General features: G+C 47.6%; 51 protein-coding genes and 3 pseudogenes (1 of these 54 running past the window's edge). 28 read left to right on the top strand and 26 right to left on the bottom strand.

What is annotated here, in order from left to right; translation table 11 throughout:
* Positions 1-1,398: the 3' portion of an ABC transporter substrate-binding protein gene (locus ACH0WD_RS07555; RefSeq protein ID WP_001216561.1), read on the top strand. It extends 216 nt beyond the left edge of the window; the window shows 1,398 of its 1,614 coding nt (coding positions 217-1,614); the start codon falls outside the window, past its left edge; its stop codon occupies positions 1,396-1,398.
* 96 nt (positions 1,399-1,494) lie between these two features.
* Here the strand turns inward: ACH0WD_RS07555 and ACH0WD_RS07550 are convergent, their stop codons facing one another.
* Entirely contained in the window at positions 1,495-2,424 is a 930-nt protein-coding gene (locus ACH0WD_RS07550) for an aromatic alcohol reductase (protein ID WP_000814346.1), read from the bottom strand.
* A 118-nt stretch (positions 2,425-2,542) separates the two neighbouring features.
* Here ACH0WD_RS07550 and ACH0WD_RS07545 point away from each other — a divergent pair, with 118 nt between their 5' ends.
* Together ACH0WD_RS07545 and ACH0WD_RS07540 are read left to right on the top strand one after the other, a co-directional pair.
* A complete protein-coding gene (locus ACH0WD_RS07545) occupies positions 2,543-3,448 on the top strand; it encodes a LysR family transcriptional regulator (protein ID WP_000359204.1) in 906 nt (301 codons plus the stop codon).
* 275 nt (positions 3,449-3,723) lie between these two features.
* Positions 3,724-4,593: an aldo/keto reductase gene (locus ACH0WD_RS07540; protein WP_000456771.1), complete on the top strand. Its 870-nt coding sequence runs from the start codon at positions 3,724-3,726 to the stop codon at positions 4,591-4,593.
* Between the two features lie 90 nt (positions 4,594-4,683).
* Here ACH0WD_RS07540 and bdcA read toward each other — a convergent pair whose 3' ends face one another.
* Positions 4,684-5,397, bottom strand: coding sequence for an SDR family oxidoreductase (gene bdcA / locus ACH0WD_RS07535; protein ID WP_000171957.1), 714 nt, complete (start codon positions 5,395-5,397; stop codon positions 4,684-4,686).
* A 77-nt stretch (positions 5,398-5,474) separates the two neighbouring features.
* Between bdcA and ACH0WD_RS07530 the strand changes: the two genes are divergently transcribed.
* Together ACH0WD_RS07530 and ACH0WD_RS07525 are read left to right on the top strand one after the other, a co-directional pair.
* Entirely contained in the window at positions 5,475-6,065 is a 591-nt protein-coding gene (locus ACH0WD_RS07530) for a TetR/AcrR family transcriptional regulator (protein WP_000208470.1), read from the top strand.
* 128 nt (positions 6,066-6,193) lie between these two features.
* A complete protein-coding gene (locus tag ACH0WD_RS07525; RefSeq protein WP_001168017.1) occupies positions 6,194-6,430 on the top strand; it encodes a YgdI/YgdR family lipoprotein in 237 nt (78 codons plus the stop codon).
* A gap of 213 nt (positions 6,431-6,643) precedes the next feature.
* Here ACH0WD_RS07525 and ACH0WD_RS07520 read toward each other — a convergent pair whose 3' ends face one another.
* Positions 6,644-7,753, bottom strand: coding sequence for a hypothetical protein (locus ACH0WD_RS07520; protein ID WP_000275496.1), 1,110 nt, complete (start codon positions 7,751-7,753; stop codon positions 6,644-6,646).
* A gap of 390 nt (positions 7,754-8,143) precedes the next feature.
* The gene (locus tag ACH0WD_RS07515; RefSeq protein ID WP_077905754.1) at positions 8,144-9,001 is read right to left on the bottom strand and encodes a GyrI-like domain-containing protein; all 858 of its coding nucleotides are present in this window, start codon (positions 8,999-9,001) and stop codon (positions 8,144-8,146) included.
* Between the two features lie 293 nt (positions 9,002-9,294).
* On the opposite strand from ACH0WD_RS07515, the gene zirU reads away from it, so the two are divergent.
* The 4 genes from zirU (at position 9,295) to ACH0WD_RS07495 (ending at position 13,704) form a co-directional block, all read left to right on the top strand.
* The gene (gene zirU, locus ACH0WD_RS07510; RefSeq protein WP_000273688.1) at positions 9,295-10,140 is read left to right on the top strand and encodes a two-partner-like secretion system exoprotein ZirU; all 846 of its coding nucleotides are present in this window, start codon (positions 9,295-9,297) and stop codon (positions 10,138-10,140) included.
* Positions 10,141-10,214: 74 nt separating this feature from the next.
* Positions 10,215-12,197, top strand: coding sequence for a two-partner secretion translocator ZirT (gene zirT / locus ACH0WD_RS07505; protein ID WP_000232026.1), 1,983 nt, complete (start codon positions 10,215-10,217; stop codon positions 12,195-12,197).
* Positions 12,198-12,217: 20 nt separating this feature from the next.
* Positions 12,218-13,048, top strand: a complete 831-nt coding sequence (gene zirS / locus ACH0WD_RS07500) for a two-partner-like secretion system exoprotein ZirS (protein ID WP_023785376.1) — start codon at positions 12,218-12,220, stop codon at positions 13,046-13,048.
* A 98-nt stretch (positions 13,049-13,146) separates the two neighbouring features.
* Positions 13,147-13,704, top strand: a complete 558-nt coding sequence (locus tag ACH0WD_RS07495) for a redoxin family protein (RefSeq protein WP_001062621.1) — start codon at positions 13,147-13,149, stop codon at positions 13,702-13,704.
* A gap of 104 nt (positions 13,705-13,808) precedes the next feature.
* Here ACH0WD_RS07495 and ACH0WD_RS07490 read toward each other — a convergent pair whose 3' ends face one another.
* Both ACH0WD_RS07490 and ACH0WD_RS07485 read right to left on the bottom strand, forming a co-directional pair.
* A complete protein-coding gene (locus tag ACH0WD_RS07490) occupies positions 13,809-14,147 on the bottom strand; it encodes an antibiotic biosynthesis monooxygenase (RefSeq protein ID WP_000051811.1) in 339 nt (112 codons plus the stop codon).
* A gap of 27 nt (positions 14,148-14,174) precedes the next feature.
* Complete coding sequence (locus ACH0WD_RS07485) at positions 14,175-14,861, bottom strand: B3/4 domain-containing protein (RefSeq protein ID WP_000097251.1); 687 nt, start codon at positions 14,859-14,861, stop codon at positions 14,175-14,177.
* A gap of 43 nt (positions 14,862-14,904) precedes the next feature.
* Between ACH0WD_RS07485 and ACH0WD_RS07480 the strand changes: the two genes are divergently transcribed.
* The gene (locus ACH0WD_RS07480; protein WP_000163362.1) at positions 14,905-15,507 is read left to right on the top strand and encodes a helix-turn-helix domain-containing protein; all 603 of its coding nucleotides are present in this window, start codon (positions 14,905-14,907) and stop codon (positions 15,505-15,507) included.
* Positions 15,508-15,588: 81 nt separating this feature from the next.
* Here the strand turns inward: ACH0WD_RS07480 and ACH0WD_RS07475 are convergent, their stop codons facing one another.
* On the bottom strand, positions 15,589-16,620 hold the full coding sequence (locus ACH0WD_RS07475; protein ID WP_000493664.1) for a mechanosensitive ion channel family protein: 1,032 nt from the start codon (positions 16,618-16,620) through the stop codon (positions 15,589-15,591).
* Between the two features lie 238 nt (positions 16,621-16,858).
* Between ACH0WD_RS07475 and ACH0WD_RS07470 the strand changes: the two genes are divergently transcribed.
* A complete protein-coding gene (locus tag ACH0WD_RS07470) occupies positions 16,859-17,113 on the top strand; it encodes a DUF2534 family protein (protein ID WP_000605645.1) in 255 nt (84 codons plus the stop codon).
* Between the two features lie 54 nt (positions 17,114-17,167).
* Here ACH0WD_RS07470 and uspE read toward each other — a convergent pair whose 3' ends face one another.
* From uspE to ogt, 3 genes are all read right to left on the bottom strand, one after another.
* On the bottom strand, positions 17,168-18,115 hold the full coding sequence (gene uspE, locus ACH0WD_RS07465; RefSeq protein ID WP_001262138.1) for a universal stress protein UspE: 948 nt from the start codon (positions 18,113-18,115) through the stop codon (positions 17,168-17,170).
* Positions 18,116-18,265: 150 nt separating this feature from the next.
* Positions 18,266-19,018, bottom strand: a complete 753-nt coding sequence (gene fnr, locus ACH0WD_RS07460) for a fumarate/nitrate reduction transcriptional regulator Fnr (RefSeq protein ID WP_000611914.1) — start codon at positions 19,016-19,018, stop codon at positions 18,266-18,268.
* 195 nt (positions 19,019-19,213) lie between these two features.
* Positions 19,214-19,729 carry a methylated-DNA--[protein]-cysteine S-methyltransferase gene (ogt, locus tag ACH0WD_RS07455; protein ID WP_000945036.1) on the bottom strand — a complete coding sequence of 172 codons (516 nt, stop codon included), beginning with the start codon at positions 19,727-19,729 and terminating at the stop codon, positions 19,214-19,216.
* 257 nt (positions 19,730-19,986) lie between these two features.
* Between ogt and smrA the strand changes: the two genes are divergently transcribed.
* The 4 genes from smrA (at position 19,987) to dbpA (ending at position 25,105) form a co-directional block, all read left to right on the top strand.
* On the top strand, positions 19,987-20,550 hold the full coding sequence (smrA, locus tag ACH0WD_RS07450) for a DNA endonuclease SmrA (protein WP_001046799.1): 564 nt from the start codon (positions 19,987-19,989) through the stop codon (positions 20,548-20,550).
* Between the two features lie 411 nt (positions 20,551-20,961).
* Complete coding sequence (locus tag ACH0WD_RS07445; RefSeq protein ID WP_000945619.1) at positions 20,962-22,116, top strand: methyl-accepting chemotaxis protein; 1,155 nt, start codon at positions 20,962-20,964, stop codon at positions 22,114-22,116.
* Positions 22,117-22,261: 145 nt separating this feature from the next.
* The gene (zntB, locus tag ACH0WD_RS07440) at positions 22,262-23,245 is read left to right on the top strand and encodes a zinc transporter ZntB (protein WP_000387373.1); all 984 of its coding nucleotides are present in this window, start codon (positions 22,262-22,264) and stop codon (positions 23,243-23,245) included.
* Between the two features lie 486 nt (positions 23,246-23,731).
* Complete coding sequence (gene dbpA / locus ACH0WD_RS07435) at positions 23,732-25,105, top strand: ATP-dependent RNA helicase DbpA (RefSeq protein ID WP_000123692.1); 1,374 nt, start codon at positions 23,732-23,734, stop codon at positions 25,103-25,105.
* Between the two features lie 43 nt (positions 25,106-25,148).
* Here the strand turns inward: dbpA and ttcA are convergent, their stop codons facing one another.
* Together ttcA and ACH0WD_RS07425 are read right to left on the bottom strand one after the other, a co-directional pair.
* Positions 25,149-26,084 carry a tRNA 2-thiocytidine(32) synthetase TtcA gene (gene ttcA / locus ACH0WD_RS07430; RefSeq protein WP_001156208.1) on the bottom strand — a complete coding sequence of 312 codons (936 nt, stop codon included), beginning with the start codon at positions 26,082-26,084 and terminating at the stop codon, positions 25,149-25,151.
* A 94-nt stretch (positions 26,085-26,178) separates the two neighbouring features.
* Positions 26,179-26,331, bottom strand: a pseudogene (locus tag ACH0WD_RS07425) (tyrosine-type recombinase/integrase); the annotation flags it as partial.
* Between the two features lie 429 nt (positions 26,332-26,760).
* On the opposite strand from ACH0WD_RS07425, the gene ACH0WD_RS07420 reads away from it, so the two are divergent.
* A complete protein-coding gene (locus ACH0WD_RS07420; protein WP_001223404.1) occupies positions 26,761-30,183 on the top strand; it encodes a DUF4765 family protein in 3,423 nt (1,140 codons plus the stop codon).
* 274 nt (positions 30,184-30,457) lie between these two features.
* Positions 30,458-30,796, top strand: coding sequence for an SMR family transporter (locus tag ACH0WD_RS07415; RefSeq protein WP_000159237.1), 339 nt, complete (start codon positions 30,458-30,460; stop codon positions 30,794-30,796).
* Between the two features lie 52 nt (positions 30,797-30,848).
* Here the strand turns inward: ACH0WD_RS07415 and uspF are convergent, their stop codons facing one another.
* The 3 genes from uspF to ACH0WD_RS07400 form a co-directional block, all read right to left on the bottom strand.
* A complete protein-coding gene (uspF, locus tag ACH0WD_RS07410; protein ID WP_001082296.1) occupies positions 30,849-31,283 on the bottom strand; it encodes a universal stress protein UspF in 435 nt (144 codons plus the stop codon).
* 481 nt (positions 31,284-31,764) lie between these two features.
* Positions 31,765-35,289, bottom strand: a complete 3,525-nt coding sequence (gene nifJ / locus ACH0WD_RS07405; protein ID WP_001193235.1) for a pyruvate:ferredoxin (flavodoxin) oxidoreductase — start codon at positions 35,287-35,289, stop codon at positions 31,765-31,767.
* 60 nt (positions 35,290-35,349) lie between these two features.
* Positions 35,350-35,661 carry a hypothetical protein gene (locus ACH0WD_RS07400; protein WP_031602436.1) on the bottom strand — a complete coding sequence of 104 codons (312 nt, stop codon included), beginning with the start codon at positions 35,659-35,661 and terminating at the stop codon, positions 35,350-35,352.
* Between ACH0WD_RS07400 and ACH0WD_RS07395 the strand changes: the two genes are divergently transcribed.
* On the top strand, positions 35,565-35,831 hold the full coding sequence (locus ACH0WD_RS07395; protein WP_001200680.1) for a DUF333 domain-containing protein: 267 nt from the start codon (positions 35,565-35,567) through the stop codon (positions 35,829-35,831). The two genes, ACH0WD_RS07400 and ACH0WD_RS07395, sit on opposite strands and share 97 nt — an antisense overlap.
* Before the next feature lie 43 nt (positions 35,832-35,874).
* Here the strand turns inward: ACH0WD_RS07395 and hslJ are convergent, their stop codons facing one another.
* Both hslJ and ldhA read right to left on the bottom strand, forming a co-directional pair.
* Positions 35,875-36,285: a heat shock protein HslJ gene (gene hslJ, locus ACH0WD_RS07390; protein WP_000725237.1), complete on the bottom strand. Its 411-nt coding sequence runs from the start codon at positions 36,283-36,285 to the stop codon at positions 35,875-35,877.
* 110 nt (positions 36,286-36,395) lie between these two features.
* Positions 36,396-37,385 (bottom strand): D-lactate dehydrogenase, encoded by a 990-nt coding sequence (ldhA, locus tag ACH0WD_RS07385; RefSeq protein WP_000762206.1) that lies wholly within the window; start codon positions 37,383-37,385, stop codon positions 36,396-36,398.
* A gap of 239 nt (positions 37,386-37,624) precedes the next feature.
* Between ldhA and ACH0WD_RS07380 the strand changes: the two genes are divergently transcribed.
* From ACH0WD_RS07380 to ACH0WD_RS07365, 4 genes are all read left to right on the top strand, one after another.
* Positions 37,625-40,261, top strand: coding sequence for a YdbH family protein (locus ACH0WD_RS07380; protein ID WP_000677028.1), 2,637 nt, complete (start codon positions 37,625-37,627; stop codon positions 40,259-40,261).
* A complete protein-coding gene (locus ACH0WD_RS07375; RefSeq protein WP_000784063.1) occupies positions 40,261-40,452 on the top strand; it encodes a YnbE family lipoprotein in 192 nt (63 codons plus the stop codon). Before ACH0WD_RS07380 ends, ACH0WD_RS07375 begins: the two co-directional genes overlap by 1 nt.
* Positions 40,453-40,459: 7 nt before the next feature.
* Positions 40,460-40,783: a YdbL family protein gene (locus ACH0WD_RS07370; protein WP_000760414.1), complete on the top strand. Its 324-nt coding sequence runs from the start codon at positions 40,460-40,462 to the stop codon at positions 40,781-40,783.
* Positions 40,784-40,925: 142 nt separating this feature from the next.
* Positions 40,926-41,375: a GFA family protein gene (locus ACH0WD_RS07365; protein WP_001518898.1), complete on the top strand. Its 450-nt coding sequence runs from the start codon at positions 40,926-40,928 to the stop codon at positions 41,373-41,375.
* Here ACH0WD_RS07365 and azoR read toward each other — a convergent pair.
* A complete protein-coding gene (gene azoR / locus ACH0WD_RS07360; protein ID WP_000048922.1) occupies positions 41,372-41,977 on the bottom strand; it encodes an FMN-dependent NADH-azoreductase in 606 nt (201 codons plus the stop codon). The two genes, ACH0WD_RS07365 and azoR, sit on opposite strands and share 4 nt — an antisense overlap.
* A gap of 200 nt (positions 41,978-42,177) precedes the next feature.
* Between azoR and hrpA the strand changes: the two genes are divergently transcribed.
* The 3 genes from hrpA to cybB all read left to right on the top strand — a co-directional run bounded on the left by hrpA (position 42,178) and on the right by cybB (position 47,591).
* Complete coding sequence (hrpA, locus tag ACH0WD_RS07355) at positions 42,178-46,080, top strand: ATP-dependent RNA helicase HrpA (RefSeq protein ID WP_023165695.1); 3,903 nt, start codon at positions 42,178-42,180, stop codon at positions 46,078-46,080.
* Positions 46,081-46,143: 63 nt separating this feature from the next.
* Positions 46,144-46,944 (top strand): YdcF family protein, encoded by an 801-nt coding sequence (locus ACH0WD_RS07350; RefSeq protein WP_001098511.1) that lies wholly within the window; start codon positions 46,144-46,146, stop codon positions 46,942-46,944.
* A gap of 116 nt (positions 46,945-47,060) precedes the next feature.
* Positions 47,061-47,591 carry a cytochrome b561 gene (gene cybB / locus ACH0WD_RS07345; RefSeq protein WP_000527277.1) on the top strand — a complete coding sequence of 177 codons (531 nt, stop codon included), beginning with the start codon at positions 47,061-47,063 and terminating at the stop codon, positions 47,589-47,591.
* Positions 47,592-47,861: 270 nt separating this feature from the next.
* On the opposite strand, the gene ACH0WD_RS07340 is transcribed toward cybB, so the two are convergent.
* The 6 genes from ACH0WD_RS07340 to ACH0WD_RS07315 all read right to left on the bottom strand — a co-directional run bounded on the left by ACH0WD_RS07340 (position 47,862) and on the right by ACH0WD_RS07315 (position 53,523).
* A complete protein-coding gene (locus tag ACH0WD_RS07340; protein ID WP_000683309.1) occupies positions 47,862-48,524 on the bottom strand; it encodes a class I SAM-dependent methyltransferase in 663 nt (220 codons plus the stop codon).
* A 463-nt stretch (positions 48,525-48,987) separates the two neighbouring features.
* Complete coding sequence (locus ACH0WD_RS07335; RefSeq protein WP_001747563.1) at positions 48,988-50,538, bottom strand: glycosyltransferase family 39 protein; 1,551 nt, start codon at positions 50,536-50,538, stop codon at positions 48,988-48,990.
* A gap of 136 nt (positions 50,539-50,674) precedes the next feature.
* A complete protein-coding gene (locus tag ACH0WD_RS07330) occupies positions 50,675-51,355 on the bottom strand; it encodes an amino acid ABC transporter permease (protein ID WP_000560159.1) in 681 nt (226 codons plus the stop codon).
* Positions 51,352-52,083, bottom strand: coding sequence for an amino acid ABC transporter ATP-binding protein (locus ACH0WD_RS07325; protein WP_172480765.1), 732 nt, complete (start codon positions 52,081-52,083; stop codon positions 51,352-51,354). Before ACH0WD_RS07325 ends, ACH0WD_RS07330 begins: the two co-directional genes overlap by 4 nt.
* A gap of 24 nt (positions 52,084-52,107) precedes the next feature.
* The gene (locus ACH0WD_RS07320; protein ID WP_000094440.1) at positions 52,108-52,755 is read right to left on the bottom strand and encodes an amino acid ABC transporter permease; all 648 of its coding nucleotides are present in this window, start codon (positions 52,753-52,755) and stop codon (positions 52,108-52,110) included.
* A gap of 6 nt (positions 52,756-52,761) precedes the next feature.
* Positions 52,762-53,523 carry a transporter substrate-binding domain-containing protein gene (locus tag ACH0WD_RS07315; protein WP_000949373.1) on the bottom strand — a complete coding sequence of 254 codons (762 nt, stop codon included), beginning with the start codon at positions 53,521-53,523 and terminating at the stop codon, positions 52,762-52,764.
* A 909-nt stretch (positions 53,524-54,432) separates the two neighbouring features.
* On the opposite strand from ACH0WD_RS07315, the gene ACH0WD_RS07310 reads away from it, so the two are divergent.
* Positions 54,433-54,777 (top strand): DUF1294 domain-containing protein, encoded by a 345-nt coding sequence (locus ACH0WD_RS07310; RefSeq protein WP_000281191.1) that lies wholly within the window; start codon positions 54,433-54,435, stop codon positions 54,775-54,777.
* Between the two features lie 120 nt (positions 54,778-54,897).
* Here the strand turns inward: ACH0WD_RS07310 and sseJ are convergent.
* Positions 54,898-56,125: pseudogene (sseJ, locus tag ACH0WD_RS07305) on the bottom strand (SPI-2 type III secretion system effector SseJ).
* A gap of 419 nt (positions 56,126-56,544) precedes the next feature.
* Between sseJ and ACH0WD_RS07300 the strand changes: the two are divergent.
* Entirely contained in the window at positions 56,545-57,261 is a 717-nt protein-coding gene (locus ACH0WD_RS07300) for a hypothetical protein (RefSeq protein WP_001527697.1), read from the top strand.
* A 122-nt stretch (positions 57,262-57,383) separates the two neighbouring features.
* Here ACH0WD_RS07300 and steB read toward each other — a convergent pair.
* Positions 57,384-57,545: pseudogene (gene steB, locus ACH0WD_RS07295) on the bottom strand (type III secretion system effector SteB); the annotation flags it as partial.
* A 54-nt stretch (positions 57,546-57,599) separates the two neighbouring features.
* Between steB and ACH0WD_RS07290 the strand changes: the two are divergent.
* A partial coding sequence (locus ACH0WD_RS07290; RefSeq protein WP_001568368.1) for an IS1 family transposase occupies positions 57,600-57,671 on the top strand: 72 nt, incomplete at its 3' end.

Here is a 57,671-nt window from a genome sequence, read left to right as displayed (position 1 = left end):
AACGAAAAGGGTGAAATTATCCCTGGCGTCGCCAGCCAGTGGAAGAGCAATGATAATCGTATCTGGACGTTTACGTTGCGGGATAATGCGCAATGGGCCGATGGAACGCCGGTGACCGCCCAGGATTTTGTCTATAGCTGGCAACGTCTCGTTGATCCCAAAACGCTTTCCCCCTTCGCCTGGTTTGCCGCTCTGGCTGGCATCACTAATGCGCAAGCCATTATCGACGGTAAAGTTACGCCGGATCAGCTTGGCGTCAGTGCCGTGGACGCGCACACTTTGCGTATTCAGCTTGACAAGCCGTTGCCCTGGTTTGCCAGTCTGACCGCCAGTTTTGCCTTTTATCCGGTCCAAAAAGCGAATGTCGAAAGCGGCAAAGACTGGATGAAGCCGGGAAAACTGATCGGCAATGGCGCGTATGTGCTTAAAGAGCGCGTGGTAAATGAAAAACTGGTGGTCGTGCCTAATACGCATTACTGGGATAACGCGAAAACGGTACTGCAAAAAGTGACATTTTTACCCATTAACCAGGAGTCGGCTGCGACGAAACGTTATCTTGCCGGTGATATTGATATCACCGAATCTTTCCCTAAAAATATGTACCAGAAATTATTGAAGGATATTCCAGGGCAAGTTTATACGCCGCCGCAATTAGGGACTTATTATTATGCGTTTAATACGCAGAAAGGGCCGACGGCGGATTCCCGCGTTCGTCTGGCGCTAAGTATGACCATTGATCGCCGTTTGATGGCGGAAAAAGTCTTAGGTACCGGTGAAAAACCGGCCTGGCATTTTACACCGGATGTCACGGCAGGATTTAAGCCCGATCCTTCACCGTTTGAACAAATGAGCCAGGAAGAACTTAACGCCCAGGCGAAAACATTGCTGCGTGCAGCAGGCTACGGATCGCAGAAGCCGCTTAAATTAACTCTGCTTTACAATACCTCAGAAAACCATCAGAAAATCGCGATTGCGGTGGCGTCAATGTGGAAGAAAAATCTGGGGGTGGATGTGAAATTGCAAAACCAGGAGTGGAAAACGTATATCGACAGCCGGAATACCGGTAATTTTGATGTTATTCGCGCCTCCTGGGTGGGTGATTACAACGAACCGTCGACTTTCTTATCCTTATTAACGTCCACGCATACGGGGAATATTTCACGCTTTACTAATCCGACTTATGACAAAATCCTGACGCAAGCGACGATGGAAAATACCGCCGAAGCGCGTAACGCGGATTACAATGCAGCGGAGAAAATTTTAACGGAACAAGCGCCTATAGCGCCTATTTATCAGTATACCAATGGCCGGTTAATTAAACCGTGGGTAAAGGGATATCCCATTACTAACCCGGAAGATGTGGCCTATAGCCGTACGATGTATATTGTGAAGCACTGATGCGTACTGGTTTCTTGTTAACTCAAGGTAACCACGCCCGCCGCCTGATGCTGGCAGAAGGCATGGGGATTAAGCGAGCGCCTGATGCCGCCGTTCTCATTGCTGTGTTTTCAGCCAGGCGGCAATATCCTGTGTCGGCAGATGATGTTGTGCATTCCAGGTGTCACTCATCGGCCACCACATACCGTCACCACGCGCGAAGGCGACGCGATAGCGCAGCATTGGGTCATGCGGATGTAAACGGAGTTGCTCCTGTAAGTCAGGTAGCGTCAATACACCTCGGGTAAAGTTTTGCTGCGTCACGCGTTCGACCGTTTCCGCCAGTTTTGCATAAGAGGTCGTTTCCCCCGCAACAAAGACGACTTCGTTAGTGATACGCGGCTGATGCAGATAAATTTCAGTGGTCAGGCGACCAATATCCGCAGGCGACGTGACGGTGACCTGCCTTTCCCATCCGCCGAGGGCATTGATGGTTTTTTTGGCTAAGTTGACCACACCAAAGGCCGGTTCGAAGAGAAAAGAGGTAAATATACCTGTTGAAACAATCACCCACTCCGTGACGTTTTGCTCGCGCAAAAGCGTCCTGACGTCATATTGTTCGTCCCACACCGGCTGGCCGCTGCCTTTGCCGACCACATCGTAATTTACGCCAAACTGCCAGGGGAAATAGCGCTTAACGCCCGCCTCCAGTACCGCGCGGGTGATTTTTATCTGGGTACCCGCACCGGCGACAAACCCCATACAATTGATGATCGTATCAAAACCGTGGAATTGATCTTTTAACGCTGCAACCGAACTGTCTGCGATGTCGACCGGGATAAACCGCGCACCGGCATCCGCCAGTTGTTGATGAATGCTGGAACGTCGTTTGCTCTGTTTATCCCTGGATCGCCCTGACACAATAACGCAAACGGAACCATTACGCTGTGTGACCGCCGGAACCAACGACGCCAGCACTGACGCCCCCAGTTGTCCCGCGCCCAGCACCAATACTTTTTCACCCACCTGATTATTGGATTGTTTCATTTGCACCTCTCTGTGTTGATTCACCTGTAGATAGAGATTACGTCAGGGATCTGCGTTCGATAAGACGCCGAAGACGGGTTAGACTGTTCTGATAAATGGGATAATTGGCGGGGGGAAAATGGACAAGCTGGAAGCGATGCAGGTCTATGTTTGCGTAGTGGATACCCATAGTTTTATCAGAGCCGCCGAAGTGCTGGGCGTGCCGCGCTCAACGGTATCGCGGGTGGTTAAAGAACTGGAATCCTGGCTTAAGATTCAGCTTTTGCAACGTACAACCCGCAAACTTAGCGTGACCGCAGAGGGGCGGCGTTACTACGAAGAGTGCAAAAGAGTGCTGGCAGATATCGCGGCCATGGAGTCGTCATTTCCCGGCCGGGCGGCACAACCCAAAGGGCGTTTTAAAGTGGGGATGCCGCAATCTCTCGCCCGACATTGCATTATTCCCACGCTCCCGGCCTTTTTGCGCCAGTATCCGGAGCTGGAGCTGATACTTTGTTCCAGCGATAGCGTGGAGGATATTATCCTGCAAGGGTATGACTGCGTGATTCGGGCCGGCAGGATCGATGATTCCACCACGCTGGTTGCCCGTCCGCTCGCCAGTTTTAACTGGGTGATAGCAGCATCGCCCACTTACATTGAGCGTTACGGTAGCCCTGAAAATTTAGATGATCTGCAAAAACACCATGCGGTCGGCTACCTGAACCACCGCACCGGGCGTACCACCGACTGGTTTTTTACGCGTGAGGGGGAGGATTACGCGATGCGGGTGCAGGAGACGCTGGTTGTCGATGATACGGACGCTTATATTCAGGCCGGAATACAGGGGCTGGGGTTAATTCGCGTCGCCAGCTATCTGGTTGCGCCGTATCTGCACAGCGGGGCGCTGGTGACCTGCATGGACAACCATTCTTACGATTTGCCGCTTGCGCTGGTCTATCCGCAAAACAGGTTTCTGCCGCCTGCGGTACGCGCTTTTTATGACTGGTGCAAAACGGCGCTGAGCCAGCCGGAGCCTCTTTGCTAAAAAATATTATTCCGGATATCGCATTGCCTGTTCAGAAAACTTTTTCACAGACGGTCAAAATGACGGTACTGGTTTTGACACATAAGAAAAGTCATTATCAAACAGGGTGCTACACGGAGAGGATATAGCAAGCACTGAACGTTTGGATGCAATAAAAAATCTGTACAACTGTTATTAATGAATTTTTTGTATAAATATAATCGGATTTAACAATACTCATTGTACCTGTATTTTGCTCTTATCATGGCGTCTTTACGACGAAAGGGTGCTTTAGCGTGGAATATTCAATATTAAGTAACAACCTTAAAATGCCTATGGTGGGTTTTGGCGTTTTTAAGGTAACCGACAAAGAAGAATGTCAGCAGTCAGTGTTAAGCGCTATTCGCAGCGGTTATCGTCTTATCGATACCGCTGCGGTATACGGCAATGAAGATGCCGTTGGTGACGCTGTTCGTGAAGCCATCGCGACAGGCCTGTGTACCCGTGAGGAGTTATTTATTACTTCTAAACTGTGGGTGCAAGATATGGCTAACTACGATCTGGCCAAAGCAGGTATTGAAGCGTCGCTGAAAAAATCCGGGTTAGATTATTTTGATCTCTATTTATTGCATCAGGCAATGGGCGATTATTTTAGTGCGTGGCGCGCGCTGGAAGACGCTTATGAAGCCGGTAAACTAAAAGCCATTGGCGTGTCCAACTTCTATGCGCATGTGTTAGCCAACTTCTGTGAAACCGTCAGAATTACGCCAATGGTAAACCAGGTCGAATTGCATCCATACTTTGCACAACCCGCCGCGCTGGAAACCATGAAGCATTATAACGTTCAGCCTGAAGCGTGGGCGCCGTTAGGCGGCGGGAGACATAAACCGTATGAAAATGAAATGCTTCAAAGGATTGCCGATGCCCATCAAAAAACCATCGCGCAGGTTGTCCTGCGTTGGAACGTGCAGCGTGGCGTCACGGTTATTCCTAAATCCACTCGACAGGAACGTATTGAAGAGAACTTTGCCATCTGGGATTTCTCACTAACGGATAACGAAATGGCTCAAATCAACGCCCTTGATTTAGGCTACGTTGGCGAAGCGGTGAAGCATTTTAACCCTGAATTTGTTCGCGGTTGTCTTGGCGTTAAAATCCACGATTGATCCCGGCGCTTGCGGATGTTTTCTCGCATGAACAGCTTCTAACATGGTTGCCGGAGCGTAGACGGCAACCGTGTGATATTCGCCTGGCCGTCAGGCGCCGAAGGCACCATCGATGGTGTGCATCGCGCCGGTGACGAAAGAGGCTTCCGGACCGGCAAGCCATGCCACCATTCCAGCCACTTCTTCAGGTCTTCCGTGTCGTTTGATCGCCATGAAACTGTGCATCAGCTCTTTCATGGGGCCATCTTCCGGATTGATGTCGGTATCAATGGGACCTGGCTGCACCACATTTATCGTAATCCCGCGGGGGCCAAAATCACGGGCCAGGCCGCGCGCCAGCCCTTGCAGGGCTGATTTACTGGCGGCGTACGCGGCCATTCCCGGTACGGGCATCCGATCGCCATTCACGGAACCGATAATAATAATGCGTCCACCTTCCGGCATATTGCGGGCTGCTTCGACTGACGCATGGTAAGGCGCATGGATATTAATACGGAACAAACGATCTATCGCATCGCTATCTTGTTCCAGCGCATCGCCGAAGAGAGCCACGCCCGCATTGACGACCAGAATATCCAGCGGTCCGTACTCACGCACGAGGCTGATGACGGCATCCCGATCGGCGCTATCCGTCTGGATGGCGATGCTTCCGGTTTCCGCTGCCAGTTTTTCGGCGGCTTCACGCGATCCGGCGTAGCTGAAAACGACCGATGCGCCGTCAGCGCTAAAGCGTCGTACAATAGCCGCGCCGATACCACGACTTCCCCCTAAAACCAGTACAGATTTGTTGCGAAATAGCGTCATCAGGATGTCCTTTATGATATTGTAGTAGCCACTACAATATGCGTAATGAAATCATGCCGTCAAGGAGTTATGTAGTGATGACTACAAAACATAGCCGAACGCCGGGTCGCCCTCGCCAGTTCGATCCGGAGCAAGCCATTGAAACCGCTCAACACTTATTTCATTCGCGCGGCTACGACGCGGTGAGCGTAGCGGATCTGACAAAAGCGTTCGGGATCAATCCTCCCAGTTTCTATGCGGCGTTTGGCAGCAAGCTGGGGCTGTATACTCGCGTATTAAAGCGTTACAGGATGACCGACGCGATTCCGCTCGGGGCGCTTCTGCGTCACGATCACCCGACCGCGAAGTGCCTTATCGATGTGCTGATGGAAGCGGCAAGACGTTACGCTGCCGATCCTGATGCCACTGGGTGTCTGGTTCTGGAGGGCGCACATTGTAACGATAAACCGGCACGAGAGGCCGCCTGCGAGTTTTACATCGCTGCTGAAAACCTGATTCGCACTTATGTCGCCATGCGGTATCCGCAAGAGGCTGACCGGACGACGGACTTTATGGGGACGCTAATGGCGGGGCTTTCCGCCAAGGCGCGAGCGGGGTATGGCCTGGAGCGTCTTCAGGAGAGCGTGCTTCTGGCTGGGGATGTGCTGGAGCGATTACTGCCGGATTAACGCAGCGCATCAAAAAACCTGAGCCAGTCAGATACGGACAAACAGGGAGCAATAGCCCTAATCATCCATCTTGCCGTTGCGGTATTCGGTAAAGTACATCAAAAATAGAGGTGCCAGGGAAACGAGAAATGCAAAAATGTAGTCTTATTACGGTACTTAGCTTATCAGTGTTGATGCTAGCCGGATGTACAACGACCTATACCATGACGACCCGGACGGGAGAGATTATTGAAACGCAGGGTAAGCCGGAGGTTGACACCGCAACCGGAATGACGAAATACGCTGATGTTTATGGTTATCATCGCGTTATTAAAACCAGTGAAATAGTGCAGACGACAGAAGGCGCATCGAAGCTGGACTGGTAATGCGCTAAAGCAGTTGGGAGGCCGTGTCCAGTATGGGTACCGGACTGTTTCTGGGCCTGAATTGAATAGAGCGCCTGTATAGCCGAATTCCGGGTCTCGGCTTGATTTGTGTTGTCAGTTATTTGGTTGTTCCCTGTATAGTGAAGATAAACAGTACTCATGGCTAACGGTCTGTTTTGGATTGCTAACTATCCCGGATTCTGCGCGTTTTATTTAGTCACAACCATGGTTAAGAATATTTTGGGTCAGACTTACACGCCGGGTATTAAGATAATCCGTCGCATAGAGAGCTTGATCGGCATCATTCGGTTCAAGAAGAAACGGCGTGACTTTAGGTATGAGATCAGCAAACAGGTTATATTGATCCACAGAGGCAAAATGCTGGGTAGCGCTGGCCCAGGGCATTCGCATCAGCTCTGCGTAAGAAGGGGATAGTTGAACAGGCAAATCAAATTCTTTCAGATTAGCAAGCATCTCCTTACTCATATAAAATGTGACCCTGTTTCGCGAAAAGGTGTTAAGCACTGCCTTCAGTCGTTTAACTTTTGCTTCTTTACTCATGCTATTATCAAAAAAACGTGGTGAAAGCATAATAGCAATCGATGCATTTGGTGAAATAACATTATGTAGTGGTTTCAGGGCTACAACAATCTGATCGTTTGTGAAGATACGCTGCGTACCAGAAGAGGTAGTATAGTTTCCACCCAGCCAGATCACATAATCCGTTGTTTTGAGGGGAAGCGCTTTTTCCGGTATATTACCCCTGTCAGGTGCCACTGTTTCAATTGCTAGTGAGTCTTGTCCCCAGACATTATTTACTTTAGAACTCAAAAAATTATATTCTGAAATGTTCCTTAGTTTTAGTAGAGTTATCTGTGAGCGGGTAAAAAAGAGATTGAATCTCACTTTGTTCTGCAATTGCCGAAGTAATCTGAGCGTGTTCTGATCGATCAGATGACTATACAGACCAACCGTTTTTCCGGAAAGTATTGCTGAGGCATTGTTCGCAAGAAGCACCTCTTTTATAGCTCCTTGCCCAATAATCAGTACGCAACTGTATTTTTCTGGTCTGATTTTATCTATGGGGATATCGGTAAGATTGACCAGGTCAGGAGTGCCATGCCGCCAATTATCATGAATGACTGTGGCTCCGGAGGCGTCTCCTCCGGCTCCCCTGGTGATAATAAGAGGAGGGTGGGTACTGGCATGTGCGATATACGAAAAACAAGCTACCATTGCTAGCGCTGTGTTTCTGATGGTTGTATACATATCGTCTGCCCTGATTTCGAAAATATGAATAATGTCTCCTCTTATAATGTACATCAAAAAGAGAGCATTTTAATTAAACGTTATCTCAACGAGATAAAAGGTTAGCACAGTAAAGTATAGAGAGAATGTAATCATACCAACATTGTAAATGTGGGAGCATGAAGGCCCCGCAAGCCGCCCGGCCAGCATACTCCTATTAATAGTTAAAGTATGGACTTTGCTTTTACCGTAAACTGTAGCCAATATTACCTGATCACTACACCGTACAGTACTGTCAGAAATCTGTCTCCGGTGTCGCGTGCACGCAATTTATTTTTTTCAATCCTTTCAAAACGTTAACTATATTAATAGTCACTTATTTTACCAGAATCAATACTGAGAGTTTTATTACCGTTCTGAAAAGAGAAGACTTTTCAGATGAAATGCGTGGATGGTACGAAGTCATTACAGTACAGGGATGTAATAATAAAGATCGACAATGGATTCATTATTCTGTTGCTTTTGGACGGATGCCAAATGGAAGTATTCAATATCTTCTCCTTCTCTCCTGATAAGATTCAGTTTTGGCAATATACACATATATATTGTATTGGAAAATTGTTGATATTGTTCCTTATGACCAACGAAATGGAATTTTGCATATTTACCACATTTTATTACCCTCGACATGGGGATTTTGCCTCCATTGACGGAATTATGTTCCATACCAAAAAAACTGCTTACGGCGATGACTTGGTCTTTGGTATTATCCGGCTTAAAAGACGAGAGACAATACACATTTTCGCCCCACGTTCTGAGCGTCTCATGAATGATTTTCCATTTTATAGGCGACGCTTTTTTAGGAAGGTCATTTGTTGCGATCTGATGAGATGTTTGAAATCCGAAAATTTCTTTTGACGTAAGCTGACAAATTTCGAACTGATAATGCTCATCACAGTCAAGCCAGTAAGGAGGCCGTAGGTTTCTGAGATCCCAGAAATCAGCCTTGCGATAGTTATTGGGATTGACGCCAAATGTTTTTTTGAACTCTCGACTATAGGACTGCACCGAATCAAACCCCATTCTGAACGCGATATCTGTGACCGACTGAGAGGTCAGCTTTAGCAGAGTGGCGCTTCTGCTCAACTTGCGTTGTCTGATATATTTTCCGATAGAGACGCCACACTTTTCTTTAAAAAAATCCTGCAAACTCCTTCGCGAATAACCTGTTATAACAACCAGCTTTTCAATATCAATCCTCTCTTCAAGATTTTTTTCTATTTGCTCTAATACTGAGATTATTATGGCTTTTTTCATCATCATTCCTCTTTATTGAAGCCGAAAATATAAACATTTAAGGTGTTTGACATACTGTGTAATTAAACTGGTGGGTGGTTGTTAGCTTTTCTGGCAAAACAAGAAAGATTTAAATTGCTTGACGTTTCTGAATAAACTTTACACTTGAAGATCGGCTTTTGCCAGTAAAGCTAAGTAATTGGCATGGCGAAGGGCATAATTTCACAGGCGGTTAAAATGATTGAATAACCCTGAATTTTTAGCCCGTGAGATTATAAATCTCGTAATTATTTCTAATGATTTAATAAAAGGGAATTGTTTTGTACTTCAAAAGATCTTTATTAGCGTTAGCGATTTGTGCATCCGTGGTCTCAGTAGAGGCGGTGGCGAATACCAGAGCCAATGATATGGCTTCTTCTGCTACACCTGCTTCTGTTGGTCACCGTCCTGTGGTAACCAAGGATACAAAAAAAATAGAAGTGTCTGGGGAACTGACGACCGGTTCAACCCTCCAGATAGCGGATGTTTTTATTGAGGATGAGGATGGAGATCCCTTATCGCTGGATAAAATGAATAATGCCGACGATATTAAATGGTACCTGGTGGATAATGAGGCTGCCGATCCTTCTGGAACTCCGGAGGCAACCGGGACGGCTTTTACCATTCCTGCTGATGCAGGCGGTAAAAAAATTAAAATCGTTTACCGGATTAAGACGGCAACGGGGACGCCGGATAGTGCATTCTTGCCTGCCACTGTCTTATTAACTTCTGCATCTTCTGGGGTGGGCGGCGACTCCGCCGCAGACGGTACGATTTCTAATAAGCTACGTTCTGTCACTATCAAAGTCGTGAACGAAAACAACAAGCCAACTCCAGAACTCAACGGTACCAATGACGCCAACACTCCAGTGGTAGGCGGCACCCTTGAAGCGGTACTGGAATGTGCCGCCACAGCGGCGGCTGAGTGTGAGGTCAGTAATTATAACTTTACCTGGCAGATGGCGGATGCCGGGACACCAGATAAGTTCACCGATCTGAATAATACCAACGCTGAAAAGCATAAATATATTATTAAGGGAACTGAGCAGAATAAACTGTTCCGTGTCCACGTTACGCCTAAAACGACGAAAGCCACGCCGGAGAATAAACGCGCTATCCGTCGCTGATGGTTATCGCTAAATAAACATCTTATTTAAATACTCCCCCTGCCAGGCAGGTGGGTATAGCAGGAGGCAATAAAGTGGTTTTTTCTAAAAAACCTATTACTAAATATATAACCTGGGCCATTGTTAGCAGTCAGCTTTCACTCCCGGTTATCGCTGATAGCGATAATGAAATTCAGTCGTGGATTGCGGGGACGGCATCGTCTATTTCTCCGCATCTGCAGGAGGGGACACTGGAAGATTATGCCAAAGGAAAAATAAAGGCGTTACCAGGGCAAGCCGCTAATCATCTGGTGAACGAGGGGATAAAGAGCGCTTTTCCGGAGATTATTTTCCGTGGTGGCGTCAATCTTGAAGATGGCGCGAAATATCGCTCATCAGAGTTCGATATGTTTATTCCCGTCCAGGAAACAACATCGTCTTTACTCTTTGGTCAGCTTGGCTTTCGCGACCACGACAACAGCAGTTTCGATGGCCGCACCTATGTTAACGTTGGTATGGGTTACCGCCAGGAGGTCAATGGATGGCTGCTCGGCGTCAATACGTTTCTGGATGCCGACATCCGTTATTCCCACTTGCGTGGCGGCATTGGCGGGGAAGTCTATAAAGACAGTCTGGCCTTTTCCGGCAACTATTATTTCCCTCTCACCGGCTGGAAAATGTCAGCAGCGCATGAATTACATGATGAGCGTCCGGCATATGGCTTTGATCTGCGAACAAAAGGCACGCTCCCCGATTTTCCCTGGTTCAGTGGAGAGCTGACATATGAACAGTATTACGGGGATAAAGTTGATCTATTGGGTAACGGTACATTAAGCCGGAATCCCCGCGCCGCAGGTGCGGCTCTGGTCTGGAATCCTGTCCCCTTGCTTGAGGTCAGAGCAGGATATCGGGACGCCGGTAACGGCGGATCGCAGGCAGAGGGCGGTCTGAGAGTCAACTATTCCTTCGGTACGCCGTTACATGAACAGCTTGATTACCGCAACGTTGGGGCGCCGTCGAATACGACTAACCGGCATGCCTTTGTCGATCGTAATTACGATATCGTCATGGCGTATCGGGAGCAGGCCAGTAAAATCCGCATTACGGCAATGCCGGTTTCAGGCCTGTCCGGGACGCTGGTGACATTAATGGCGGCGGTAGATAGCCGTTACCCGATTGAGAAAGTTGAGTGGTCGGGTGATGCGGAACTTCTCGCCGGACTCCAGCTTCAGGGGAGTCTGGGCAGCGGCCTTATCCTTCCACAACTTCCGCTGACGGCGACCGACGGTCAGGAGTATAGCCTTTATTTAACGGTGACTGACAGTCGGGGTACTCGCGTGACCTCCGAGCGTATCCCGGTAAGGGTGACACAGGATGAGACCAGTTTCCGTTCATGGATAAATGTTATCAATGACGATGTTCAGGTTGAGGACGGCAACTTTGTTATCAGTACGCCGCTTCCTGCCGGAGAAGAGGGGGAGGTTATTGAGTGGCACTACGTGCGCGAGCGTTCTGAAGAGGAGTGGGCATCGCTCAAACCACGTCATATTAAGTATCAATCAGATACGCCGGGTCTGGCATTTAAAGCGCTCGGTGGTAGAGAGCGTGACGGCCATTGGGTTGAACGGGTTCTGGTGACCCATATCGGCGATGATGCCCGCTCGCTCAAATTACATATTGAAGCAAGCGGACCAGACGATAAACATCCGGTGAAGGGTACCGTACTACTACAAGCGCAGTCAGACAGTATTGCGCAGAAGGTCACTTCTGTGGAGGTGCTTTTTACGCCGGGTACTGAAGAAGCCAACGGAAGCGTTACTGCGCCAGTCGTCGGAACAGAAATGCGAGCCAGAACGCTTTGTGTAAATAACACGGACTGTACTGATGCGTTTAATTATCAGTGGGAAATCTCGGATGAAATGAAATCCTGGCAATCCGTACCGGGGGCGACAAAGGCCACCTGGCTTCTTCCTTATAGTCTTAATGGGGAATCGCTTCAGAATAAATATATCCGCGTCAGAATTATTTCTGATAAAGAAAATGCCAAGAGTTCTACCGCAGCATCTGATGCGAATTAATGTTTTAAAAAGGATCAACAGTGTGTATGTCGAAACATAATCTTATTATCTATAGCCTGCTTCTGGCGGCTGCGCCGATAAGCGTCTTGGCGGATTCGCCAACAACGTCCGCGGCAACCGTCGGGATGTTTTCTCCTCCTACGGCGCCGAGCGTTGGGCACAGGCCTGGAACACCTCGTGATACCTACGAATTGCAGTTTAATGGACTTGGCTTTTCTATTGAAAAGTATACACCTTTTCCGGGAATGACTATTGCGAGGAATGCCAGAAATGTAGGCATCAGAGATCCGGATAATAACTATCAGTCTGCGGAAACTTTTACTACAGTATGTACGTATTATCAGATCAATAAAGATAACTCTCAGCATATACTTAAACGTGAAAAGCCATGTGAGCATAAATTTAATATCCAAAAGGAACATCGGGGTTCAAAGATTAAACTAGAAATTTATAATGAAACGGATATGGCTTCAGCGTCAGGGTACACGCCTGTGCCATCGGTATCTGAGTTCCAGTATATTGAAACAGAAACTATATCTAATATGCCAAGCCCAGATTTAACAGTTATGAGTATAGATAAGTCTGTATTATCGCCGGGTGAAAGTGCCACCATCACAACTATTGTTAAGGATATCGACGGGAATCCTGTAAATGAAGTTCACATTAATAAGACTGTAGCGCGTGAAAATTTAAAAGGCTTATGGGATTATGGCCCTCTTAAGAAAGAAAATGTTCCAGGTAAATATACACAAGTTATAACCTATCGTGGGCATAGTAATGAACGTATTGACATATCTTTTCAATATGCAATGAGTTTCACGAAAGAAATTTCCATCAGAGGAAGACTATAAAACTATATTAATTATTATGTCTAATATAATTCTTTTTATCACCATCATCTTATTATGGATGTTCACCTGGTTTTTTAGCGGATTGCTAAATAATTATTATGGCTAAAATAATACAAACGTTAAAAGGAGAAGTTTTTATGACACCAGCAACAACACAAGATTATATCTCATTGGGTCAGGAACACGCTGTCACCTTTGGCAAAACGCAACTGACCCTCAAACCCGGTATACTGGCTGAAGGCGAACCATTACCCTGCACAAAGGGGCTGGTGAGCCATAATTTATTACCGGGTTACTGTATCCCGGGGATAAAAAAGCGGATTATTGTCGTCCCGTCACTGGATACGCCGGTTTGTGAATGGCAGGTAAAAGACTATAGTGACCGCCTTAAATCAGCGGGTAGCCACTCAAACCGGGCGGTATATGTGCTGAGTATGGATACGCCATTTGCTCAGGCCCGTTTTATTCGGGAACATGATATTCATCCCGGCATAACCTTTGTTTCTGACTACGCTTGCCGCCAGTTTTTGGATAATTCCGGGCTGAAAATTAATGAGCTCAGTATTTTTGCCAGAGCGTTGATAGAGTGCGATGAAAATAATGTGGTTACGCGTGTTATTGTACCACGAGATATCACTCATCTTCCTGTTTACTAATCACTTATATCAGCACCGTCCCTGCACAGAGAACCGAATAACCGGCAATGCAGGGGCGCAGGCATCCTCCTGTGTGCCCCACATTTAATACATATACTATTGCATCACGCATTAGGAACTGAAAATGATGCCAGCGGATGGGGCAGGTTAACGTTATGGCACCCCTGAATTTCTGCAATAATCGTCTGGTAACCGGAAAGCCACTTATGACTTTGTGATTTGGCCTGCTGGTGCTGTAAATTATTTATCAATAGCTCCATTGATTCGCGGGTCTGCCAGTAATAATTATTAACCATTCTTCCGCTGGCGGCATCGGTATAGCTTTCCATCCCAATATAGCCATCAATAGACTGCGTATAGCGCTCAATCCAGCCATCCAGTTGATAAAACTCTTCGTCGTACTCTTTTTTTTCGAAAATAAAACTTGTCAGAAACAGCGACATGGTATTTCTCCTGTTACGCAATATCAATCAAACACCTATCAACGTGGATTCAAAACGTAAACCTGGCATCATTTTTTCAAGGCCGTCAGTCAGCATGTTTCCTGCCGCGTACAATTCATCAACCGGCATTTCCGGCAAGCTTTCAAGGATAAACCACATCGTTTTATCTGAAGCGCTTAGTCGGGTACGTACTCCCTGACGCCAGTTCCAGCGCCGACAGGTGACGCCTCTGTCATCGCGCCAGATAACTTCGCCCGGTTCTGGCGACTCGGTGGCGGGTTGTCCTTCTTTCAGGGTATCAAATGTTTCACTACCGTCTGCGAAAACCAGCCGCGGCGATCCACAATAAGCCGCGCTATTTTCGCCGCCTACCGGTACGGCATAGCGCAGGCTCACCGCGTTATAAAGATCAACGACCGGGTCCAGCGACGCCATTGTTCCATCCTTCAACACGCGTTTTCGTAGCGCTTCAGCCGAGCAGGGGGTGCGCTTTGGTTTTGCGCCGAATGCTTTAAACACTGCATTCCAGGCGTCTATATGCGCCTGTGCCCACGCCGGTTGGCCGTTAATTACGGCCTGACAGGCCTCTTTTAGCGCGATTTCTCCGACCTGCGCATCGCGAATCGGAGCGGCAATAACATTAATACTTAATGCACGAAAGCCGGGAGCGATACGGGCCAGTTCCGGGCTGATTGACGGTAACATAGAAGACATCGCATAATCCTGTAATGACTATTTTCTTCTATGATATCGACCAATGACCAAAAAAGTCAACTTATCGACCACGGCGGGCGCCGACGTCAGCACAATAAATGCAGCTGTTTCCCAACGTATCAAACAATTTCGTAGCCAAAAAAAGATATCGCTGGATGAGCTTGCGCGGCGTTCCGGCGTCAGTAAAGGAATGCTGGTGGAAATTGAAGGCTGTAAAGCCAATCCAAGCATTGCGCTGTTATGTAAGATCGCGGCGGCAATGGGAGTGTCCGTGGCGGATGTTGTCAACGTCGCCAGCGAGCCGATGGTCCATCTTATCGACCGGGATGCTATTCCGGTGTTGTGGCGCGGCGAGAAAGGCGGCAGCGCAAAACTGATGGCGGGAACCAGCGGGCCGGATATGCTGGAACTCTGGCAATGGATAATGCATCCTGGTGAACAGTTTGAATCGGCAGGGCATCCGGCAGACACCTGTGAATTACTGTTTGTTAATCAGGGAACACTGACATTAACAGTCAATGGTAGACGCTTTATTATTCGGGAGGGCTGCTCCGCTGTAGCCAGAACCGACATGCCTCATGCCTACGTTAACGACACTAATGAGGTGCTTGAATTTACCATGACGGTGAATGAAAAGAGCCGTTGATCACCGTAAGGCGCTAACAACCCGTCATCCGGACAGGGAAGCCTCGGTGCCCGATAAGCGTTATCGGGCACCGGCTATCTTTTATTTTGTCGCAGGCGCGGCCTCCGGGTCATCGATATAGAGCGTCTGGCTTGGGAAGGCGAAGTCAGCGCCGTTTTCCTGGATAATCGCAATAATTTTCAGGTAAACATCCTGCTGTACGGCAAGCCATTCCTGCCATACTGTTGTTTTGGTAAAGCAATACACCATAATATTCAGCGAAGAGTCGGCGAATTCATTAAAATAGACCAACAGCGTCTGTTTCTGATCGATATCTCTGTGCGCCTGCAGCATGTTTCTGATAGCGTCAACAATGAGGCCAATTTTGTCGGCATCTTCGTAACGTAATCCAATAACCGTTTTTATTCGACGGTTGGTCATCCGTCCCGGATTCTCAACGCTAATGGATGAAAAGACGGAATTAGGCACGTACAACGGGCGGTGGTCGAATGTGTTAATTCGCGTAATTCGCCAGCCGATTTCGGCGACCGTACCTTCGATATTTCTGTCAGGAGAACGAATCCAGTCTCCGATACTGAAGGGGCGATCGAAATAGAGCATAATACCGGAGAAAAAATTGCTCAGGACATCTTTGCCCGCCATACCAACAGCGATACCGCCGATACCGCCAAAGGTCAGCAGACCGGACAGACTCATGCCAAAATGTTCGCCATACAGTAAGACAATCGCGACAATAATGGTTATTTTTATGACCCGTGCCAGAATACGGGTACTGGTGACATCTCTACCTTTATTGACCTGTGCTTTTTCAAATTGGTTAATAATCAGGAAAAGTTTTATCGTCAGAATAAGCGCAATGAGCGAGGTGCAGATAAAATCAATGACCCCGGAAGAGATAAAACGCAAATTATAATCTTCAATAGCATTATTCAGGATGCTCCCGATGGTTCCAATAATAATCGCGTAAATAAAAAACTGTGCCGCATGGAACGTGAATCCTTTCTTCCACTGTACGTTACGGCTGAGCCAAAATCTCACGACCAGCAACGCCATACCGCAACTGAAAAGTATCGCCAGATTAAATGCGTTTTTGAGAAAAAATTCAGTGAACATTATTGTTTTCCGCTCCTTCCTACGATAACAGCTCAGAATGACCTGATTAACAGGTATTTTACCCAGGATAAACGCGTAGATCATCGATAAGTAAAAAGAAGAAATAGTGCTATCAGCTTTAATCTCAGCGGTTTACTTTTTATGTAAATACATTGTCACGTTTTATAGAGCAGACATCGCGTGATTGTCATGGTATTGTTGCCATCAGGTAACAAAGTCATCTGTAAAGGACAATACTATGATCATGATGAAGCTGAAATCGGCGAAGGGGAAAAAATTTCTGTTATGCCTGCTGGCAGTGTTTATCGTTGCGGCATCGGTGGTAACGCGCGCGACTATCGGCGGTGTGATTGAGCAGTATCATATTCCACTGTCCGAGTGGACAAGCTCTATGTATGCCATTCAGTCGGCAATGATTTTCGTTTACAGTCTGGTGTTCACTATTCTGCTGGCGATTCCTTTGGGGATCTATTTCCTCGGCGGAGATGAGTAACAGGAATGAGGTATTGGCCGGATGGCAGCGCCATCCGGCAGGACGGAAGAGGGATTAATCGTCCTCGTCGTCCAGTTCCACCGGTGTTTGATATTCATCAGGCTTAATGACTAACAGGTCGCAGCGCAGATGGTCAATGACCTGTTCGGCCGTGTTCCCCAGAAACGCGGCCGAGAGTCCGGTACGCCCAACGGTGCCAAGCACAACGATCCCCGCCTGGAGATGTTCGGCAAGATCCGGGATAACTTCTTCCGGCAAGCCTTTTTCTACATGCGTAACTTTTTCATCGATGCTGAATTTCTGGCGCAGCGCTTTCATCGCCAGTAAATGCTGGCCTCTGATGGCGTCGTTATACACGCTGGGATCAAATTCCGGCAGCTCAATGGCGATATTGATTGGCGTAACGGGGTAGGCGCCGACCAGGTGCACTTCGGTATGATTAACCTGCTCCGCCAATTGTAAGGTCTCTTTTACCAGCTTTTCGTTGAGAGCATTGTGATAGGGCTCTTCGCTTGCCAGGTTCACGGCGACCAGGGCTTTGCCGCCTTCTGGCCACGGCTGATCTTTGACCATCCACACGGGGCTTGGGCATTTACGCAGCAAATGCCAGTCGGTAGGGGTAAAAATGACCGCTTCCAGTCGATCGTGCTGATGCGCCATTTTCAACACCAGATCGTGACTGCCGGCGATAACCTCCTGGATGATGGCCTCAAAGGGACGATTGTGCCAGACCACTTTAATTTCAATGGGGACACCGGCTTCAAGATAATATTTCGCCTGCTCACGTATCCAGGCTGTGCGTTGACTTATTACGCCCTGACGCATTGCGGTGCGTTCGTCAGGAGAAAGCAGGGTGGTCATCTCATACGAGAAATCGTAAATAGGCAGGAAAGCTTTAATTTTGCCGCCAATCCGTTGATGCAAATAAACTGCTCGCCGTAATGCGGGTTGGTCGTCCTGATTGGGATCGATGACCACCAGCATATTTTGATACATAGCCATACAGGGTCTCCTTACAACTGTCATCGCAGTTTGTAACTAAAGAGTAACTCAAATATGGTGAATGAAACAGAGGAAGCGCTTCTGCCAGATCAATAAATGAGAAAAATTTAACGATATGGCAGAAGATAACATCAATGGTTTAGCTGACGTTTAAGCGACGTTGCGGGTATGACCGGCGAGGGCCGCCAGCGCATCGCTGTTTTCAATAGTAATATACTTACCTTTCACCGCCAGCATACCGCTTTTCTGGAAACGCCCCAGCAGACGGCTAATGGTTTCGACCGTTAAGCCCAGATAGTTGCCGATATCGCCACGGGTCATCGTCAGGCGGAATTCACGCGGTGAAAAACCACGCTGCGCAAAGCGGCGGGACAGGTTGTAAATAAACGCAGCCAGACGTTCTTCGGCGTTTTTCTTCGACAATAACAGGATCATATCCTGATCGCCTTTAATTTCACCGCTCATCAGGCGCATCATTTGCTGACGCAGGTTAGGCATTTTGCCGGACAGGTCATCCAGTGTCTCAAAGGGTATTTCACATACCATTGAGGTTTCCAGCGCCTGTGCAAAGCTCGGATGATGACCGCTGCCAATGGCGTCAAAACCCACCAGGTCGCCTGCTAAATGGAATCCAGTAATCTGCTCATCGCCTTGCTCGGTAATGGTGTAGCTCTTAATCGTTCCGGAGCGGATAGCATAGAGCGATTTCAATTCATCACCTGCTTTAAACAGAGTTTGCCCTTTCTGAATGGGCTTTTTGCGCTCGATGATATTATCAAGCTGATCAAGCTCATGCTCGTTAAGTGTGAACGGGATGCAAAGCTGGCTGATACTGCAATCCTGGCAATGGATAGCACAACCGCCAGACTGAATGCGCCGTATAATTCGCTTTTCCGGGATCATAGGTCTGCTCAAGCCGTAATTGATATTTGTCAATTTTAACATCTTTTTGGTGAGCGCGTAAGTCTGAGCTATCCCGGAGAAGGAATAATTCAAGTATAAGTTTGATGAATACTTTTATCTATTTGAAAACACGTAATTTATTTGTTGTTGCTTTACATAAAAGTGTGACCGATAAGGCACTTTTTGCCTGTATTTTCATAATAAAAGATAGCCTTCATGGCGTAATAGCCACTCTTTTCGCTGCACGCCGCCTGCGTATCCGGTCAGAGTGCCGTTACGCCCAATGACGCGATGGCAGGGAACAACAATACTGATGGGGTTAGCGCCATTCGCAGCACCGACTGCGCGTGCGGCGCCCGGTCGTCCCAGTTGCGCCGCCAGCTGACCATAGTGCATCACCTGCCCGCAGGGGATAGCGCGCAACGCCTGCCATACTTCCCGTTGAAAAGGTGTGCCCCCCGTGGCGGTTTCCAGGGTATCAATTACGGCGAGATTGCCTGCAAAATAATCTGCAAGCTTATCGCTGAGTCCACCGGGGTTAGTCGCGGAAACGCGTTCATAGCCTTCGTGACGGTAGTGGATATTTAGCAGTTGCTCCATACGATCGCGGTACTGTTCCCACTCAATGGCCCGCAGTCGAAACTGCTCATCGCAAACCACCCATAACGGACCTAATGGCGTGGCTATCTTCTCTTCAAGTAATCTCAGCATCCGTTCTCTCACATCGTCTTAATCTAACGTAAGAGACAAGATATCATGCCAGGAATCCCCGCAACCATACTCCTTAAAAGATAGTCAGGGATAACACATTTAGCGACGGTAATATCGTTGGCGGAGAAAAAGAGAGCCGGGCGAGGCGGTTAATTGCCTTACATTGTCGCTGTTATTGGAAATAACTGTAAACCGTTGTCGGTATAACAGGGCACGGTTATGATAACGGCAGTCGCAAAAACGCTGGAGGATGAACCATGAACCTTGACGATAAAGCGCTGTTTCTTGACGCCATGGAGGATGTCCAGCCGCTGAAACGCCATACTGATGTACACTGGCAGCCAACGCGTAATCTTAAAACGCCCCAGCGTATCGACACGCTTCAGCTTGATAATTTCCTGACGACGGGCTTTCTGGATATTCTGCCGCTGAATGAACCGCTGGAATTTCGTCGGGAAGGATTGCAGCAGGGTGTCATCGACAAGTTACGCAGTGGGAAATACCCTCAGCAGGCCAGCCTCAATTTGTTACGCCAGCCGGTCGAAACGTGCCGAAAAATGCTGTTTCGTTTTATCCTGGAGGCGCAGAAAGAGGGGTTGCGTAATGTCCTGATCATTCATGGTAAAGGGCGAGAGGCGAAGTCGCATGCCAATATCGTCCGAAGCTATGTGGCCCGCTGGTTGACAGAGTTTGAGGATGTACAGGCTTATTGTTCGGCGCTGCCGCATCATGGCGGCGGCGGGGCATGTTATGTCGCGTTACGTAAAACGGTGCAGGCTAAACAGGATAACTGGGAGCGCCATGCGAAGCGTAGTCGGTAAATCGTTGCCGCTGGCGGACAGGACCGCCAGCGCAAGCTCGCGCGAACCCGATTTTATGCCTGATATAACGCCTCATCCAAACGCTCAAGATTCTGCAAGAGAACGGGCGATAACGCTGTCCACGGTAATAACACGGAGAAACAGTCATTCGCTTATTTAAGCGTCTATTAAAATATACTGGCTTTCGACTTAACTATTAAGCAGAAAATGGTGATAAGTACATCACTTGTCAATATGGATGGATGAATATCCTGGCATAGCGAATATAGGTGATTTTATCTGTTGCACTAAGGGAAATGGCGATGGTCTGGTATTGAATATGGAGAATGTCAAAGAAACGAATGGCAATAGCTATCTGAAATGCTATAAAAATAAAACCTGTCTCCTATCCTGGTTGTAGGCCGTACAAAAATGTTGAGAAATATCAGCGTCAGGACATGCATTATTCTATTCATGGTATGTACGTTTCTTTTGGTGGATACTTTACAAATAGCTTTTCTGCACGATCTCCCTATTTTAATTACGTGTAATATCATTTATCTGATCTCGTCATTACTGCTTTGGTGGTATATGACCTGCTATCTGGTTGTGCCGATTAATACCGTGAAGAAAAGTATTGAAGAGGTTGCAGCAGGAAACTTGTCTATTCATATCTCCGAATTTGGCAATAATTGCGCCGGACGACTCATCCCCGGGATTAATAGCCTGTCGGAGAATATTTCCGCGCTGGTACGTGAAATCAGATCCTCTTCGCAAACGGCAATGACCCTTTCCGAACAACTGGCGGCGCGCAGTCTGTCGCTATCCGTAAAGACGGAACAGCAGTCGGCCTCGTTAATTCAAACTGCCGCCAGTATGGATGAAATGGCGGCGAGTACCAAAAACAATGCGGATAATACCCGAATGGCGAGCATACAGGCGGATTGTGCAACCCAATGCGCCCGTAAAGGCGGTGAATTAATGGTGCGGGTTACAGAAAATATGCGTTCTATTACCGACTGTGCCTCGCAGATGACGGAGATTATTTCATTGATTGACGGTATCGCATTCCAGACTAATATTCTGGCGCTTAACGCGGCGGTAGAGGCTGCGCGGGCGGGCGATCATGGAAAAGGTTTCTCCGTGGTGGCAGGGGAAGTGCGTAACCTGGCGCATCGTAGCGCCGAGGCGGCAAAAAATATCAAGGCGCTGATCGACGTTACGCATGACAATGTGCGGCAGGGGGCCGCCATAGTGCAGGAGGCTGAAAAAAATATGCAGGAGATTGTTGGCGGCTCCGGGCAATTAAACGTGCTGATGAGTGAAATTTCCACCACCACGCGGGAGCAGGAAAAGGGCATTAACCAGATAACCCTGGCGTTGAGCGATCTGGAAAGCGCAACCCATAGCAATGTTTTAATGGTTGAAGCGTTATCTGCTTCTTCGGATGTTTTAAAGGCGCAGGTGATCGAGTTACAGACTAAAACCGACAAATTTCGTTTAAGCCTGCCGGGTTACAGTGAACATGTTCTGTCGCGCTCTCATGTATCACCTCTTTCGACCATCACCAGGCGCGGCCAGGCCTGATAATACATGTTTGGTAAGCGCCTGTTGCTAAGGCGCTTTTTTCGCACGTTCCCGTCATTCTTTTTGCGCAATGAGAAAATGAGAGATTGCTTAACCTTTCCCGAAAGCTAGACTAACGGCATGAGAGTTGTAACGTGGAGGCGCTGTGGAAGCCATTAAGGGATCGGATGTGAACGTGCCAGATGCCGTTTTCGCATGGCTACTGGATGGTCGTGGTGGAGTAAAACCGCTCGAAGATAATGATGTGATCGATAGTCAGCATCCCTGTTGGCTACATCTTAATTATACCCACCCGGACAGCGCCCGCTGGTTAGCTTCAACGCCTTTACTCCCCAATAACGTGCGTGATGCGCTGGCTGGTGAAAGCTCGCGCCCGCGCGTAAGTCGTATGGGGGAAGGGACGCTCATTACGCTGCGCTGTATTAATGGCAGTACTGACGAACGCCCGGATCAATTAGTGGCAATGCGTTTATATATGGACGAGCGATTCATTGTGTCTACCCGTCAGCGAAAGGTTCTGGCGCTGGACGATGTGGTCAGTGATTTGCAGGAGGGCACCGGGCCCGTAGATTGCGGCGGCTGGTTAGTGGATGTGTGCGATGCGTTAACCGATCACGCCAGTGAATTTATTGAAGAGCTACACGATAAAATTATCGATCTGGAAGATAATCTTCTCGACCAGCAAATCCCACCGCGCGGTTTCCTCGCATTGCTACGTAAACAGCTAATTGTTATGCGCCGCTATATGGCACCGCAGCGCGACGTCTATGCCCGGCTTGCGAGTGAACGGCTGCCGTGGATGAGCGACGATCACCGGCGCAGAATGCAGGATATCGCCGACAGGCTGGGAAGGGGGTTGGATGAAATTGACGCTTGTATCGCGCGTACTGGCATCATGGCGGATGAAATTGCCCAGGTGATGCAGGAGTCTCTGGCGCGCAGAACTTATACCATGTCGCTTATGGCGATGGTTTTTCTGCCCAGCACTTTTTTAACAGGGTTATTTGGCGTTAACCTGGGCGGTATTCCCGGCGGCGGATGGCGGTTCGGCTTTTCTCTGTTTTGTATTCTGTTAGTTGTCCTGATCGGTGGTGTTACTTTATGGTTGCATCGCAGTAAATGGTTGTAACAAAAGCGCTTTTCAGACCATTTCGGGTGAAAAAACGCCGAGAAATTTGAGCGAAGTCAATAAACCATCTACCTATTCGGGGCAATATCTCTCTCGCAGGTGAATGCAACGTCAAGCGATGGGCGTTGCGCTCCATATTGTCTTACTTCCTTTTTTGAATTACTGCATAGCACAATTGATTCGTACGACGCCGACTTAGATTAGTCGGCTTTTTTTTGCCTGTAGACTATCTGCGTCTACCCTTTAAGAGTCTGAATGACATTCTGGAGGGTAATATGAGCTGTCTTTTGACCTTATTATATCTACACTCGTCCTTGTCGGACCCGATTCCCACTGACCCTGTTCCCATTCCTGAGCCGCTTCCCCGTCCTCAGCCGATGCCCGACCCGCCGCCGGACGAAGAACCGATTAAAATGTCGCATCAAACGCCCGGATCTGCGAGGATACGCGCCTGCTGACTATGAGTCGTTACCGCGAGAGTAAATTGTGACCGCTTTTTCAACCCTGAATGTTTTGCCCGCCGCCCAGCTCAATAACCTTACTGAGCTGGGCTATCTTGAGATGACGCCTGTTCAGGCCGCAGCATTACCTGTCATTCTGGCGGGAAATGATGTGCGTGTGCAGGCCAGGACCGGTAGCGGCAAAACGGCGGCGTTTGGTCTTGGGCTCTTGCATCGAATTGATGTCACTCTGTTCCAGACACAGGCGTTAGTGCTTTGTCCGACGCGGGAGCTGGCGGATCAGGTTGCCGGAGAGTTACGTCGCCTGGCCCGTTTTCTGCCAAATACCAAAATTCTGACCTTGTGTGGCGGGCAGCCCTTTGGCGCACAGCGCGACTCGCTTCAGCACGCTCCGCATATCATTGTCGCGACGCCGGGGCGCCTGCTGGATCATTTACAAAAAGAAACCGTATCGCTGGATGCGCTGCACATTCTGGTAATGGATGAAGCAGACCGAATGCTGGACATGGGATTCAGTGACGCCATTGATGAGGTGATCCGCTTTGCGCCTGCGACGCGCCAGACGTTATTGTTTTCAGCAACCTGGCCTGAGGCCATTGCGGCGATTAGCGGTCGTGTACAGCAGCAGCCAATGCGTATTGAAATCGATACGGTAGATGCGCTACCGGCTATCGAACAACAGTTCTTCGAAACGTCTGCGCATGAAAAAATTTCGCTGCTACAAACGTTGCTTAGCCAGCATCAGCCAGCGTCCTGCGTGGTGTTTTGCAATACCAAAAAAGATTGTCAGGCCGTTTGTGATGCGCTTAATGCGGTAGGACAAAGCGCGTTGGCGCTCCACGGCGATCTGGAACAACGCGACCGCGACCAGACGTTGGTGCGTTTTGCAAATGGCAGCGCGCGCATTCTGGTTGCCACCGACGTTGCCGCGCGAGGGTTAGACATTAAATCGCTCGAACTGGTGGTTAACTATGAACTGGCCTGGGACCCGGAGGTGCATGTCCATCGTATTGGCCGTACGGCGCGCGCGGGAAGCAGCGGCCTGGCGATCAGTTTCTGCGCGCCGGAAGAGGCGCAGCGGGCGAATATTCTTTCAGAAATGCTGCAACTCAAGCTGAACTGGCTGAATGCGCCCGCCCGGCAGTCGTTACTCCCTCTGGCCGCAGAGATGGCTACCCTATGCATTGACGGCGGCAAAAAAGCGAAAATGCGTCCGGGAGATATTTTAGGCGCGCTGACCGGCGATATTGGATTAGACGGGGCGGATATTGGCAAAATTAATGTGCATCCAATGCACGTTTACGTCGCCGTACGTCAAGCAGTAGCGCAAAAAGCCTGGAAGCAGTTGCAAAACGGGAAGATCAAAGGCAAGTCATGCCGGGTACGGCTATTAAAATGATCGATAGCATGGCGTCTCAGCGGAGTGCTGAGACGCCTGCAGATTATTTCACTTCGATAACATCAAGCCGCAACGCCTCTAAGGCGGTGTCATCTTCTTCCGGCTGCCAGCCAGCGGGCTGCAAGGGAATCTCTTCACGATCGAACGCTAAATCGCCGCCGTCGACGACCTCGGAACCATGAGTGATTCCTTTGAAATCGAACAGGTTAGTGTCACAAAGGTGAGACGGCACGACATTCTGCATGGCGCTAAACATCGTCTCGATCCGTCCAGGATAGCGCTTATCCCAGTCGCGTAGCATGTCGGCAATCACCTGGCGTTGCAGGTTGGGTTGCGAACCGCACAGATTACAAGGAATGATAGGGAAGGCTTTGGCCTCAGCAAAACGGATAATATCTTTCTCGCGGCAGTAAGCCAGCGGGCGGATCACGATATGTTTGCCGTCATCGCTCATCAGCTTCGGCGGCATCCCTTTCATTTTTCCGCCATAGAACATATTCAGAAACAGGGTTTGCAGAATATCGTCGCGATGGTGGCCCAGGGCGATTTTAGTCGCGCCCAGTTCAGTCGCCGTACGATACAGGATACCCCGACGCAAACGCGAGCACAGCGAGCAGGTGGTTTTTCCTTCCGGAATCTTCTCCTTCACAATGCCGTAGGTGTTTTCTTCGACGATTTTATATTCTACGCCCAGCTGCTCAAGGTAGGCTGGCAGGATATGTTCCGGGAAACCTGGCTGCTTTTGATCGAGGTTGACGGCGACCAGTGAAAAATTGATCGGGGCGCTTTGCTGCAAATTACGTAAAATTTCCAGCATCGTATAGCTATCTTTGCCGCCAGAAAGGCAAACCATAATGCGATCGCCTTCTTCAATCATATTAAAATCGGCAATCGCTTCGCCAACGTTACGGCGCAGGCGCTTTTGCAACTTGTTGAGGTTGTATTGCTCTTTCTTTGTATTCTTTTGAATTTCTTGCATTATTTCAGTTCTCTGGTACTAAATGGGGCGAACTTTGCAACTACGATAACCGCGCATTCAACATCGCTACTTGTTCGTCGTTCATGTCATCAATCTACATACCGTAAATTTCATACACCATCTGCGCAGTTTCATGCCCCATTTGGCTGGCGATAAATGCCGGGTTCGCTCCTGCCGTCAACAGCCAGCAGGCAAAAGTATGTCGCGTATGGTACGGATTACGGCGACGAATGCCAGCACGTTTTAATAGAGATAGTACCTTCGGTTATTGTCAACTGTATACATCATGCAGCCAGGTCCGTTAAGAAGTGACGGGCTCAACTGAAATTCAGGCGCTGCTGCGTCCTGATGATGGTACGTTTCAAGTGGTTTCGTGGAGTGAACCGGGACTGGTGTAAAATGATATTCGGCACACCCTTTTTGCTCTTTTATTGGTGATATAAAATAACGTATCAGTATTTTATTATCTAATAAGATAGTGCAGAGTGTTTAATTATCGTTGGGTAAGATCATTTTACCGTATACTATTTAAAATTTTCTTGTTTATTCTGGTGATCGTATTGAATTAAAAATAGCCTGTATCATATGTACAGTTCAGACAAATTATTTGCGATGAGAATTGCTACCTGATATCTACACCTTATGAAGCATACCATAATTCTGGCTGGAGAACGTAATGCGTATAACAGTAAGTGATATATCAACCAGAGAATCACAGCAGACGGTACAGATACAAGCTATCAGAAGTTGGGATACCATACCGTACCTTTCAATGTTGGATGGACTTTATCAGGACGATATCTTTCATGAGCAAGTGTCTAATTTACCAGAAGAATATATTAAGTTGGATGAGATGGCCAAAGATGAAGAAAAGAACAGATTAAATATTTACGACTTCTTCTTTGAGCCAATACATGAAATTATATATGAAGATATTAAGTCAACATTGGATTTTTATTATTCAAATAGCACAACCTTCCGTAGGCTGGTTAATTATAAAGTAGAGCGCAGTATCAATGACGATATAGATACCAATAAATGCGAGGTAAAGATATCTCTAAATTACAGTTACGAAAATATTGATGGGGGGCGAGGATATTTATCGCTTCCATTTGATAAGAACGGCTATCCAATTCCCCCTGACTTTCACAACTGTGTGAATGGAATCACATCAGAAAAATTGTTGTTAGATCTATTTCTAAAACATATTTTGCACGATCATTTAAATGCAAACGGTGAAGTTACAAACGTTTACGCCAATGTTATTTATAAAGAGATTGATCCTGCTGCAATTGCACATACATCGTCGTGTTTTTCTCAGGTAACGATGAGTGGTGAACATGAGCTATTTAATGTAGATAGCGTAACTGTTCCACCTAAAAGTACTGAGCAAATTATATCTGAGGGAAAGGAAATTCAAAGGCAAATTTTCTTATCTTCCCATAGCAGCAATCATCTTCAGCCAGTAACCATTCATAAAATGGACAGGAGTATTAAAAACATTGCAGTAACTGGTTTGTTATTATCATCAAGATTAGCAGTAACATCTGGTGATTATAGGATAAAAAATGGTAATTCAGAAGGTGAGAATAATTTTTTACCCGTTAAAGAATTACAGAGATATGAAAGGGCTCTCCCGGAGGATCATCCTGCCCCAACTACGGAGCCTAACCTGGCAGGTAAGGTGTTAGATGGCCTATTTGAACACTTTACATCTATGGCGGGAGGACGCCTTATCTCAATACTCAAACTACTGGTAAAAGAACAAGAGGCAAATAGTTATAAAAGAGGCTATCATGAATTACTTGCGTTTTCTCAAACTGGGCAGTGGACGCATGATGGGAGAGCTATTGCCGCTGAATATATGTTCAAAGGTCTTTTAGTTCATTTAAGTGATCGTCTCATTGTTCTCGGTGAGGGAAGTTTCATTTCTGTTCTATCTTTTGTAAGAGAAAATATTCAACATCAATATAAAATATATGAGCTAATGGCGCGTGATATGCTGGTTCATCCTATGCATTTCAGTACTGAGCCTGAACCACTCATGATAGACAGGCCTTTATGGACAAGGGAAAGCCACTATGCGAAAGTCCTGTATGAAAAGTTTCCTGCTATTTCTGGTTCAAGCTTTGACGTTTTCTATGGTAAGGATGCTATTATTACAGCATTAGAAATAGTATCTTTCAATAGACAGGAAAGAGGAAAGAGCGCTTTTAATAAAAAAAGGATGAATCATCTTTTTAAGCTGATTCAATTAGTGATACACCATTTATCCAGCAATGGTGGTGATAGAGTATTGCTTAGCCCTGAAGGCATAAAAAATAATTTTATTATTATGCGTAATATTATTTTTTGGTGTGCAAATATAACGGGGCCAATTAATGATGAAAAAATAGACACAATAGCAAGAAAAATTGTGGTTAATAATAAATTTACCAAAGGTGTTAAATCAACACTTCCCAAAAGTAACGATCCTTTAATATTGTTAATGAAAGCTGCGATCAATAAACAGCTAAACTGGGCGGAGAAATATTATCGAGCAGAGACTCATATGAAGGAACATATGCAGGAGTGTGATATCTTAGGACTAATGGATATCAACAAAATGGTGCAAGAGGCCGTTGTTGGGCTTATTCACGAGATCAGTGATATTGCGCAAAGCAGTTGGCTGACATTAGAAGAACAACATGAGAGACAGGCTCAGGCTCTCGAATCGTTCAAGGAGAAACTTTCCTCCATGAATGGCGGGCAAGAATTCGTTTATGCATTTAATAAGATTATTCAGGAGGGGTTGGGAGGCTTAATTGAGCTGAGTTTTGATCTTGATGATACTATACATCATCGCACAACTTCCTCATTAAGTCCGGCTGCAAGAGCAGGACTTCACCTCTTAGGAACGGTCTGGAATATTGTAATGGGGCTTATCCCTGGTTTTAACGCTCTGGCTGGTACCAGCAGTATTCTTAACCGGGCTGTTGTGGAAAACTCTGCGGATGTATGCGGTTACGTACAGGATATTATTCGTATCGGTATGGAGGCTGTTCCTGTTGCTGGAGCGAAGTTCACAGAAAGAGCGGCAAATGCAAAGTATACGGGCCTCCGATTTGTTGAAAATAAAATACAAAGAGGTGTAGTACGAGCGCCGATTCAAAAGGGGAGTAATTATAAAACTATAGAGTCAATAGAAAATACAGATTTTATTTATCAAAAAAGTAATCAGAAAGTTCTTGAGTTAGGTCCAGCGGGAAACGATGGGCTCTATCGCGCTACCGGTTTTGATAAACAAACGTATGGTTACTACAAACCGTCAGGAGAAGGCTTTTACAGAAAACAAGCCTCATATCCACCGCTGTCATCGGAAGCGCCTAATACGATAAAATATGGCGACAGAGAGCTCATTTTAACTAAAGAACCCGGTTCAGAAACGTATCAGGCAATCTATTCGGATAGCGGAAAAAATTCAGCCATGACATTTTACCGCTCTTCTGATGGAAGATTTTATCAAGCGTCAGGGCTGAAAGGTGGGGGGCTTATTCGCCATATTGATAAGCCTTATTCAGAGTTAAGAGAAGGAGACGCGGGTTATGATGAAGAACTTCTGGATATAACGGATGATTCCCCCTTACTGGAAGATATACTGGCCTCTCTGTCAGAAGATTTATACCCTACATCAGAAGAAAATGTACAAAGTATTTATAAGAAATACCAGAGTGGGGATGCTGCAGCAGGGGAGACTGAAGTTGTATTATGCCGAGGTACAATAGGTCCGCAGGCTGAAAATATTGTTAGTTTTAAAACAGCAGGCGGTATTGAGGGGGGCGATGTAGAGGTATTGCCTGTCTCTGCTGAAATAGCCAAAGAGCAGGTTCGAAGTGGAAGAATCGTACCTGAATATACCACCGATCTTAGTGTTGCCGACAGGTTCAGCAGGGAACATTATCTTATTATCGTTAGGGTAAAAGTCAAATATCTTACACGAGGTAGTGTCAGTGAAAGTGGCTGGGTTATGCCAAAAAACACACCAGTGGACCCTGTTGGTATAATTGACAGGACATATGGTAAAGCAGAAAATACGGGGCAGGCAAACGCTTCTAAGTAATCATAAATCCTGAACAAGTTTATTGTTGTTATCTCTCGTGTATGAAAGATTGCTTTTATACTTTAAATAATTCGAGTTGCAGGAAGGCGGCAAGCGAGCGGATCCCCAGGAGCTTACTCAAGTAAGTGACTGGGGTAAGGGAACGCAGCCGCAGCACATGCAACCTGAAGTATGTTATGGCGAGATACGCAACGGGTCAAAAGCGTCTTTATTCTGTCATCCGTATTAATTAAGATGTCACCACGACCAGAAAAATATCGGAACGAAGAGATGTATGACTAAAGAAGCTGTAATCTTTCTATTTATCGCCATCGTGGTAGAAGTTATCGCCACGATCTCATTAAAATTATCGGATAGTTTTACGCGTCTGGTACCGAGCATCGTTACCATCATCGGATATTGTATCGCGTTCTGGTGCCTTACCATCCCAATGCGAACCATCCCTGCGGGTATCATTTATGCCATTTGGTCTGGGGTAGGGATTGTTCTTATTGGATTGATAGGATGGTTGTTTCTTGGCCAAAAACTGGATGTGCCGGCTATTATTGGCATGTTGCTTATCATCTGCGGTGTAATCGTAATCAATCTGTTTTCAAAAAGCGTCAGTCACTAGGCGATGATGATGGTTGATTTGAGCCCGCACTCTCTTATGCGGGCTCGGGTATTTAGCGCACCACCAGTACGGAGCATTCCGCATGACGCACAACGGCTGCGGCGTTGGAACCCAACAGATAGGTAGTAATATCCGGACGATGCGAGGCGATAATCACCATATCGGCCGGTAATTTTTTTGCCATTTCCAGAATCTTATCTTTAGGAGAGCCTTCTGCAACGTGCGCCTGCACGCGGTCCGCGGGAAGGTTGAATTTCTTGATAATCGCTTCCAGTTGAGATTTGGCTTCGGCTTTCAAATCGTCCATTGCGGGGAGCTCTGCTGAATAAGCCAGTCCCAGTGAAGCGTAATAGGGCAAAGACGGGATTACAGTCAAAAAGTGCACTTTAGCGTCGTCAATCTTTGCTTCGGCTTCAACATGTGAAATCACGCGTTGAGTTAATTCTGAATCTGAAATATCGATGGGTACAAGAATCGTTCTGTTCATAAAACCTCCTGTTTAAGTATCCACTGAAATTCTACTCCCTAAAGGCACTTTATGTACAATGACATACGTCACATTTTAGGTGCTGCTCCACGATACTCTGCGGGGACTACCAACAGGGGAGGACGGCGTAATATTAAGCGCATTCCCCGTAAATAATCAGCGAGTTGACGTTAAAACGTTATTTATGCCTTGTCAGGAAAGACCTAAAAAGAGATGTTACCGTTTAATTCAATAATTAATGAAATAATTCGCAGTGAAATAGATATAATTTATACGAATGCTTTTGGGGGTATTATACGAAATAAAAATTATACAATATCATTCGGTTACGATATTCTACGCCTGTTATATGCCTTTATTGTCACATATTCATTTTGTCGCTGGGCCATTGCGTTAACCTTTGCTTTCCAGCGTATAAATTGACAAGCCCGAACGAATGTTCGGGCTTTTTTTGTTTCCAGGTTAATCCTTAGAATATTTTTTAATCTGCGCCGGGTTTTTCCGCTTTTCCTGCCAGCAAGGCAAGAAAGTCATAGCGTTTTTGCAAATCCAATGCGGCATCTCGCCATAATTGTTCAGCTACTTCAGGCTGTTGCGCATTCAGGCGACGGAAACGCTGTTCATTAAGCAACGTTTCCGCCAGGGCATCTGACGGTGGCCGAGAGTCCAGAGCCAGCGGCGGTTTGCCTTCATCCGCACGGCGGGGATCAAAGCGGTATAACGGCCAGAAACCGGTCGCCGTTAACTGGCGCATCTGGTCATGGCTTAGCGCCAGATCGTAACCATGTTCCTCACAGGGGCTATAGGCAATGATCAGCGACGGTCCTGGCCAGGCTTCGGCCTCCTGGATGGCTTTCACCGTCTGGTTTAACTGCGCACCCAGCGAAATTTGCGCGACATAAACATGACCATACATCATCATGCTGACGCCAAGATCTTTACGGGCTTTACGCTTGCCATGTTCGCCAAATTTAGTGACGGCGCCAAGCGGCGTCGCCTTCGACGCCTGGCCGCCAGTATTGGAGTAACACTGCGTATCCAGAACCAGAATATTGACATTCTCCGTCAGGCTTAACACATGGTCTAAACCGCCAAAGCCGATGTCGTATGCCCAACCATCGCCGCCAATCAGCCAGATTGATTTTTCTACCAGCGCATCAGCATCCTTTAACAGTTCCTCTGCGCCCGCAACCGATTTCAGATGTTGGCGTAATGCGGCGACCTGCTCACGCCGAACGTCAGGCGTTGCTTCGGCATGCAGCGCATCGTTTAATTCCGCCGGAATGCGATCGGCGAATTGCGCCAGTAAACGCATGACGCGCGCCCGGTGCTGATCCACGCTCAGACGGAAACCGAGACCAAATTCCGCGTTATCTTCAAATAACGAATTCGCCCATGCCGGGCCGCGTCCGTTGGCATCGGTGGTATAAGGCGTTGAGGGTAAGTTACCGCCGTAAATAGAGGAACACCCCGTGGCGTTAGCGATTAACATTCTGTCGCCATATAACTGAGTCAGCAGTTTAATATACGGCGTTTCACCGCAGCCGGAACAGGCGCCGGAATATTCAAACAGCGGCGTAATAAGCTGCGATGTGCGGATATCAATTCGTTCCAGTTTGCTGCGATCGATTTCCGGTAAGTCGAGGAAAAAGTCATAATTCACTTTCTCTTCTTCCACATGCTCAAGGCGCGACATCATGTTAATCGCCTTGATCTGTGGATTTTGCCGATCTTTAGCCGGGCAGACCTCTACGCATAAATTACAGCCAGTACAGTCTTCCGGCGCGACCTGCAGCACATATTTCTGGCCGCGCATATCGCGGGACTTCACGTCCAGCGAATGCAGACTGGCTGGCGCGTTCTCCATCGCCTGCGGGGAAACGACTTTTGCACGAATCGCCGAGTGAGGGCAGGCGGCGACGCAGTGATTACATTGTGTACACAGTTCCTCTTTCCAGACAGGAATCTCTTCGGCGATATTGCGTTTTTCCCAGCGGGTGGTGCCCATTGGCCATGTTCCGTCCGGCGGCAGCGCGGAAACAGGCAGTGCGTCGCCGAGGCCCGCCAACATGGCGGCGGTAACGGTTTTCACGAAATCCGGCGCGGCGTCGGAGACGACCGGCGGGCGATGCGCGCTATGCGGATTAACCGCCTGCAACGGCACTTCCGCCAGCGATTCCTGCGCCAGAGCCAATGCCTGCCAGTTACGCTCAACCAGATCCTGTCCTTTGCTGCTATAGCTTTTGGCAATCGCGCCCTGCAGCTCAACCAGGGCGCTATCGCCCGGAAGAATATGCGTCAGGTGGAAGAAAGCCATTTGCATGACGGTATTGATGCGGGCGCCAAGTCCACATTCGCGGGCGATTTTCGCCGCGTTAACCACGTAAAAACGCGCCTTTTTCTGATTCAACACCGCCTGAACTTCTTGCGGCAGACGCGACCAGACCTCGTCGGCGCTGTACGGCGTATTAAGCAGAAAGATACCGCCGGGCTTTAGACGCTCCGCCATCTGATATTTATCGATAAACTGTAATTGATGGCAGCCGACAAAATCCGCCTGAGCAATTAAGTAAGCGGAACGAATGGGTTTTTCGCTGACGCGCAGGTGCGATACCGTGAGCCCGCCAGCTTTTTTAGAGTCATAAACGAAATAACCTTGCGCATACCACGGCGTAGAATTACCGATAATTTTAATATTATTTTTCGTGGCGGATACGCTGCCGTCGCTTCCCAGACCGTAAAATAACGCTTCAAGTTTAGCGCTGCCGGGCAGGGTATTTTCCGGTAATGGCAGCGAGAGGTTAGTAACGTCATCATAAATGCCCACCGTAAACCGTGGCTTGGGTTTCGCATGGCTGAGTTCATTAAAGACCGCCAGTACGCACGCCGGGCCGAACTCTTTGGATGATAGCCCATAACGGCCGCCAATGGTGCGCGGCAACGTTTCGCGCTCGCCATTATTAAAGGCTTCCGCCAGTGCGGTCATCACGTCCAGATAAAGCGGCTCGGCCTGCGCGCTAGGCTCTTTGGTGCGATCCAGCACGGCGATAGCGCGAACGGTTTCCGGTAATGCCTGTAACAAATGTTTGGCGGAGAAGGGACGGAACAGACGGACTTTCAGAACGCCGACCTTTTCTCCGCGTATCAGTAGCTCATCCACGACCTCTTCGCAGGTGCCGAGGGCGGAGCCCATCACAATGATGACGCGTTCAGCCTGGGGATGGCCATAATATTCAAATGGCTGGTAGTGGCGGCCTGTAGCATCGCCAAATGCCTTCATCGCCTCTTCAACATGATCATAAACGGCGTTGTACCACGGGTTGGTCGCTTCGCGAGACTGGAAGTAGGTGTCCGGATTCGCAGAAGTTCCACGAATCACCGGATGTTCCGGATTCAGCGCGCGGGCGCGGTGAGCGTCGATCTCCGCCTGCGGCATCAGGTTCAGAATGGTTTCATCCGTTAGCGGTATAATTTTGTTGATTTCATGCGATGTACGGAAGCCATCAAAAAAATGAATAAACGGAACGCGGCTTTTCAGCGTAGCCCTGTGCGCGATCAGCGCAAAATCCTGCGCTTCCTGAACGCTGGCGGCGCATAACATCGCGCAGCCTGTCTGGCGGACCGCCATCACATCGGAATGGTCGCCAAAAATAGAAAGCGCGTGTGTGGCGACGGTGCGCGCGGCAACGTGCAGTACAAACGGCGTGAGCTGCCCCGCCAGTTTATACAGCGTTGGAATCATCAGCAGCAGCCCCTGCGATGATGTAAATGACGTAGAAAGCGAACCGGTTTGTAACGCACCGTGAACGGCGGCGATCGCGCCGCCTTCCGACTGCATCTCTACCACACGCGGCGTATCGCCCCAGACATTTTTAAGCCCATTACCGGCCCAGGCATCCGCTTGTTCAGCCATTGTTGAACTGGGCGTAATCGGGTAAATGGCGATAACCTCGCTGGTACGGAACGCCACCGACGCTACTGCGCCATTACCGTCAATTGTTTGCATATGACACCCTTACATTGCGCAAAAAAGAGGGACACGCATAATCGTGAGCGCATCCTGTAGTTATCCTTTTATTTTAGCAAAGCCCTTCAAGCCCCATTTTCGCTTTTGTGTCCCTGGCGGGAGGAGAATGACGATTTCTTGCCGAAAAGACGTAAAAAATTGCCAATAAATGTTAATGAAGCGCATAAATGCGCGCTTTGCCTCTCGACGCGTCAGTTTCTGCTGCCTATTATTTAGGGCGGTGTCGTTTGGATGAATAAACAGAGGGGAGAGAAATGCGCGCAGCGTTTTGGGTGGGATGTGCCGCGTTATTATTGTCGGCTTGCAGTAGCGAACCTGTTCAGCAGGCAACCGCGGCGCATGTTTCGCCAGGGATGAAAGCGGCGATGTCCAGCGCCGGCGAAGCGAATTGCGCTATGATTGGCGGTTCGCTTTCAGCGGCCCGGCAGCTTGATGGTTCAGTAATTGGTATGTGCGCGCTACCCAACGGCAAACGTTGTAGCGAACAGTCGCTTGCCGCCGGAAGCTGCGGGAGTTATTAAGCGCGGCGTTTCGCCTGACGCGTATAACTTTTCACTTAATGGCTTAGTGCGCTAAATCCGCCAGTTTATACATTAGCGTTGTTTCTGCCGTCGCCAGCGTTAATTGGTTCGCGGTTAAATCGACCTGTGCGCCTTTGCTGAAGAGCTCGCTGAGGGTACCGTCCAGCGCATTAAGCTTCGGATCGGCGCACATCATTCGGGTCATCGCTAAATTTTTCACTTTTAATTCGCCGTCCGACAGTTTTCCTTCGCCGGTGAATTGATTGCACATTTTGCCAGATACCGTCATGTCCTCGCCAAAGCTGAGCTCCGGGCCGGTGACCGTTTTACCGTTTACGCTTTCCAGAACAAAGCGGTGGTGCTCCAGTTGCTCGCGTTTGACGGACACTTTTCCACTGCTCACGCACCCTGTGATTATGATGCTCAGGGCGACCAGCGTGACGATTTTCTTCATTGATATTCTCTGTAATCTGATAGTTAACACTGACTATAGTAATAATATGACCGGATAGATCTTCAGGGGTTATCCGAAAATGCTCCCCTGAGCGCAGGGGAGCGACAGGATTAGAACAGCGCGTTCGGGCAGGCTTCGCCCTTCTCAAGCTGGCTTAAGTTTTGTAGCGTGGTTTCAGAGATGCTGATCAGCGCTTCTGCGGTCAGGAATGCCTGGTGCCCCGTAAACAGTACGTTATGGCAGGCCGACAGACGGCGGAAAACATCATCCTGGATAACATCGTTTGACTTATCTTCAAAGAACAGGTCGCGTTCGTTTTCATACACATCCATCCCCAGCGAGCCGATTTTCTGATTCTTCAGAGCTTCGATAGCCGCCTGGGAATCAATCAGCGCGCCACGACTGGTATTAATGACCATAACGCCATTTTTCATTTGATCGAATGCCGCATGGTTCAGTAAATGGTAGTTTTCCGGCGTGAGCGGGCAGTGCAGGGAAATGACATCCGATTCGGCAAACAACGTTTGCAGATCCACATACTCGACGCCGAGGTCAAGCGCGGCGGTGCTGGGATAGGGATCAAACGCCAGTAAACGCATTCCAAAGCCTTTCAGGATACGCAGCGCGGCGACGCCGATTTTACCGGTACCAATGACGCCAGCGGTTTTTCCGTGCATGGTAAAGCCGGTCAGTCCCTCAAGGGAAAAGTTAGCGTCGCGGGTGCGTTGATAAGCGCGGTGAATACGGCGGTTCAATGTCATCATCATGCCAATCGCATGTTCAGCGACGGCTTCCGGAGAATAAGCTGGCACGCGGACCACCTGCAAACCGAGCTCTTTAGCGGCATCCAGGTCGACATTATTAAATCCGGCGCAACGCAGCGCGATGTATTTCACGCCGTGTTTTTTCAGCTCTTCCAGTACCGGTCGGCTCCCGTCGTCATTCACGAAGATACAAACTGCTTCACATCCATTGGCGGTTTTCGCCGTTTTCTCGGTCAGCAGAAAATCAAAAAACTCCAGTTCAAAACCGAACGCTTCGTTCACTTGCTGTAGATATTTCTTGTCATACTGTTTGGTACTATAGACGGCGAGTTTCATATGACCTTCTCCAGTGATGTTAGAATCACACAAATATGCTTAAAATTATCTTACAAAAAATCAAAAATAATTGATAGTCATACATATAATGAATAATTTTAGGTTATCATTCTCCACAACGCCTCAAATAGCCGGAGGGCGACCCTGCAACATGAACTATTAGGCTATGTACGGGCAATCATGCCAAAATAAAGAGATAGCCGACTGAATTTTTCGTTAAATCAGGAAATTAATGGCCCATGAAGGGTAAATATAAAGCCGCCCTTGCGCTACTGTTACTGCTGATTCTTGTCCCTCTGACGCTACTGATGACCCTCGGGCTGTGGGTTCCCACTCTGGCGGGAATTTGGCTACCCGTCGGTACCCGTATCGCTCTGGAACAAAGTCCACGCCTGACACGTCATGGGTTAGTGATTCCCGATCTTCGCTATCTGGTCAATGATTGTTCGTTAGCGCATATTACCCAAGCGGAACTGACGCATCCCAGCCGTTGGTTGCTGAATATTAAAAGCCTCAAACTGGATGCCGCATGCCTGGCGAAACTGCCCGCTACGGAAGCTTCTCCCGCCGCGCCGCGTACGCTGGCGCAGTGGCAGTCAATGCTGCCCAATACCTGGATTAACATCGATAATGTCATTCTCGCGCCCTGGCCGGAATGGCAGGGCAAGCTGGCGATCTCCATGACGCCGATCATTCAGCAGATACGTTATCAGGGCGAAAAAGTAAAATTTCAAGGGCAGCTACGCGGTCAGGCATTGACGGTGAGCCAACTGGAGATCGCCGCGCTGGCCAACCAGCCTCCCGTTAGCCTGGCGGGGGAGTTTATGTTGCCGCTGGTACCGGATGGCCTACCGGTCAGCGGTCATGCGGCAGCGACCTTGCGTCTGCCGCAGGAACCGTCGCTGGTGGATGCGGAACTGGAGTGGCGTGATAACGCCGGACAGCTCATCGTGATGGCGCGAGGTAATCCTGACCCGATTCTCGATCTCCCCTGGGCGGTAACGCGTCAGCGGCTTACCATCAGCGATGGCCGCTGGAACTGGCCATATCAGGGATTCCCCTTGAGCGGACGTCTGGCTTTTAATATCGATAACTGGCAAGCCGGGCCGGATAATGCGCAAGTCAGCGGACGCCTGAATATTCTGACCCAGGGCGATGCCGGCAAAGCGAACGCTGTACTGACTATCGGCCCGGGAAAACTCAGCATGGATAGCAGTGAGATGCCTCTACAGCTTACCGGCGAGGCTAAACAGAAGGATTTAATCTTTTATGCCGTATTGCCCGCTATGTTCCGCGGCAGTCTGGCCGATCCGCAGCTCACCTTTGCACCTGGCGCATTGCTACGCTCGCGCGGACGGGTGATTGATGCGTTAGATATTGATGAAATTCGTTGGCCGCTGGCGGGCGTTAAGGTGACGCCGCGCGGCGTTGATGGCCGATTACAGGCTATTTTACGGGCGCACGAAAATGAGATGGGCGATTTCGTTCTTCATCTTGATGGCCTGGCGAATGATTTTCTCCCTGATGCTGGTCGCTGGCGGTGGCGCTATTGGGGGCAAGGAAGCTTTACGCCAATGCGCGCCCACTGGGATATTGCCGGACAGGGCGAATGGCATGATAACACCATCAGATTGACCAGTTTGTCCACCGGTTTTGATCAGTTGCACTATGGCGCAATGACCGTCACATCGCCAAGACTGGCGCTGAATAAACCTATTGTCTGGGTTCGCGACGCCACAACGCCGTCGCTACAGGGCGCGCTGTCTCTGGAGGCGGGAAAAACCGTATTTACCAGCGGGAGCGTGCTGCCGCCTTCTACCATTAATTTTAGCGTTGAAGGGCGCGAGCCAACCCTGTTCCAGTTTAAAGGCGACCTTCGGGCGGGGGCGATAGGGCCGGTACGGCTGAATGGGCGCTGGGATGGCGAACGCCTTCGCGGACAGGCCTGGTGGCCGAAGCAGTCGCTTATCGTTTTCCAGCCGTTGCTTCCACCAGACTGGAAAATGACGCTGCGCGAAGGCTCACTGTATGCGCAGGTGGCTTTTTCCGCCGCACAGGGGCAGGGATTTGAAGCAGGTGGACACGGCGTGTTAAAGGGTGGTAGCGCCTGGATGCCGGATAACAAAATCAACGGCGTCGATTTCATTCTGCCATTTCGCTTCCACAACGGCGCGTGGCAATTGGGGACGCGCGGGCCCGTCTCGCTGCGTATTGCCGGGATAGTCAACCAGGTCACGGCGAAAAATATCACCGCTGATTTACAGGGCGGTTATCCCTGGAGCGAGTCGAATCCATTACTGCTAAGCGATGTCAGCGTAGACGTGCTGGGCGGTCAAATCATTATGAAACAGTTGCGAATGCCGCAGCACGACCCGGCGCTTTTGCGAGTGCAAAATATTTCATCCAGCGAATTGATTAGCGCCATAAATCCAAAGCAATTCGCCATGTCTGGTCCGGTCAGCGGCGCGCTGCCGCTGTGGCTGAACAATGAAAAATGGATAATCAAAGATGGCTGGCTTACGAATCCTGGGCCAATGACGTTGCGTATCGATAAAGATACTGCGGATGCGGTGGTGAAGGATAATGTTACGGCAGGCTCGGCGATTAACTGGCTACGTTATATGGAGATTACGCATTCGTGGACGAAAATTAACGTTGATAACCTGGGCGTACTAACGATGCAGGCGGCTATTACCGGCAAAAGCCGGGTAGATGGTAAAACCGCGATCGTTAACTTGAACTATACCCATGAAGAAAATGTGTTTACGCTGTGGCGCAGTTTGCGTTTTGGCGACAATTTACAGGCATGGCTTGAACAAAATACAGCGTTGCCGCAACCTCCTTGCCGGAAAGACAAGGACTGTGAGGATAAATAATGAAAATGAGTATTGCCATGCTGTCAGCGCTTGCGTCATTTATCGTGGTGGGCTGCACGCCACGTATTGAAGTCGCCGCGCCGGAACAGCCGATTACCATCAACATGAATGTAAAGATCGAGCATGAAATACATATCAAAGTCGATAAAGATGTTGAAGAACTCCTGAAATCACGCAGCGATCTATTCTGAGGCCATAATGAAAAAGTATTTAATGCTATGGGTGCTGACGCTGAGCTTGCTCACACCTTCTGTGTGGGCCTTAACCCTGGACGAAGCGCGCACGCAGGGCCGGGTCGGGGAAACGCTGAATGGCTATCTGGTGGCCTTAAAGAATGATGCCGAAACCCAGAAACTGGTGCTTGATATTAATCATGCCCGCCGCGCCAGTTATCAGCAGTTAGCGGATAGCAATCATCTTCCCGTGGACGAGGTGGCGAAGATGGCAGGGCAAAAACTGGTTGAGCGCGCCAGGCCGGGAGAATATGTCCAGGGAATTAATGGCAAATGGATGCGTAAATAACCGCTTCCCGACAATTTTTTTACCGCAAAATGCATTTTTATATGGGTAATTTCTGAATACGAAGGTTGTATTTACATTAGGCGAACCGGAAGGCTATTTCTATACTGTTGGCTGGTATCACTATTCGCGAGAGTAACCAGGTATGACGTCTGAAAAATTATCTGCTGCCTGCCATTGTGGCAGCGTCGTGTTTACCGTTCAACTTAGCGATGGCTTTCATACCGCCAGGCGCTGCAACTGTTCCTTTTGCCGGATGCGCGGAGCAGTGGCAGTGTCTGCGCCGCTATCGGGTATTAAAGTGCTAAAAGGGCAGGATAAGCTTACCGAATATCGCTTCAATACGGGCAAGGCGGTGCATTTTTTCTGTTCGGTATGCGGGATATATACTTTTCATCAACGTCGATCCAATCCCGATCAATATGGGGTCAATGTGGCGTGCATCGAAAATGTGTCGCCTTTTGATTTCGCCTGCGTTGAAGTCAATGATGGGGTAACGCATCCCAGCGATGGCGGCAGTAGCGGCGTGGTAGGATATTTGCGCTACGAACCTAAGAAGTCACCTCCCGTCGAAACGGGAGGCAAAAATATTTAAGCGGCTACTACGCTGTCAATCGCGGCTTTTGCATCGGCCTGGGCTTTAGCCGCCACTTCCGGCCCGTAGGCGATGCCTTCGGCAAAGACAAAATTCACGTCGGTAATACCGATAAAACCAAGGAACACTTTCAGGTAAGGCGCAATCAAATCCGTCGGGGTGTCTTTATGGATACCGCCGCGGCTGGAGAGAACCACCGCGCGTTTACCGGTTACCAGACCTTCCGGGCCTTTTTCGGTATAGCGGAAAGTGATACCGGCGCGGGCAATCAGATCAAAGTAGTTTTTCAGCTGCGTCGGGATATTGAAATTGTACATCGGCGCCGCAATAACGATGACGTCGTGGGCTTTCAGTTCAGCAATGAGTTCATCAGACAGCGCCAGAGCGTCCTGCTGACGTGGCGTTAAAGGCGCATCGCCCGGACGCATCGCGCCCACCAGCTCGCCATCCAGCATCGGAACAGGGTTGGCCGCCAGATCGCGGACAGTAATTTCATCTGCGACGTGTTTTTCGCGCCATTGTTCAATAAAATAGTCAGTCAACTGACCAGACTGAGAGTACCCTGCCAGAATACTGGATTTAAGAACTAATACCTTGCTCATGGGTGTTTCCTTTTATGTGTTTGAAGGGGCGTGCCCCGTTGCTTGTTGACACTTTATTCACAAATATGTCGCAGGGATAGCGCAATATATCGAACCCTTTGTTCGAAATTATTGAACAACACAAAAAAAGCCCCAATGTGGTACTCTATACCTATCATTTAAAACGATTTTAAACAGGCAGAATGCTGCCCAAGAGCTTTATGACTGAACAATCTATGTTGACGCTTCAGGTGTTACAGCAGCGGCTGGATGCACTGATGCTGCGCGACAAACAGCGCTTTGCGCGCCGCCTGCATGGCGTAAAGAAAGTAAAAAATCCTGATGCGCAACAGGCCATTTTCCAGACGATGGCGAAAGAAATTGAACAGGCTGCGACCCAGGTCGCTCTCCGCGAAGCGGCGCGCCCCTCAATCACTTATCCGCAAAATCTGCCTGTTAGCCAGAAGAAACAGGACATTCTGGAAGCGGTCCGCGATCATCAGGTGGTGATCGTGGCAGGGGAAACCGGTTCCGGTAAAACCACCCAGTTGCCGAAAATTTGTATGGAACTGGGACGCGGAATTAAAGGACTTATTGGACATACTCAACCGCGTCGTCTGGCGGCGCGCACCGTCGCTAACCGCATTGCCGAAGAGTTGCAAACGGAGCCTGGCGGCTGCATCGGCTATAAAGTTCGTTTCAGCGATCATGTCAGTAGCAACACCATGGTCAAACTGATGACGGACGGTATCCTGCTGGCGGAAATCCAGCAGGACAGGCTATTGATGCAGTATGACACCATCATTATTGATGAAGCGCATGAACGCAGCCTGAATATTGACTTCTTGCTCGGCTATCTGAAAGAGCTTCTGCCGCGTCGCCCCGATCTGAAAGTGATTATTACCTCTGCGACCATCGACCCGGAACGCTTCTCGCGCCACTTTAATAACGCGCCGATTATCGAAGTCTCTGGCCGAACGTATCCCGTAGAAGTTCGTTATCGCCCCATCGTGGAAGAGGCTGACGACACTGAACGCGATCAGCTACAGGCAATTTTCGACGCTGTTGATGAACTGGGGCGTGAAAGTCCCGGCGATATCCTGATTTTTATGAGCGGAGAGCGGGAAATCCGCGATACCGCCGACGCCCTGAACAAGCTGAACTTACGGCATACCGAAGTGTTGCCGCTGTATGCACGCTTGTCGAACAGCGAACAGAACCGCGTTTTCCAGTCGCACAGCGGACGCCGTATCGTGCTGGCAACTAACGTGGCGGAAACGTCGCTGACGGTGCCGGGTATCAAGTATGTGATCGATCCTGGCACTGCGCGCATCAGCCGCTACAGCTACCGCACTAAAGTGCAGCGCCTGCCGATTGAACCGATCTCACAGGCTTCCGCCAACCAGCGTAAAGGGCGTTGCGGGCGCGTATCGGAAGGGATTTGCATTCGTCTGTATTCGGAAGATGACTTTTTGTCACGTCCGGAATTTACCGACCCGGAAATTCTACGTACCAACCTGGCGTCGGTTATTTTGCAGATGACCGCCTTGGGGCTGGGTGACATCGCCGCCTTCCCGTTTGTCGAAGCGCCGGATAAGCGCAATATTCAGGATGGCGTACGTTTGTTGGAAGAGCTGGGGGCGATTACCGCCGACGAACAGCAAACGGCATATAAGCTGACGCCGCTAGGCCGACAATTATCTCAGCTGCCGGTCGACCCGCGCCTGGCGCGTATGGTTCTGGAAGCGCAAAAACATGGCTGTGTGCGCGAAGCGATGATCATTACTTCCGCACTCTCTATTCAGGATCCGCGCGAGCGCCCAGTGGATAAGCAGCAGGCTTCCGATGAGAAACACCGGCGTTTCCATGATAAGGAATCCGATTTTCTGGCGTTTGTTAACCTGTGGAATTACCTCGGCGAGCAACAAAAGGCCCTGTCGTCGAATCAATTCCGCCGTCTGTGTCGCACCGACTATCTGAACTATTTACGCGTGCGTGAGTGGCAGGATATCTATACCCAACTGCGTCAGGTGGTAAAAGAACTGGGGATTCCGGTAAACAGCGAACCCGCAGAATACCGGGAAATTCACGTTGCGTTGTTAACGGGGCTGTTGTCGCATATCGGGATGAAAGATGCCGATAAACAAGAGTACACCGGCGCGCGTAACGCCCGATTCTCTATTTTCCCCGGTTCCGGTTTATTCAAAAAACCGCCGAAATGGACAATGGTCGCAGAACTGGTGGAGACCAGCCGCCTGTGGGGGCGCATCGCTGCCCGCATTGAGCCAGAATGGGTGGAACCGGTAGCCCAGCACCTGATTAAACGTTCATATAGCGAACCGCACTGGGAGCGGGCGCAAGGCGCGGTGATGGCGACGGAAAAGGTTACTGTCTACGGTCTGCCGATTGTCGCCGCGCGCAAGGTGAATTATAGCCAGATTGACCCGGCGTTGTGTCGCGAGTTGTTCATCCGCCATGCGCTGGTGGAGGGGGACTGGCAAACCCGTCACGCCTTCTTCCGTGAGAATCTAAAATTGCGTGCGGAAGTCGAGGAACTTGAGCACAAATCTCGCCGCCGCGATATCCTGGTGGATGACGATACCCTGTTTGAGTTTTATGACCAGCGTATTAGCCATGACGTTATTTCCGCCCGCCACTTTGATAGTTGGTGGAAAAAAATCAGCCGCGAGACGCCGGATCTACTCAACTTTGAAAAAAGTATGCTGATTAAAGAAGGCGCGGAAAAAATCAGCAAACTGGATTACCCGAATTTCTGGCACCAGGGCAATCTCAAGCTGCGTTTGAGCTATCAGTTTGAACCGGGCGCGGATGCTGACGGCGTGACCGTCCATATTCCGTTGCCGCTACTTAACCAGGTTGACGAGAGCGGTTTTGAATGGCAGATCCCAGGGCTGCGCCGTGAATTAGTGATTGCGCTGATTAAATCGTTGCCAAAACCGGTACGTCGCAACTTTGTTCCGGCGCCAAACTATGCTGAAGCGTTTTTAGGTCACGTAACGCCGCTGGAGCTGCCGCTGCTGGACGCTCTGGAGCGTGAACTGCGCCGGATGACCGGCGTCACGGTCGACCGGGAAGACTGGCATTGGGATCAGGTGCCCGAGCATCTGAAAATCACGTTTCGCGTGGTGAATGACAAAAACAAGAAACTGCAGGAAGGGCGTTCGCTCGCCGAGCTTAAAAATGCGCTGAAAGGCAAAGTGCAGGAGACGCTCTCGGCGGTGGCGGATGACGGCATTGAGCAGAGCGGGCTGCATATCTGGAGTTTCGGCGAGCTGCCGGAAAGCTACGAACAGAAACGCGGTAATTATAAAGTGAAGGCGTGGCCGGCGTTAGTGGATGAACGTGACAGCGTCGCTATCAAATTGTTTGATAATCCGCTGGAACAACAACAGGCGATGTGGTGCGGTTTACGCCGTCTGCTGTTGCTCAATATTCCTTCACCGATTAAGTATCTGCATGAGAAATTGCCGAATAAAGCCAAGCTGGGGCTGTACTTTAACCCGTACGGCAAAGTACTGGAGTTGATTGATGACTGTATTGCCTGCGGGGTAGATAAACTGATAGATGCCAACGGCGGGCCGGTGTGGAGCGAAGCAGGTTTCACCGCGCTGCACGAAAAGGTACGCGCCGAGCTGAATGATACTGTGGTGGATATCGCGAAGCAGGTTGAGCGCATCCTGACGACCGTATTCAATATCAATAAGCGTCTGAAAGGGCGGGTGGATATGAGCATGGCGTTGGGGCTTTCCGATATCAAGGCGCAGATGAGCGGTCTGGTATACCGTGGTTTTGTGACTGGCAACGGCTTTAAACGTCTCGGCGATACGCTGCGTTATCTGCAGGCAATTGAAAAGCGGCTGGAGAAACTGGCTGTCGATCCGCACCGCGATCGGGCGCAAATGCTGAAAGTCGAAAGCGTCCAGCAGGCGTGGCAACAATGGATAAATAAATTGCCTCCAGCGCGTCGCGAAGATGATGATGTTAAAGAGATCCGTTGGATGATTGAAGAACTGCGTGTCAGTTATTTCGCCCAACAGCTCGGTACGCCTTATCCTATTTCCGATAAGCGTATTTTACAGGCCATGGATCAGATTACGGTCTAAAAAGCCAGGCGACGATGTCTTTCAAAGAGATCCGGTACAAGTTCGGAACAAAAAGGAGGAATTATGAATACAACGCCATTTCCGGCGCTCTCTGCGGAAACATTGCTGGCGGTGAATACCGTCGGACAGTGGCTGGCGCAAAATGATTTTTCCGGCGAACAACCTTATTCGTCGGATTGCGTCGTCCTGGCGGGCAATGCGGTGATCCCCACTATCGACGCGGCCTGTCGCATCGCCAAAGCGCAAGGCGTTCCTTTACTGATTAGCGGCGGTATAGGTCATTCGACGCCGTTTTTGTACGCCGTGATTTCCCGGCATCCGCGCTACCACACTATTCGCACAACCGGACGCGCTGAAGCCGCTATCCTCGCGGATATCGCGAACCAGTTCTGGCATATTCCGGCTGAGAAAATTTGGCTGGAAGATCGGTCAACTAATTGCGGCGAAAATGCCCGTTTCTCCTGCGCACTGATCCGTCAGGCGAAAGAAAACATTAACACGGCTATCGTTGTGCAAGACCCCACCATGCAGCGGCGCACTATCGCGGCGTTTCGGCGCGTAACAAACGACGACACCGATGCGCCGCGCTGGCTGAGTTTTCCTGGTTTTGTTCCGGTACTGCGCCACCTTAACGGCGGTACACGTTTTGCCAACGTTGAAGAGGGCATCTGGACGGTGGAGCGTTATCTGTCTCTGATTGCCGGCGAGCTGCCACGTTTGCGTGACGATGAAACAGGGTATGGACCGCGTGGTAAAGATTTTATCATTCACGTTGATATCCCACGCGATATTGAAAAGGCATGGCAGGTATTGCAGGCAGATACGACGCTGCGCAGTGCGTTAGAACAGAGAGCTTTACGCTAAAAATCGCCCGTTTGCGAGGGTGAACGGGCAAGTGCGACCACCATTTCATAAATTTGATGAATTATTTATAAAAGCTGGTTATGTTGTCGCTTTACGGTTTTCATTCAGGACGCGCTATGGGCAATAAGTATTCCGGCCTGCAAATTGGTATTCACTGGTTAGTCTTTTTTCTGGTTATTGTGGCTTACGCCGCGATGGAGCTACGCGGTTTTGCGCCGCGTAGTTATCGGCCCTGGTTTAATATGACGCATGTTTCATGTGGCATCACTATTTTGCTTTTAATGGTGGCGCGCTTGATTATTCGGCTGAAATATCCCACGCCGCCCATTGTTCCTCGTCCAAAACCGATGATGACCGGAATGGCGCATTTGGGACATCTGGTGATTTACCTGTTATTTATCGCGCTGCCTGTTATTGGTCTGGTCATGATGTATAACCGCGGCAATCCCTGGGTCGCATTTGGCATTACTATGCCGCATGCCGCCGAAGCTAACTTTGAACGCGTAGATATGCTGAAATCCTGGCACGTCACGCTGGCGAATCTGGGCTATTTTGTTATTGGACTTCATGCCATCGCTGCTTTGATGCATCACTATTTCTGGAAAGACAATACGCTGTTACGGATGATGCCGCGTAAGCGTGACTGACCGTCCTGTATGACGTTTGTCGCAGGTGGGGTTAACTGCTTCAGGCAAACAAGGTATCTATCAGAGGGGATGGCGTATTCCATACAGAAAACGCCTGCGTCTAACCAGGACCCGTGACGCAGGCGAAGGAGGACGGGTCTACATCGGAAGCGGGTATTATACTTATTTGTATGACAAATAAAATAAGCAATTGCTATTCCGTAATCCAATGTTTAATCAACGGGTTAAACCAACATGATCGCGCTGCCGACCGCTCGGAAGTGCCTGTACTTACAATGAACGTGGCATAGTGGCGGAAAATAGCGCAACGGCGCCATGTTGCTCCAAAGTCACCTTAGCGAAATGTTCGTCCAACACGCTGCGTAACGTATCGGCTGAATCATTGGTATTACTGAATATTCCTTTCTTGTTATAAACAGCCATTAATTTCTTACCAAAAGCATTGTGAGGAACCTCTTTGCCCAGAATCGTGGCGCCAAAAAGTGTGCCGCCGGGTTTAAGCGCCATACCGGCATTTTTAATTGCCTTCGCTTTTGTTGTCATCTCACCAGGTAAGCAGTGCAGAAGATAGTACATCGAAACGGAATCGAAGCGCCCGTGCCAGTCCGCCGGGAACGTGTCGAAAACATCGTGTTGTAGTGTGGCGCGGATTTTCGTATTACCCACTCGGCTGGCGGCTATTTTCAGGCTATCCGGATTTAAATCCATCAGCGAAATGGCATGAGTCGCAGGTGCATGTTTCAGGTAATAACCTGTACCTACGCCAATATCCAGGTGAGTCTCGCCCATGTGATGCAGGAAGAAAGGAAGTAGTCGCGTATCAGTAGGACACTTCCATGCATATTTGTTTGAGATATTGAGTACCCACCAGTCATATAAGCTAAGCGTGAATGGGTTATAGACTTTTGCGCCTGATTGTTGTGTATGCTTCATTGTTCTCTCACTAAATAATTTCGCGCTGGAATTAAAACAACGAAGCAATCGTTAGGCAAGCATTAATCAGGTGAGTGAGTAATTTAATGCGATGAATAAAGGAGATACTATGAATTAAGCGGCTATCTTAAAGAATATAGAGGATAATAATAGCTGATAAATGAATTGATCAGTCATATTATTATAAGCTGATAATTAATAATCGTTAATATAAATATATTAAGCCTTATGATAATAGCAATGCAATTAAAAGCATGAGAAACAATATTTATTCATACACATAAAGCGATTATTGCACATTAATTGATATTTTAAATGTTACGCTGAGATAGCCATCTTTATTTAATATCACCTACCTGGAGGCGATATGATTGAGGTTTTTGAAGCGTTTGGCTGGACCTTACTTTTAGGCGGTCTGGCAGTGGCAGTACTGTTTATCACTGCACTGGATAGAAAACGGTAATCATTGCATTTGACGCGCCTGTTGAGTTGGTATTACAAATAATTGTACCTGAAATCTACCACTTCTGAATTTTGCGATATTTTGCCATTCTGACGGCAAGGGGTAATCCTGACTAAAGTTACCGCCGCTTACCAACCAGACACGATGGTAACTTTTTGAAAGCGTTGTCAGATTATCAATATATGTCTGATCGGCTTGCGCATAAAACAGTGAGCCAAAGCCATAGGCATTCGGTCTGCCTGATGTTCCGTGTGCGTTAGGCGGTGTATAAAGAAACGTACGATAATCTCGCTTATTATAATACACATAACTTAAATAATCGAACATTTTACTGACTACCACGGCATCATTAGGCTGGTGACGGGTATTAATATAGTTTACCAGTGGTTTAAACTCGTCTATGTGCTCAGGGTTATTATGATAGAAACCATAGCCGAATAATAAGGTGAATAAGATAAAACAGAAGCCACAAACCGCTTTTTTTGCGCGGGTAAGTAATACCGCGAGCAGGGGGGGAATGCTCAGCGATGAGAAGAAAAAATAACGATCGATAAATAACGGCATCCACCAGGAAATGATGAAGACCAGCATTACAGGGATGACCAGATTACAAAATAATATCAGCTGATATCTTTCATATTCTCCGTTGTATAAAGATATTCGCCCCACAGTACCGATAAAACCTCCCACAGCCAGCCACAGAATGAACGACGGAAAACCCTGTCCGTTGTTTCCGGTAAAAAAATGCCAGTACATCGCAGGCAGGTCACGCCATGTTACGGGGGGAATCCAACCGATATCATTACCGGCTCTCAACTGCGCCAGATGAGTCAGTAAATTAAACAATACGGGCAACCAGGGGAGATAAGCGACAGCAATCGCCAGGTTAGCAAACCACCAGCCAGGAAGTTTAAGGTAGCAAGCCGTTTTATGGCTTTGGCAGGATAATATTGTTACTGCGATCCAGTGGGCAATAAGTGTAAATAGGGTGAAATAATGGGTGTAAAAGCTGAACGTCATAAGTAAAGCATACGCGACAAGATAGCGATTATGGGTGGGTGTTTTTATCCACATCATCAATGCTAACGCGGCAGCGAGCGTTAGCATTCCCATTAACGCGTACATGCGCGTTTCTTGACTGTAATGAACTGCCATCGGCATCAGGGCGGCGAACCATCCCGCCAATAAGGCTGTACGCTCATTTGCCAGCCATCGCGTAAGCGCGATAACCAGCACAACTGTCAGGATCCCAAAGAGTAGACTGAGAGAGCGTACCGCTGCAATGCTATCACCCCATAATATCATCCAGTCATGCAGTAACAGATAATAAAGCGGGGGATGCACGTCAAAAGCGGCATGGAAGAGCAGATTATCTACGCTATGTCGACTAATCAGCACGCTGGACGCTTCGTCACACCAAAGGTAGCGGTCAGTTAAAAACAGCAACCGTATAAGGACGGAGAATATGACAATGAGACAAACATGATATTTATACTTTATTTTTCTTAACCCATCGCCGGGCTGCCATATGGATAGTTGTGGTAGCGCCATAATATCCTCAATGGAGTAAGACTTAGACCAGAATGGACACCTAACGCAATAATGAAGGTTAAAATCTTAACCAACACTAAATAAAAATAACTTTGATAATGTCAGCGATGAATTAATCAGAATAGTGCAGTGCAACTCAGTAATCCTGACCGTAATGGCGAAGCAGTCTATGCTCTAAAAACCGGGTCAAACCGACGATAAAGGTAACGCCAATAAGATACACTATGGCGGCAAAAAGGTAAGCATGGAAGAATTTAAAGCTAGTTGCAGCAACCTCCTGAATTCGCGCGAAAAACTCAGTATATTGGATAAGAAAAACGATGGTGCTGTCTTTAAGGTTATTAATCATCTGATTCGTTAAGGCTGGAATGGAAGACAACAATACCTGAGGCAGTATAATCCACAAAAAGACCTGCCGTTTGTTCAACCCCTGAACGACTGCTGCCTCCGTTTCATACTTATTCAATGCGTTATAGGCCGTTGTCATGTACGCGGCATTATATGCGCCGACGTTTAAAGTAAACCCTGTAACCGCCACGGTAAAAGAGGACAGGTGAATGCCAGATTGAGGTAAACCATAATAGATAACAAACAGAATAAGAATGAGTGGCGTACCGATAAAGAAATCCATGTACAGTCGAGTTATGGCTTTTACCACGGGGCGATGGCTCAGGCTCAGAAAGAAAATAATAATTCCCCACAAAAAACCGGTGATGGAAACAATCAGCGCAAGTTTACAGGTTTCTTTAATACCGTCCACAACAAGTGGCAGTTGTTCAGTCAGGTCATTAAAGAAGAGAGACCAGCCAGCGATCATCGTTGTGCCTCGCTAAAAAAACAGTGGATATCTGGATCCGTTTCTCGTAAAGCAAGATCGGTAAAAGCGCCTTCTGCACGAATTTTGCCATGATTAAGAAACGTTACGTTATCGCTTAGTAATCTGGCGAGGCGAATATCATGAGTGACGCATAATATAGTGACGCCATTGTCGTGAAGTTGCTTGATCAACATTCCGACTTCACGAGTCATGAGCGGATCAAGCGCAGACGTCGGCTCATCAAAAATAATGAGTTCTGGGTCGGTGACCATTGTACGGGCCAGGGCGACGCGCTGTTGCTGCCCGCCCGATAATTGCGAAGGGTATTTCGCGCTATGCGAGACCATATCAAGTTTTTGTAGCTCATGTAAGGCTTTCTCCCGGGCTAGTTGTCCCGGCATGTCAAACACTTTACATAGGGCAAGGGTAATATTATCCATGACGTTAAGATGGCGATACAAAGCGTAATTCTGGAAGACACAACCGACTTTTTTTCTGAACTCAAGAATAGTAAATTCCTTGTCATAAATATTTCTCCCGTGAAAATAAATATCGCCATAATCAGGCTCTTCTAATCGAAGCAGACAGCGTAAAAGCGTCGTTTTTCCACAACCCGATGGCCCCATGACTACTTTCATGTCTCCCGATTGAATTTTCAGACTAACCGTATCAAGAACCTTTTTTCCTGAATATTCCTTACTTATCTCTTTTAGTTCCAGTAAAGCCATGAATATCACCTCTATTTTTATGCTTCAACTGATGCGATATTTTTTCTCAAACACTCCGGCCAGAAGAGTAAAAACTTTATAAATAATGAAATATAATACCCCGGCAAGAGTATAGATCTGCAATCCGTTCAGCGTGATGGCTGTCAGTGACATTGCCTGCTTCGTTATTTCAGCGATACCTACAGTATAAGCAAAGGGCGTCGCTTTTAATACAGAAGAAAACTCATTGATAATACCGGGCACAGAAAATCGCAACATCTGTGGCAGTTCAATATTTACTATAACCTGTAATTGACGCATTCCTGCTACTTTCGCTACCGTTATTTCGAATGGCTCAACTAATTTAAGCGCCCCTCTGAACACCTCGGCAAGATAACTCCCGCTGATTAAGCCGACGCTGAGGTTCATGGCCACCAGAGGTGAAACATATATGCCAATCGCTGGCAATCCAAAATAAACAAGAAAAACAGCAATAAGTATTGGAATTCCCCGAAGAATAAAGACCAGTACGTCGAGTATCTTCTGTAGTGGAAGGGGGAATAGTCGCCGTAATACGGCGACTGTAAGCCCGGTAAAAAACGCTGAGAGAAAACAGGTAAAGGTTACAAGCAGCGTATTACCAATCCCTTCCAATAGGAAATAAAAGATAGCCAGCATATTACCTGATGACATAGCTTACTATTTCATCCAGTTATCGACGATGCCAGATATTTTTTGTGGCCCTTGCTCTTTAAGCCATAAGTTAAAATCATCGCGCACGGGAGAGCCTTTCTTAAAGGCAATGCCAAGTTGATCAACATTCTTGAAAACATAACGACTTTCTATCGGCATCTTTTTCTTATTTTTGAAGGTAAAATAAACCGGCTCTTCTATAAAAGCCAGATCAAGATTGCCATTTTTTAGATCAGCCATCGTCTCATTATATGTTGGATACAATTTTACTTTACTTAACGAGTAGTATCCTTTGGGCTCCAGATCGTTTTTGATAAGGTCGGAGTAAGCCATTCCTCGAGGGTATCCAATAGAATATTGATTTAATTCATTGAGGTTATTGAGCGTTATTTTATGATTGGCCATACTGACCAGATAAAAAGAGTTGATGTAATAAGGTTCAGAAAAATCAATAACTTTCTTACGTTTATCTGTGATTGAAATTCCCGAAAATGCGACATCTGCCTGACCACTCGCCACTGCGCCAAGCATTCCATCCCAGGCATATTCGGTGATGTTTAGCTTACAATGCCGTGACTGACAGTAAGACGAAAAAAGCTCCAGATCTATCCCCTGCAATTTGCCATCAGCACTTTTAAATAACATAGGGGGAGAGGCCGGTGATACTGCGACATTGAGTGTTCTCCCTTCAACGATGCTATCAGCAAACGCTGAAGACGACATTATTCCCAACACTATCATCGATAAGCCAAATTTTTTGGATAACATGCTATCTATTTCCTGTAGTAAGGTAATGCGTATTATAAATTAAGCATTAGGGCGTGAACCTGACATTTGCAGGCGTAAAGTACTTAACATTATGTATTCCATCGCTGTTAACTAATTTAATCAGGAGGTTTGACAGGAATCATCAAAGGGAATGGATTGAATATACCATGAGATATCAACTGGATATGAGTGCAGCGACCCCATGAAAGGTGAAAATGTAAAAATACCATAGACATTAGTATACTGGACATAGTTTATGCTCCATTTACGCATACATATTTACATGATAAGCAGATAAATGCTTCAGTGACGGTGTATTTAATGTCTCTAAGTATCATCTTACCACTCTATCTAGGGCCAATATAAAGACTTATCTTTGCTTGTCAAATACATTTTCTGAGCTAAGTTGATTTGCGTGCTATCTATATTTGCAAGCATATAAATTATTTGTTTTATGAACAAGCGACAACAAATCAGGAGTTCTGACGATGTTGTTATGTTTATCAAAACGTTAACTTGTTTTAATCGATAATAATCTTAATTCAGAAATATCTTAATATATGCGGTTGTCGAGATAAAATTCTCAAATTAACATCGTACATCTTATGTAATAAATATAAATACGATTAATAAATCCAAAACTGAGACTGCCAACCGGATAACAAACAGCAATAAAGAGGGTTCTTCATTAAGTTATCCTGGCAATGGTTAAGGTGGTAACATTTTCGGTGGCTTTACCCATTTTAATCGTGTTCACAACACGTTAATTACCTTATGATTACCATGGTAATTAAAAATGAATCCTCGATGACTCGTTGGCTGAATGAAAAGAAAATTCTGCATCACATAGGCGCATGTATCGCGTATAATGGGCTCCGATGTCCCTAATCATTGCTATGACATAATAATATGTATCTTAACCGCTTTTGTTATTTACTCCTGATCTCCGCTGCGGTCGGAAGCATTTTTACATCGCATCCCGTCGCGATGTGGTTCCTGCTCGCCAATGTGCTAACGCTGGCGATCTACGGTGTAGATAAAACGGCGGCACGTAAAACCTGGCGCAGAGTGCCGGAATCCACTTTGTTGGTGTTTGGGGTTGTCGGTGGGTGGCCTGGTGCGATTGTTGGTCAACAACTCTTCCGTCATAAAACGCAAAAGCAGCCATTCAAAACATACTTTATCGTCAGTGTGATAGTGAGTATTGTAGTTACGGTGGCGATCTATCGACTCTATCCATTTTTGTCCTACTGAACATAGAGTATGGATCACTTATTGACCAACCGGCAGCAAAGACAACCTCATATTTTCATGCCACCGGCACTATGATATTGAGCGGTGTATTACTCAAGGCGTACCGCAGCCGATGGAACTTTATTCAGTGGAATAATGATGAGCTATAAAACTTTCTAACATTATGGCAAAACAATGATGGACTTCCTGGGTTGGGTGGACAAAGTCATTGAAGACGTATTGCGGACAAATATCCAGCTGAGGGTCTTTAGCCCCGGGGACATGCACATAGCTATGGTGAGTATAAGGGTTTTCCGTATCATAACCAATATTACTGGCCACCTCCATTATCATCTTAAAAGCATCGGCAGTCTCGAAATAGCATATTTTATGCTCAGGGTATTTTTCTTTTAATTCTTCAACATTAGTTTTTAACAGGGCATTGTGAGCGATGCTTTCATCCTTAAGTTTTCTTTTTTCATCAGAATGTTTGCCATAAGGTGTTAAAGACAAATCGGGAATCCCCAAGACCAAAACATTATTGACTCCACCGGAAATTATTTTTTTCAATATCATCAATTTGTTGCTCAACGACCATTATTACATTATCTTTGTGTAGTGTCATATAGTCATTAGCCCCCAATAAAAATATCGCCAGGTCCTGGTGAGAAGGGGTGTAAGATGCGATTTGTCTGTCCGTATTTGATACAAAGTCACCGAGGCAATTAAAGCAGGAATAGCTTGCCGATGTACTTCCCCCTTCAGCAAAATTAAGCATCTCTTTACCTAAGAAGTGTGGAGATGATAAAAACTCAGTCCAGGTAAATCCATTAGTAAACCTTCCGCCAAAGTATTGACCATAGGAGGGTAAGATATGATGTGTTTTTTCAAACATACGCCCCATGGAGTCAGATAAACTGTCGCCAAAAAATACCAGCCTGGTAATATCACCTAAAGAAATATTTTTTGGTTTGGGATGTAATTTATTGATTTCTTTGGCAAGACCAAAAGGTTCCGGATGACATTCAACCTCAATAGATAAAATATTTTCATCATTATCATCTTTAATAATCAACTTATCGGCGTGTGCCTGTGATTCTATAATAAACTGTTCTTTACATCCCTGAGACGCTAAGGCTCGAAGTTTGATGTAGGCTCCGCGAACCTGTACCGGTGTTAGATTCAGTTCCTGATAGTGGTAAAGTTTAAAGATACATTCGAGCGCCTCTGCATGGTAAGTGGTGAAAAAATATGCTTTGATTTTCTCCCATAAACTTAATTCCGGAAGGCGTGCGCTTTCTTTTATCGCATTAAATTTTTCAGAACTGATAGATGATGTGAAATAACCCTGTCCAACACTCAATGGCATAGTGTCCTCCTTACTTTATTAAACACGCTTTAGCAAAACATTAATTAACAAATATTAGCAAGAAAAGTAATCAGGTAAATGGTGTATATAGAATTGCGCTTCTTTAACAGTTTGTCGCCGCCAATAAAATACATGCAATATTTATTGTTTTTCAACGAAGTAAATATATCATCAACAACGTGAGGTTAATGCCGGGTACATATTGTCTGACTGCTATCATTATTGACTGTGCGTCTGGTTAAGGCAAACCTCTAAAAAAAGTAGCCACTCCTGATTTTAGTGTGCTGGCGTGGGTATGAGCTGGCTTGATACTCAGGAAAATTAGGTAAACTTATCATCCAGCTATTATTTCCAAGGGGGGTATATAACGTGTTGATTTCTATTTTCATATTAAATATTTCTTAAGTGAGTTAACTATAATGAGTGATGATTCAATTATTAAAAACTCTTCAATGCTTTTGGCCTATTTAGGTGGTCTGGGATGGGGGAGCGCCTATTTTTATGGCTGGGGCGTCTCCGCGTACTATGGTTTCCCGTGGTGGTATGTAGGCGTCGGCCCTGACAACATTGCCCGAAGTCTATTCCATGCGATTAGCCTGATGGCTATATTCATAATAGCATGGGGAGTGGGTATTCTATTGTTTTTTTTAGTAAAGCAAAAAGCACGTATCCACGACCTTAGCTTCTTACGCCTTTTTTTGGCAGCGGTTTTGTTCTTTATTCCAATTGTTATCGAGTTTTCTCTCTTAACAGAATCGTTTTTGTGGGAGCTTTTTTTTATCATTTTACTGGTGGCTTTATGCCTATCGGTGGGGATGCGTTTTTATAGTAAATTGATGCCAGTGATTTGTTTTACGCAACTCAGTTGGGTGCGAAGACATTGTTTCACTATAGTTATGATTGGTTTTATTATATATTTTTTTATATTTTCTTTTTTTGTTGGGATCTATAAGCCACAATTAAAGAAAGAATACGAAATGATATTGTATGATGGAGGCTGGTACTACGTCCTGGCCAGATATCATGATAGTTTTATTTTGTCGAAATCCTTTACTAAAAATAACAATAGATTTATTATTTTTAGACCAGAAGATGGGCACTCTTATGAAATTACTCTGGTAAAAGTCAGGCTTTAATAAAATGCTGGTTGGCAAGAGCGTGAAATGACGCCAGAGCTTCCCATAGCAGCGATTGAGGAAAGAACTGAGCGCCCATATCTGTAGGCTGTGGAATAGCAATACGGGCATTGCATGACACTTTATCTGACATTACCATTTGAGTGACAGGTTAGCAGATGTTTCAGGCCAAACCCAAGTTGAACTGGACCGCTCAGAAGCCGATTACCTACATAACAAATATTGGCCGCAAGCTTATGCTGTGGGCGAAATATACGACCGCTATTAGCCAGACTGGCTGTTAGGTGATGCTGCCAACTTACTGATTTAGTGTATGATGGTGTTTTTGAGGTGCTCCAGTGGCTTCTGTTTCTATCAGCTGTCCCTCCTGTTCAGCTACTGACGGGGTGGTGCGTAACGGCAAAAGCACC

It is taken from the genome of Salmonella sp. 2020_1395, assembly GCF_043848115.1.
Classification (GTDB): domain Bacteria; phylum Pseudomonadota; class Gammaproteobacteria; order Enterobacterales; family Enterobacteriaceae; genus Salmonella; species Salmonella enterica.
Note: the sequence above shows the minus strand (reverse complement) of the source record. Positions and strands in the feature narration are given on the sequence as shown.

Excerpts from the sequence above, each read along its gene's own strand:
- ACH0WD_RS07365 (WP_001518898.1), top strand. The coding sequence starts at position 40,926 with ATGACGTCTGAAAAATTATCTGCTGCCTGCCATTGTGGCAGCGTCGTG.
- ACH0WD_RS07545 (WP_000359204.1), top strand. The coding sequence starts at position 2,543 with ATGGACAAGCTGGAAGCGATGCAGGTCTATGTTTGCGTAGTGGATACC.
- ACH0WD_RS07380 (WP_000677028.1), top strand. The coding sequence starts at position 37,625 with ATGAAGGGTAAATATAAAGCCGCCCTTGCGCTACTGTTACTGCTGATT.
- ACH0WD_RS07375 (WP_000784063.1), top strand. The coding sequence starts at position 40,261 with ATGAAAATGAGTATTGCCATGCTGTCAGCGCTTGCGTCATTTATCGTG.
- ACH0WD_RS07330 (WP_000560159.1), bottom strand. The coding sequence starts at position 51,355 with ATGATCGCTGGCTGGTCTCTCTTCTTTAATGACCTGACTGAACAACTG.
- ACH0WD_RS07420 (WP_001223404.1), top strand. The coding sequence starts at position 26,761 with ATGCGTATAACAGTAAGTGATATATCAACCAGAGAATCACAGCAGACG.
- ACH0WD_RS07300 (WP_001527697.1), top strand. The coding sequence starts at position 56,545 with ATGAGTGATGATTCAATTATTAAAAACTCTTCAATGCTTTTGGCCTAT.
- ttcA (WP_001156208.1), bottom strand. The coding sequence starts at position 26,084 with ATGCAAGAAATTCAAAAGAATACAAAGAAAGAGCAATACAACCTCAAC.
- ACH0WD_RS07520 (WP_000275496.1), bottom strand. The coding sequence starts at position 7,753 with ATGTACATTATAAGAGGAGACATTATTCATATTTTCGAAATCAGGGCA.
- ACH0WD_RS07485 (WP_000097251.1), bottom strand. The coding sequence starts at position 14,861 with ATGTCTTCTATGTTACCGTCAATCAGCCCGGAACTGGCCCGTATCGCT.
- ACH0WD_RS07550 (WP_000814346.1), bottom strand. The coding sequence starts at position 2,424 with ATGAAACAATCCAATAATCAGGTGGGTGAAAAAGTATTGGTGCTGGGC.
- ACH0WD_RS07310 (WP_000281191.1), top strand. The coding sequence starts at position 54,433 with ATGTATCTTAACCGCTTTTGTTATTTACTCCTGATCTCCGCTGCGGTC.
- ACH0WD_RS07320 (WP_000094440.1), bottom strand. The coding sequence starts at position 52,755 with ATGTCATCAGGTAATATGCTGGCTATCTTTTATTTCCTATTGGAAGGG.
- ACH0WD_RS07490 (WP_000051811.1), bottom strand. The coding sequence starts at position 14,147 with ATGTCGCTGTTTCTGACAAGTTTTATTTTCGAAAAAAAAGAGTACGAC.
- ACH0WD_RS07525 (WP_001168017.1), top strand. The coding sequence starts at position 6,194 with ATGCAAAAATGTAGTCTTATTACGGTACTTAGCTTATCAGTGTTGATG.
- nifJ (WP_001193235.1), bottom strand. The coding sequence starts at position 35,289 with ATGCAAACAATTGACGGTAATGGCGCAGTAGCGTCGGTGGCGTTCCGT.
- azoR (WP_000048922.1), bottom strand. The coding sequence starts at position 41,977 with ATGAGCAAGGTATTAGTTCTTAAATCCAGTATTCTGGCAGGGTACTCT.
- uspE (WP_001262138.1), bottom strand. The coding sequence starts at position 18,115 with ATGGCTATGTATCAAAATATGCTGGTGGTCATCGATCCCAATCAGGAC.
- ACH0WD_RS07445 (WP_000945619.1), top strand. The coding sequence starts at position 20,962 with ATGTTGAGAAATATCAGCGTCAGGACATGCATTATTCTATTCATGGTA.
- bdcA (WP_000171957.1), bottom strand. The coding sequence starts at position 5,397 with ATGACGCTATTTCGCAACAAATCTGTACTGGTTTTAGGGGGAAGTCGT.
- smrA (WP_001046799.1), top strand. The coding sequence starts at position 19,987 with ATGAACCTTGACGATAAAGCGCTGTTTCTTGACGCCATGGAGGATGTC.
- ACH0WD_RS07315 (WP_000949373.1), bottom strand. The coding sequence starts at position 53,523 with ATGTTATCCAAAAAATTTGGCTTATCGATGATAGTGTTGGGAATAATG.
- ACH0WD_RS07325 (WP_172480765.1), bottom strand. The coding sequence starts at position 52,083 with ATGGCTTTACTGGAACTAAAAGAGATAAGTAAGGAATATTCAGGAAAA.
- ACH0WD_RS07350 (WP_001098511.1), top strand. The coding sequence starts at position 46,144 with ATGAATACAACGCCATTTCCGGCGCTCTCTGCGGAAACATTGCTGGCG.
- ACH0WD_RS07395 (WP_001200680.1), top strand. The coding sequence starts at position 35,565 with ATGCGCGCAGCGTTTTGGGTGGGATGTGCCGCGTTATTATTGTCGGCT.
- uspF (WP_001082296.1), bottom strand. The coding sequence starts at position 31,283 with ATGAACAGAACGATTCTTGTACCCATCGATATTTCAGATTCAGAATTA.
- ACH0WD_RS07370 (WP_000760414.1), top strand. The coding sequence starts at position 40,460 with ATGAAAAAGTATTTAATGCTATGGGTGCTGACGCTGAGCTTGCTCACA.
- ACH0WD_RS07480 (WP_000163362.1), top strand. The coding sequence starts at position 14,905 with ATGACCAAAAAAGTCAACTTATCGACCACGGCGGGCGCCGACGTCAGC.
- hslJ (WP_000725237.1), bottom strand. The coding sequence starts at position 36,285 with ATGAAGAAAATCGTCACGCTGGTCGCCCTGAGCATCATAATCACAGGG.
- ACH0WD_RS07495 (WP_001062621.1), top strand. The coding sequence starts at position 13,147 with ATGGCTAAAATAATACAAACGTTAAAAGGAGAAGTTTTTATGACACCA.
- ACH0WD_RS07475 (WP_000493664.1), bottom strand. The coding sequence starts at position 16,620 with ATGTTCACTGAATTTTTTCTCAAAAACGCATTTAATCTGGCGATACTT.
- ACH0WD_RS07515 (WP_077905754.1), bottom strand. The coding sequence starts at position 9,001 with ATGATGATGAAAAAAGCCATAATAATCTCAGTATTAGAGCAAATAGAA.
- fnr (WP_000611914.1), bottom strand. The coding sequence starts at position 19,018 with ATGATCCCGGAAAAGCGAATTATACGGCGCATTCAGTCTGGCGGTTGT.
- ogt (WP_000945036.1), bottom strand. The coding sequence starts at position 19,729 with ATGCTGAGATTACTTGAAGAGAAGATAGCCACGCCATTAGGTCCGTTA.
- ACH0WD_RS07415 (WP_000159237.1), top strand. The coding sequence starts at position 30,458 with ATGACTAAAGAAGCTGTAATCTTTCTATTTATCGCCATCGTGGTAGAA.
- cybB (WP_000527277.1), top strand. The coding sequence starts at position 47,061 with ATGGGCAATAAGTATTCCGGCCTGCAAATTGGTATTCACTGGTTAGTC.
- ldhA (WP_000762206.1), bottom strand. The coding sequence starts at position 37,385 with ATGAAACTCGCCGTCTATAGTACCAAACAGTATGACAAGAAATATCTA.
- hrpA (WP_023165695.1), top strand. The coding sequence starts at position 42,178 with ATGACTGAACAATCTATGTTGACGCTTCAGGTGTTACAGCAGCGGCTG.
- ACH0WD_RS07530 (WP_000208470.1), top strand. The coding sequence starts at position 5,475 with ATGACTACAAAACATAGCCGAACGCCGGGTCGCCCTCGCCAGTTCGAT.
- ACH0WD_RS07340 (WP_000683309.1), bottom strand. The coding sequence starts at position 48,524 with ATGAAGCATACACAACAATCAGGCGCAAAAGTCTATAACCCATTCACG.
- ACH0WD_RS07335 (WP_001747563.1), bottom strand. The coding sequence starts at position 50,538 with ATGGCGCTACCACAACTATCCATATGGCAGCCCGGCGATGGGTTAAGA.
- ACH0WD_RS07470 (WP_000605645.1), top strand. The coding sequence starts at position 16,859 with ATGATCATGATGAAGCTGAAATCGGCGAAGGGGAAAAAATTTCTGTTA.